The organism is Croceifilum oryzae, from assembly GCF_030814315.1.
Lineage (GTDB): Bacteria > Bacillota > Bacilli > Thermoactinomycetales > Thermoactinomycetaceae > Baia > Baia oryzae.
On record NZ_JAUSUV010000008.1, the window covers coordinates 57,672 to 115,342 of the forward strand.

The 57,671-nt window shown below is 42.5% G+C and carries 60 protein-coding genes, 1 tRNA gene, 1 pseudogene and 1 other annotated feature (2 of these 63 cut by a window edge); of the genes and pseudogenes, 37 read left to right on the plus strand and 25 right to left on the minus strand.

Going from position 1 to position 57,671, the window contains the following annotated elements; genetic code table 11:
• The 3 genes from ychF to J2Z48_RS10035 form a co-directional block, all read right to left on the minus strand.
• Positions 1 to 459 carry the beginning of a redox-regulated ATPase YchF gene (ychF, locus tag J2Z48_RS10025; protein WP_307253154.1) on the minus strand. Its footprint begins 642 nt before the window's first position, so only the first 459 of its 1,101 coding nucleotides appear in the window; the start codon lies at positions 457 to 459; its stop codon lies off the left edge, out of view.
• A 110-nt stretch (positions 460 to 569) separates the two neighbouring features.
• On the minus strand, positions 570 to 779 hold the full coding sequence (locus J2Z48_RS10030; protein ID WP_307253155.1) for a DUF951 domain-containing protein: 210 nt from the start codon (positions 777 to 779) through the stop codon (positions 570 to 572).
• Positions 780 to 823: 44 nt separating this feature from the next.
• Complete coding sequence (locus tag J2Z48_RS10035; protein ID WP_307253157.1) at positions 824 to 1,444, minus strand: lysophospholipid acyltransferase family protein; 621 nt, start codon at positions 1,442 to 1,444, stop codon at positions 824 to 826.
• 140 nt (positions 1,445 to 1,584) lie between these two features.
• On the opposite strand from J2Z48_RS10035, the gene yyaC reads away from it, so the two are divergent.
• Positions 1,585 to 2,190, plus strand: a complete 606-nt coding sequence (gene yyaC / locus J2Z48_RS10040) for a spore protease YyaC (RefSeq protein WP_307253158.1) — start codon at positions 1,585 to 1,587, stop codon at positions 2,188 to 2,190.
• Between the two features lie 756 nt (positions 2,191 to 2,946).
• Here yyaC and J2Z48_RS10045 read toward each other — a convergent pair.
• The 5 genes and pseudogenes from J2Z48_RS10045 to noc form a co-directional block, all read right to left on the minus strand.
• Complete coding sequence (locus tag J2Z48_RS10045; protein WP_307253160.1) at positions 2,947 to 3,816, minus strand: ParB/RepB/Spo0J family partition protein; 870 nt, start codon at positions 3,814 to 3,816, stop codon at positions 2,947 to 2,949.
• Positions 3,809 to 4,525, minus strand: a pseudogene (locus J2Z48_RS10050) (ParA family protein); the annotation flags it as partial. The gene J2Z48_RS10045 and the pseudogene J2Z48_RS10050, both read right to left, overlap by 8 nt.
• A gap of 132 nt (positions 4,526 to 4,657) precedes the next feature.
• On the minus strand, positions 4,658 to 5,824 hold the full coding sequence (locus J2Z48_RS10055) for a group II intron reverse transcriptase/maturase (RefSeq protein WP_307253161.1): 1,167 nt from the start codon (positions 5,822 to 5,824) through the stop codon (positions 4,658 to 4,660).
• Positions 5,825 to 5,973: 149 nt separating this feature from the next.
• A complete protein-coding gene (locus J2Z48_RS10060; RefSeq protein ID WP_307253162.1) occupies positions 5,974 to 6,099 on the minus strand; it encodes a hypothetical protein in 126 nt (41 codons plus the stop codon).
• Between the two features lie 363 nt (positions 6,100 to 6,462).
• The gene (noc, locus tag J2Z48_RS10065) at positions 6,463 to 7,293 is read right to left on the minus strand and encodes a nucleoid occlusion protein (RefSeq protein WP_307253163.1); all 831 of its coding nucleotides are present in this window, start codon (positions 7,291 to 7,293) and stop codon (positions 6,463 to 6,465) included.
• Between the two features lie 269 nt (positions 7,294 to 7,562).
• On the opposite strand from noc, the gene J2Z48_RS10070 reads away from it, so the two are divergent.
• From J2Z48_RS10070 to J2Z48_RS10080, 3 genes are all read left to right on the plus strand, one after another.
• A complete protein-coding gene (locus tag J2Z48_RS10070) occupies positions 7,563 to 8,759 on the plus strand; it encodes a ParM/StbA family protein (protein WP_307253164.1) in 1,197 nt (398 codons plus the stop codon).
• A 189-nt stretch (positions 8,760 to 8,948) separates the two neighbouring features.
• Positions 8,949 to 9,122 carry a hypothetical protein gene (locus tag J2Z48_RS10075; protein ID WP_307253165.1) on the plus strand — a complete coding sequence of 58 codons (174 nt, stop codon included), beginning with the start codon at positions 8,949 to 8,951 and terminating at the stop codon, positions 9,120 to 9,122.
• A gap of 256 nt (positions 9,123 to 9,378) precedes the next feature.
• A complete protein-coding gene (locus J2Z48_RS10080) occupies positions 9,379 to 11,061 on the plus strand; it encodes a hypothetical protein (protein ID WP_307253166.1) in 1,683 nt (560 codons plus the stop codon).
• A gap of 41 nt (positions 11,062 to 11,102) precedes the next feature.
• On the opposite strand, the gene rsmG is transcribed toward J2Z48_RS10080, so the two are convergent.
• The 7 genes from rsmG to rpmH form a co-directional block, all read right to left on the minus strand.
• Positions 11,103 to 11,828 carry a 16S rRNA (guanine(527)-N(7))-methyltransferase RsmG gene (gene rsmG / locus J2Z48_RS10085; RefSeq protein ID WP_307253167.1) on the minus strand — a complete coding sequence of 242 codons (726 nt, stop codon included), beginning with the start codon at positions 11,826 to 11,828 and terminating at the stop codon, positions 11,103 to 11,105.
• A gap of 49 nt (positions 11,829 to 11,877) precedes the next feature.
• The gene (gene mnmG, locus J2Z48_RS10090; RefSeq protein WP_307253169.1) at positions 11,878 to 13,752 is read right to left on the minus strand and encodes a tRNA uridine-5-carboxymethylaminomethyl(34) synthesis enzyme MnmG; all 1,875 of its coding nucleotides are present in this window, start codon (positions 13,750 to 13,752) and stop codon (positions 11,878 to 11,880) included.
• An 18-nt stretch (positions 13,753 to 13,770) separates the two neighbouring features.
• Positions 13,771 to 15,156 carry a tRNA uridine-5-carboxymethylaminomethyl(34) synthesis GTPase MnmE gene (mnmE, locus tag J2Z48_RS10095; RefSeq protein ID WP_307253171.1) on the minus strand — a complete coding sequence of 462 codons (1,386 nt, stop codon included), beginning with the start codon at positions 15,154 to 15,156 and terminating at the stop codon, positions 13,771 to 13,773.
• Positions 15,157 to 15,319: 163 nt separating this feature from the next.
• On the minus strand, positions 15,320 to 16,051 hold the full coding sequence (yidC, locus tag J2Z48_RS10100; protein WP_307253172.1) for a membrane protein insertase YidC: 732 nt from the start codon (positions 16,049 to 16,051) through the stop codon (positions 15,320 to 15,322).
• Positions 16,052 to 16,080: 29 nt separating this feature from the next.
• Complete coding sequence (gene yidD, locus J2Z48_RS10105) at positions 16,081 to 16,311, minus strand: membrane protein insertion efficiency factor YidD (protein WP_307253173.1); 231 nt, start codon at positions 16,309 to 16,311, stop codon at positions 16,081 to 16,083.
• A complete protein-coding gene (gene rnpA, locus J2Z48_RS10110) occupies positions 16,308 to 16,694 on the minus strand; it encodes a ribonuclease P protein component (RefSeq protein ID WP_307253175.1) in 387 nt (128 codons plus the stop codon). Before rnpA ends, yidD begins: the two co-directional genes overlap by 4 nt.
• Before the next feature lie 95 nt (positions 16,695 to 16,789).
• Complete coding sequence (gene rpmH, locus J2Z48_RS10115; RefSeq protein ID WP_093290982.1) at positions 16,790 to 16,924, minus strand: 50S ribosomal protein L34; 135 nt, start codon at positions 16,922 to 16,924, stop codon at positions 16,790 to 16,792.
• Positions 16,925 to 17,470: 546 nt separating this feature from the next.
• Between rpmH and dnaA the strand changes: the two genes are divergently transcribed.
• The 7 genes from dnaA (at position 17,471) to gyrA (ending at position 26,355) form a co-directional block, all read left to right on the plus strand.
• Positions 17,471 to 18,916, plus strand: coding sequence for a chromosomal replication initiator protein DnaA (gene dnaA / locus J2Z48_RS10120; protein ID WP_307253179.1), 1,446 nt, complete (start codon positions 17,471 to 17,473; stop codon positions 18,914 to 18,916).
• A gap of 225 nt (positions 18,917 to 19,141) precedes the next feature.
• Positions 19,142 to 20,275, plus strand: coding sequence for a DNA polymerase III subunit beta (gene dnaN / locus J2Z48_RS10125; RefSeq protein WP_307253181.1), 1,134 nt, complete (start codon positions 19,142 to 19,144; stop codon positions 20,273 to 20,275).
• Positions 20,276 to 20,293: 18 nt separating this feature from the next.
• Positions 20,294 to 20,512, plus strand: coding sequence for a S4 domain-containing protein YaaA (gene yaaA, locus J2Z48_RS10130; RefSeq protein ID WP_072332209.1), 219 nt, complete (start codon positions 20,294 to 20,296; stop codon positions 20,510 to 20,512).
• Between the two features lie 12 nt (positions 20,513 to 20,524).
• Complete coding sequence (gene recF / locus J2Z48_RS10135) at positions 20,525 to 21,643, plus strand: DNA replication/repair protein RecF (protein WP_307253182.1); 1,119 nt, start codon at positions 20,525 to 20,527, stop codon at positions 21,641 to 21,643.
• A 4-nt stretch (positions 21,644 to 21,647) separates the two neighbouring features.
• The gene (gene remB, locus J2Z48_RS10140; protein ID WP_307253183.1) at positions 21,648 to 21,896 is read left to right on the plus strand and encodes an extracellular matrix regulator RemB; all 249 of its coding nucleotides are present in this window, start codon (positions 21,648 to 21,650) and stop codon (positions 21,894 to 21,896) included.
• Between the two features lie 30 nt (positions 21,897 to 21,926).
• Positions 21,927 to 23,840, plus strand: a complete 1,914-nt coding sequence (gene gyrB, locus J2Z48_RS10145; protein ID WP_307253386.1) for a DNA topoisomerase (ATP-hydrolyzing) subunit B — start codon at positions 21,927 to 21,929, stop codon at positions 23,838 to 23,840.
• Between the two features lie 31 nt (positions 23,841 to 23,871).
• Complete coding sequence (gyrA, locus tag J2Z48_RS10150) at positions 23,872 to 26,355, plus strand: DNA gyrase subunit A (protein ID WP_370872921.1); 2,484 nt, start codon at positions 23,872 to 23,874, stop codon at positions 26,353 to 26,355.
• On the opposite strand, the gene J2Z48_RS10155 is transcribed toward gyrA, so the two are convergent.
• Positions 26,345 to 27,358: a YaaC family protein gene (locus J2Z48_RS10155; RefSeq protein WP_307253188.1), complete on the minus strand. Its 1,014-nt coding sequence runs from the start codon at positions 27,356 to 27,358 to the stop codon at positions 26,345 to 26,347. The two genes, gyrA and J2Z48_RS10155, sit on opposite strands and share 11 nt — an antisense overlap.
• Positions 27,359 to 27,538: 180 nt before the next feature.
• On the opposite strand from J2Z48_RS10155, the gene guaB reads away from it, so the two are divergent.
• The 6 genes from guaB (at position 27,539) to J2Z48_RS10185 (ending at position 34,029) form a co-directional block, all read left to right on the plus strand.
• Positions 27,539 to 28,996, plus strand: coding sequence for an IMP dehydrogenase (guaB, locus tag J2Z48_RS10160; RefSeq protein ID WP_307253189.1), 1,458 nt, complete (start codon positions 27,539 to 27,541; stop codon positions 28,994 to 28,996).
• Between the two features lie 218 nt (positions 28,997 to 29,214).
• Positions 29,215 to 30,453 (plus strand): D-alanyl-D-alanine carboxypeptidase family protein, encoded by a 1,239-nt coding sequence (locus tag J2Z48_RS10165; protein WP_307253191.1) that lies wholly within the window; start codon positions 29,215 to 29,217, stop codon positions 30,451 to 30,453.
• A 128-nt stretch (positions 30,454 to 30,581) separates the two neighbouring features.
• Complete coding sequence (gene pdxS, locus J2Z48_RS10170) at positions 30,582 to 31,478, plus strand: pyridoxal 5'-phosphate synthase lyase subunit PdxS (RefSeq protein ID WP_307253193.1); 897 nt, start codon at positions 30,582 to 30,584, stop codon at positions 31,476 to 31,478.
• Between the two features lie 24 nt (positions 31,479 to 31,502).
• Positions 31,503 to 32,084, plus strand: a complete 582-nt coding sequence (gene pdxT, locus J2Z48_RS10175; protein ID WP_307253195.1) for a pyridoxal 5'-phosphate synthase glutaminase subunit PdxT — start codon at positions 31,503 to 31,505, stop codon at positions 32,082 to 32,084.
• Positions 32,085 to 32,117: 33 nt separating this feature from the next.
• Positions 32,118 to 32,323 (plus strand) — a binding site (T-box leader).
• A 43-nt stretch (positions 32,324 to 32,366) separates the two neighbouring features.
• Positions 32,367 to 33,647, plus strand: a complete 1,281-nt coding sequence (gene serS, locus J2Z48_RS10180) for a serine--tRNA ligase (RefSeq protein ID WP_307253196.1) — start codon at positions 32,367 to 32,369, stop codon at positions 33,645 to 33,647.
• Between the two features lie 292 nt (positions 33,648 to 33,939).
• Positions 33,940 to 34,029, plus strand: a tRNA-Ser gene (locus J2Z48_RS10185).
• Positions 34,030 to 34,112: 83 nt separating this feature from the next.
• Here J2Z48_RS10185 and J2Z48_RS10190 read toward each other — a convergent pair.
• The 3 genes from J2Z48_RS10190 to J2Z48_RS10200 all read right to left on the minus strand — a co-directional run bounded on the left by J2Z48_RS10190 (position 34,113) and on the right by J2Z48_RS10200 (position 36,802).
• Positions 34,113 to 34,325, minus strand: coding sequence for an alpha/beta-type small acid-soluble spore protein (locus J2Z48_RS10190; RefSeq protein ID WP_307253198.1), 213 nt, complete (start codon positions 34,323 to 34,325; stop codon positions 34,113 to 34,115).
• A gap of 543 nt (positions 34,326 to 34,868) precedes the next feature.
• Positions 34,869 to 36,017 (minus strand): site-specific integrase, encoded by a 1,149-nt coding sequence (locus tag J2Z48_RS10195; RefSeq protein ID WP_307253200.1) that lies wholly within the window; start codon positions 36,015 to 36,017, stop codon positions 34,869 to 34,871.
• 383 nt (positions 36,018 to 36,400) lie between these two features.
• Positions 36,401 to 36,802: a helix-turn-helix domain-containing protein gene (locus J2Z48_RS10200; protein ID WP_307253202.1), complete on the minus strand. Its 402-nt coding sequence runs from the start codon at positions 36,800 to 36,802 to the stop codon at positions 36,401 to 36,403.
• 412 nt (positions 36,803 to 37,214) lie between these two features.
• Between J2Z48_RS10200 and J2Z48_RS10205 the strand changes: the two genes are divergently transcribed.
• The 11 genes from J2Z48_RS10205 to J2Z48_RS10255 all read left to right on the plus strand — a co-directional run bounded on the left by J2Z48_RS10205 (position 37,215) and on the right by J2Z48_RS10255 (position 45,620).
• Positions 37,215 to 37,472 (plus strand): helix-turn-helix domain-containing protein, encoded by a 258-nt coding sequence (locus J2Z48_RS10205; protein ID WP_307253204.1) that lies wholly within the window; start codon positions 37,215 to 37,217, stop codon positions 37,470 to 37,472.
• A complete protein-coding gene (locus J2Z48_RS10210) occupies positions 37,454 to 37,765 on the plus strand; it encodes a hypothetical protein (RefSeq protein ID WP_307253205.1) in 312 nt (103 codons plus the stop codon). Before J2Z48_RS10205 ends, J2Z48_RS10210 begins: the two co-directional genes overlap by 19 nt.
• 46 nt (positions 37,766 to 37,811) lie before the next feature.
• Positions 37,812 to 38,156: a host-nuclease inhibitor Gam family protein gene (locus J2Z48_RS10215; protein ID WP_307253206.1), complete on the plus strand. Its 345-nt coding sequence runs from the start codon at positions 37,812 to 37,814 to the stop codon at positions 38,154 to 38,156.
• A gap of 113 nt (positions 38,157 to 38,269) precedes the next feature.
• Positions 38,270 to 39,046 carry a Rha family transcriptional regulator gene (locus J2Z48_RS10220; protein ID WP_307253208.1) on the plus strand — a complete coding sequence of 259 codons (777 nt, stop codon included), beginning with the start codon at positions 38,270 to 38,272 and terminating at the stop codon, positions 39,044 to 39,046.
• Complete coding sequence (locus J2Z48_RS10225) at positions 39,027 to 39,749, plus strand: ATP-binding protein (protein WP_307253209.1); 723 nt, start codon at positions 39,027 to 39,029, stop codon at positions 39,747 to 39,749. The genes J2Z48_RS10220 and J2Z48_RS10225 overlap by 20 nt, the downstream gene beginning before the upstream one ends.
• Entirely contained in the window at positions 39,746 to 40,231 is a 486-nt protein-coding gene (locus J2Z48_RS10230; protein WP_307253210.1) for a DUF669 domain-containing protein, read from the plus strand. Before J2Z48_RS10225 ends, J2Z48_RS10230 begins: the two co-directional genes overlap by 4 nt.
• Before the next feature lie 79 nt (positions 40,232 to 40,310).
• Entirely contained in the window at positions 40,311 to 41,870 is a 1,560-nt protein-coding gene (locus J2Z48_RS10235; protein ID WP_307253212.1) for a DEAD/DEAH box helicase, read from the plus strand.
• Entirely contained in the window at positions 41,867 to 44,221 is a 2,355-nt protein-coding gene (locus J2Z48_RS10240; protein WP_307253214.1) for a DUF3987 domain-containing protein, read from the plus strand. Before J2Z48_RS10235 ends, J2Z48_RS10240 begins: the two co-directional genes overlap by 4 nt.
• A 287-nt stretch (positions 44,222 to 44,508) precedes the next feature.
• Positions 44,509 to 44,694, plus strand: a complete 186-nt coding sequence (locus J2Z48_RS10245; RefSeq protein WP_307253215.1) for a hypothetical protein — start codon at positions 44,509 to 44,511, stop codon at positions 44,692 to 44,694.
• Positions 44,695 to 44,696: 2 nt separating this feature from the next.
• The gene (locus tag J2Z48_RS10250; protein WP_307253216.1) at positions 44,697 to 44,981 is read left to right on the plus strand and encodes a hypothetical protein; all 285 of its coding nucleotides are present in this window, start codon (positions 44,697 to 44,699) and stop codon (positions 44,979 to 44,981) included.
• A 15-nt stretch (positions 44,982 to 44,996) separates the two neighbouring features.
• On the plus strand, positions 44,997 to 45,620 hold the full coding sequence (locus tag J2Z48_RS10255) for a hypothetical protein (protein WP_307253217.1): 624 nt from the start codon (positions 44,997 to 44,999) through the stop codon (positions 45,618 to 45,620).
• 297 nt (positions 45,621 to 45,917) lie between these two features.
• Here J2Z48_RS10255 and J2Z48_RS10260 read toward each other — a convergent pair whose 3' ends face one another.
• Positions 45,918 to 47,468: a hypothetical protein gene (locus J2Z48_RS10260; protein WP_307253219.1), complete on the minus strand. Its 1,551-nt coding sequence runs from the start codon at positions 47,466 to 47,468 to the stop codon at positions 45,918 to 45,920.
• 237 nt (positions 47,469 to 47,705) lie between these two features.
• Here J2Z48_RS10260 and J2Z48_RS10265 point away from each other — a divergent pair, with 237 nt between their 5' ends.
• Both J2Z48_RS10265 and J2Z48_RS10270 read left to right on the plus strand, forming a co-directional pair.
• Positions 47,706 to 48,923: a site-specific DNA-methyltransferase gene (locus J2Z48_RS10265; RefSeq protein ID WP_307253220.1), complete on the plus strand. Its 1,218-nt coding sequence runs from the start codon at positions 47,706 to 47,708 to the stop codon at positions 48,921 to 48,923.
• Positions 48,904 to 49,329: a hypothetical protein gene (locus J2Z48_RS10270; protein WP_307253221.1), complete on the plus strand. Its 426-nt coding sequence runs from the start codon at positions 48,904 to 48,906 to the stop codon at positions 49,327 to 49,329. The genes J2Z48_RS10265 and J2Z48_RS10270 overlap by 20 nt, the downstream gene beginning before the upstream one ends.
• A gap of 24 nt (positions 49,330 to 49,353) precedes the next feature.
• On the opposite strand, the gene J2Z48_RS10275 is transcribed toward J2Z48_RS10270, so the two are convergent.
• From J2Z48_RS10275 to J2Z48_RS10290, 4 genes are all read right to left on the minus strand, one after another.
• Positions 49,354 to 49,605, minus strand: a complete 252-nt coding sequence (locus J2Z48_RS10275) for a hypothetical protein (RefSeq protein ID WP_307253222.1) — start codon at positions 49,603 to 49,605, stop codon at positions 49,354 to 49,356.
• 56 nt (positions 49,606 to 49,661) lie between these two features.
• Positions 49,662 to 49,856: a hypothetical protein gene (locus J2Z48_RS10280; RefSeq protein WP_307253223.1), complete on the minus strand. Its 195-nt coding sequence runs from the start codon at positions 49,854 to 49,856 to the stop codon at positions 49,662 to 49,664.
• 209 nt (positions 49,857 to 50,065) lie between these two features.
• A complete protein-coding gene (locus J2Z48_RS10285) occupies positions 50,066 to 50,398 on the minus strand; it encodes a hypothetical protein (RefSeq protein WP_307253225.1) in 333 nt (110 codons plus the stop codon).
• A 295-nt stretch (positions 50,399 to 50,693) separates the two neighbouring features.
• On the minus strand, positions 50,694 to 50,873 hold the full coding sequence (locus J2Z48_RS10290; protein WP_307253226.1) for a hypothetical protein: 180 nt from the start codon (positions 50,871 to 50,873) through the stop codon (positions 50,694 to 50,696).
• A 136-nt stretch (positions 50,874 to 51,009) separates the two neighbouring features.
• Between J2Z48_RS10290 and J2Z48_RS10295 the strand changes: the two genes are divergently transcribed.
• From J2Z48_RS10295 to J2Z48_RS10310, 4 genes are read left to right on the plus strand one after another with little or no spacing between them, the layout of a single operon-like run.
• The gene (locus J2Z48_RS10295) at positions 51,010 to 52,302 is read left to right on the plus strand and encodes a DNA-packaging protein (protein WP_307253229.1); all 1,293 of its coding nucleotides are present in this window, start codon (positions 51,010 to 51,012) and stop codon (positions 52,300 to 52,302) included.
• Positions 52,303 to 52,306: 4 nt separating this feature from the next.
• On the plus strand, positions 52,307 to 54,349 hold the full coding sequence (locus tag J2Z48_RS10300) for a phage portal protein (protein ID WP_307253231.1): 2,043 nt from the start codon (positions 52,307 to 52,309) through the stop codon (positions 54,347 to 54,349).
• A 16-nt stretch (positions 54,350 to 54,365) separates the two neighbouring features.
• A complete protein-coding gene (locus J2Z48_RS10305) occupies positions 54,366 to 55,070 on the plus strand; it encodes an HK97 family phage prohead protease (protein ID WP_307253232.1) in 705 nt (234 codons plus the stop codon).
• On the plus strand, positions 55,070 to 56,299 hold the full coding sequence (locus J2Z48_RS10310; protein WP_307253233.1) for a phage major capsid protein: 1,230 nt from the start codon (positions 55,070 to 55,072) through the stop codon (positions 56,297 to 56,299). The genes J2Z48_RS10305 and J2Z48_RS10310 overlap by 1 nt, the downstream gene beginning before the upstream one ends.
• A gap of 78 nt (positions 56,300 to 56,377) precedes the next feature.
• Here the strand turns inward: J2Z48_RS10310 and J2Z48_RS10315 are convergent, their stop codons facing one another.
• On the minus strand, positions 56,378 to 56,899 hold the full coding sequence (locus tag J2Z48_RS10315) for a hypothetical protein (RefSeq protein WP_307253235.1): 522 nt from the start codon (positions 56,897 to 56,899) through the stop codon (positions 56,378 to 56,380).
• An 87-nt stretch (positions 56,900 to 56,986) separates the two neighbouring features.
• Between J2Z48_RS10315 and J2Z48_RS10320 the strand changes: the two genes are divergently transcribed.
• The 3 genes in view from J2Z48_RS10320 to J2Z48_RS10330 are tightly spaced (at most 13 nt apart) and all read left to right on the plus strand, a layout consistent with a single transcriptional unit that may run on beyond the window.
• On the plus strand, positions 56,987 to 57,376 hold the full coding sequence (locus J2Z48_RS10320; RefSeq protein ID WP_307253237.1) for a hypothetical protein: 390 nt from the start codon (positions 56,987 to 56,989) through the stop codon (positions 57,374 to 57,376).
• A gap of 13 nt (positions 57,377 to 57,389) precedes the next feature.
• Positions 57,390 to 57,629: a hypothetical protein gene (locus J2Z48_RS10325; RefSeq protein WP_307253238.1), complete on the plus strand. Its 240-nt coding sequence runs from the start codon at positions 57,390 to 57,392 to the stop codon at positions 57,627 to 57,629.
• Positions 57,562 to 57,671: the beginning of a head-tail connector protein gene (locus J2Z48_RS10330; RefSeq protein ID WP_307253240.1), read on the plus strand. The gene runs 175 nt beyond the window's last position; the window shows 110 of its 285 coding nt (coding positions 1-110); its start codon is at positions 57,562 to 57,564; its stop codon lies beyond the right edge, outside the window. The genes J2Z48_RS10325 and J2Z48_RS10330 overlap by 68 nt, the downstream gene beginning before the upstream one ends.

A 57,671-nucleotide genomic window follows, 5' to 3' on the forward strand; every position in this document is an offset into this window, starting at 1 on the left:
ACTCTTCTTTTGGCGTAGAACGCGATCCATCCGCTTTTCTACGGTTTCCATATCCGCAAATACGAGCTCGAGATTAATTGTTTCCATATCATCCGCTGGATCAATCCGTCCAGATACGTGGGTAATATTCTCATCTTCAAAACACCGCACTACATGAATAATGGCATCTACTTCGCGAATATGAGAAAGAAACTTATTCCCTAGTCCTTCCCCCTTACTTGCACCTTTCACTAAGCCTGCAATATCTACAAAGTGAAAGGAGGTTGGAACGACTCGCTGAGGATTAATCATCTGCTCTAAACGGTCCAACCGTACATCTGGTACATCTACCACCCCGACGTTTGGGTCAATCGTACAGAATGGATAGTTTGCTGATTCTGCTCCTGCTTGCGTAATCGCATTAAATAATGTGGATTTCCCCACATTCGGGAGACCTACTATTCCTGTCGTCAATGCCATCTTAAAATTCAACTCCAATTTTTCCGATTCTTGATTCAACTACCTTATTATAACGGAAATAATTCATAACAAAAAGCGATTCCATACGGGAACCGCTCTCACTTAGAATATCATTCGTTTTCTTTTTGCTCAGCAGACGTAAGCACCTTTTTCAACTTCTGTTCAAATCTCATCCTAGGTAGCAGGACACTATGTTCACAACCTGTGCATTTGATGCGGATATCCATCCCCATGCGGATCACTTTCCATGCATTTGTCCCACAAGGATGCGCTTTCTTCATCTCCACCACATCGCCTAATCCAAATTCTTTTCGTTGCAAGAAAGTTCCCCACTTTCCATTTTAAAATCATCTATGTACACAACTTAATCCGTTTGCTCAACCGACTTCCGCAAGTCCTGCAGTGCTCGCAATATTTGTTTCGAGAGATATTCTTGTCTCTCTCGAAAGGTCCCTGTTTCTGGAACCAAAATCAAATCCCCCACAATGATTCGAATCTTACTTGGCCTAATCCAAATCTTCCCTACAGGTAACGCCTTTTCGCTACCTGACAGATAAATAGGAACAACAGGGGCATTGCCCTTTAAGGCTAAGAAAGCAGCACCTTGTTTCACTTCCTGGAGCGGGGCTACATCCTCTCGGATCCCACCCTCAGGGAAAAGACCTACCAATTTTTGCTCCTGTAAATAATGTAAAGCTGTTCGAATCGCTTGAATATCCGCTTTCTCTCGATTGACTGGAAATGCTTGAAATATATCCAAAAAGAACTTTGTGATTCGAAATCTCCATGCTTCTGCTTTCGCCATAAAATGTACATGACGCGGCAACATAGAACCGATATAAAAAGGATCAATATAACTAATATGATTGCCAACTACAAGTGCAGCCCCTTCACGAGGGAACTTCTCCATTCCTATTACTTCTATACGATGATATAAGCGAAGGAACATCCGAATAATCCATTTTAATAGAGATGATGTTTTCATCAACACATCCTCCTTCCATACAGATTGTGGCTTACATTTTTAATAATCTACCCACTCTACAAATCTCTCAATCTGTAGGTATAAACCTCTCAAAATATCCGTATACTGTAACATCAATATATTCTGAGAGGACGCTGGTGATGAAAGAATCATGTAACCAAATCAAAACTCTTTCTCCATTTCGCATCTCTTATCAAGACCCTAGCGCACTACACCACTGCACTCATTCCCTTTATCAACACCTTGTACAACTTTCGCTTGAGCGTGAAATTGTTTGTGTTTGTATCGGTACAGATCGATCAACAGGCGATTCACTAGGTCCCCTTGTGGGCTCTATCCTACAGAAAAAACAATTTCAACATAAGGGAGCCGTTTACGGAACGCTCGATGAGCCCGTTCATGCTCTCAATCTAGCCAGTACAGTAGAAATGATTTACCAGAACCATCCAGATCACTTTATAATCGCCATTGACGCATGTTTAGGACAATTAAAAAGTGTTGGTGCCATACAGGTTTCTCAAGGCTCCATTAAGCCTGGAGCAGGTGTTAATAAAGATCTTCCGGAGGTAGGAAATCTTTCGATTACAGGTATTGTGAACGTGTCTGGCTTTATGGAATATCTCGTCCTACAAAACACTCGCTTAAGTCTTGTGATGAATATGGCAGAGATTATTGCAGAGAGTATTAAGCAATCCATTCAGCTAGTACAGGGCACTTCTTTAGACCGCGCACAACCTTATGTATAATGTACCCTTAACGGACAAAGATAACAAACAACCCTAATTTTCGTGTGAGATTCGTTTTCACATGAAGTTGGGGTTGTTTTCATTTGTTGGTCTGTTATAAGGATGTCCAGCGTTTGCATACAACAACTGAACTGTGGATTAGCTATTGGAGAAATCCTGGGGCATGTATCTACCCACAGCTCAAATAGTGAGTCTGCGAAGATGTAGAAAAACAAGTCCGCTACGTCTATCGATGCTTCGGGCAAGTGGCAAAACTCGCAAAGAGCGCTCAAACATTGCCACAAAACGCCCTCGCTTCGAAGTACTACGCTAGGTAGGCTCACTAACCTCGCAGTGGGTAGACACATTGCCCCTAGTCTCTTTCCAACTTACTAGTTAATCAAGCTTATAGTCTGTGTAGTTTACTAGCTAAGTCGAGCTTTACGGGTGGGAGATGTTAGATCAAAGCTTTGGATTAACCAGAAATGTGAACAAAGGGAAAGGAGAGTCATTCGATACTTGCGATGTTATCGATCCTACTTAGCGTAGCAATCCGTAGCGTTGAGCGCTTTCGGTGCAAGTTGCCTGAGCGTACTTTGCGAGTTTTGCACCTGCCCTAGCGGAGGATTGCGAAGCGGACCCCCCCACTTCTCTGCGGGATCGGTATTTGAGCAGTGATCGAATAGACTCTCCGGCCCTCGATCACCAATATTTATTTAAATGCTTACTTAATAGGACTGCATTGCAGTAATCGTACAAGCACTCTCTTCTCTTTCCCTACAAAATCCGATCTTGTTGTAGTAACTCTACAATCCGCTCCAGCTCTCGTTCAGAGTAATATTCGATCTCAATTTTGCCTTTTCTCCGCCCTGGACGAATCTTAACCGATGTACTAAAAATCTCTTGAAGTAAGCCCTCAAAGTGCTTCATCTCAGGAGAAAGGTCCTGTTCCTGCTTGGGTTTCTCAGCTTTAGGATTCCCCTTTTGATTTAGCCGTTGGATCCATTCTTCTAGTTGACGAACATTGGTCTCTTCTTCGATCACTTTCTTGGAGAGCCTCTTTTGTAGGTCTGCATCTTTGACTCCTAGAAGCGCTCTGGCATGACCCATGGACAATGTTCCACGTGAAACATTGTCTTGGATCTCCACGGGAAGCTGTAAAAGACGGATGAAATTGGTAACATGTGACCGGCTTACCCCCACTCGCTCTGACAACTGCTCCTGTGTTAAATGCAAGTGTTGAAGCAATTTTTGATACGCCATTGCCACCTCGATCGGGTTTAAGTCCTCTCTCTGCAGGTTTTCTACCAGCGCGATTTCCATCATTTCATTGTCCGTATAATCCCTTACGACAACGGGAACTTTCTCCAAACCTACCCGCTTCGCTGCACGAAACCGTCGTTCCCCTGCTACAATCTCATATCCACGAATGCTTTTTCGTACAATCAAGGGCTGGATAATCCCATGTTGTTTCACTGACTCTGCTAATTCATTCAAAGAACCATCTTCATCAAAGTGTTTTCGTGGTTGATACGGATTAGCACGTAATTCAACTACCTCTACTTCTTTTACAATATCATCGTCACGAACATCCGTGTCTGTGTTGAGAAAAAGTGCGTTTAACCCTTTACCTAAGCCTTTACTCACTTCTCGCCACTTCCTTTGCTAATTGCATATAGCATTCAGCGCCTTTCGATCTTGGATCATAGGCAATAATCGATTTACCATAACTTGGCGCCTCCGATAAACGAACATTACGCGGGATAACGGTCTCGTACACTCTGGATTGAAAGTATTTTTTTACCTCTTCCATCACCTGAGCCGACAAGTTGGTTCGGGCATCGAACATGGTCAAAAGAACTCCCTCTACCTCGAGATGTCGATTTAGATGTTTTTGCACGAGACGAACCGTATTAAGCAATTGTCCTAGCCCCTCTAATGCATAAAACTCACATTGAATCGGGATGATAACCGACTCTGCGGCAGTCAGTGCATTTAGTGTAATAATGCCTAAGGATGGTGGACAATCAATAAAGATATAATCATATTCATGTTTACAGGTTTGCAGGGCTCGTTTGAGCCGTAGTTCTCTCGAAATAGCCTGTCCCAACTCGATCTCTGCACCCGCTAATTGAATGGTTGCGGGGATTAAATGTAAGCTATCAACGTCTGTTGGTAGGATTACCTCCTCAACAGAGCGATCATTAATCAAAACATCATATACGCAGTGCTTCACGTCCGCTTTGTTAATGCCTAGCCCGCTTGTCGTATTCCCTTGCGGATCAATATCTACTATTAAAATTTTCTTGCCTATCGCCGCCAAACATGCTGCTAAGTTTATAGAGGTTGTAGTTTTGTAGGGTAGAAGGTAGACGCCTTACTAAAAAGCAGGTCTCCTACCAACCCCCTCCGAACCGTACGTACACCTTTCGGCATATACGGCTCTCCAGCTATCACAGAAAGCAAACAAGACGAAAATGAAACCTTATCATGGATGATACACAGCGAATCGATCCCCATCCCTGGTCCGAAGAATCCTCTTCTCTTTTGCTCCATATCGATTCAATACCTTTTTTACCGAACTCTTTTCCTTCGCTGCGATGGTTTTACATAAGCTTATAAAATGGATATGACAGAATTGGTCCCTCTGTTTCGGAAAATACTTCTTCGCCTCTGTATGAGTATCAAATAATTGCAAATCACGATTATACAACTCGATAATCTGTGGAATAGATAAATGAATGCGATTCGAAACATGACAGGCTTTCCCTCTTTTCGTGAAGGATTTAATCCAGTTCCAACATTCCTCTTCTGCTATGCAAACCGTCCACTCCTGATCATTCCTCTGCCAGTCAATCTGATAGGGACCGATCACTCTCTTCCCTTTACGCTCCGGAGCCTTCACAACAATCGGCAGATGACGCTGATCAAAAGCCGATTGCAGCTGCTGTTGGTATTTTTTCACTTCCGAAAATGGAGCATCTACACAGATATGAGCCTGCGAATGAATCCGAATATAAAACATTTCCATTCCCAAAAGCGTACGTTGCACGAGGGTATCAATCGCTTTATGTAGTGTAAAAGATAATGGCTGTACACCGTACCGCTTGTAATCTGGATGTGGATGAAGCCACTTTTGGTTATGACATCTTCGAACCAACTCTAACCATCGACCATCTTGACATCGCACCTTCAGTAGCGTGCGGCAATGCTCCCAAGAATTCATTAGATCAACGGGTATCGAAAATGGAATCAACCAACTGTTAGCAGCATTTCGTAATGCACTCCCTAATTCACGAAAATCATGATGTTTCATAGTCATAGATGTTCCATGATCCACCACAAACTGATTTTCATGAACTGGAAATAGAGCCTGATGACATACCTGTAGAATTTGAATGACCGTCATCTCAGGAAGCAGCGTTTGCCCCTCCACTTTTCCCTGTGGATGCCAACGCTCCGATTGAATCAATTGGTACCATTCTTCCCATTGATAGGCACCGAGAGGGTCCGATATCGATCCCTCTGATGATTTCCATACATGGGAGTAAACATCCGGATTATAAAAGGTTCGATACAGTCGATTAAATTGGAAATTTTCGTCTTGTCTTGCTTTCCGTTCGATCAGAGATAGCATTAGTTCGGCCGATTGCATTACGCATACCTCACTTCATCCCTGTAATCTGATAACCTGCCTTCCTTCGCCATGTAACCGTCTTTCTCGATCTCAGACTACTATGAAGGCTCCGACGCCATGGGAAAATGTCATCTTCCTTTAGGCCTCTCCGTTTCAGTTTCATAGAGCTATCTGAGTAACGTAGGTTCTCCGTTCGCTTCTTTCTCAATCCATTGATTGATTGGGAGATCGTAGAGAGTACATTGACTATGGGTAACGGTCTCTGTAACCATCTCATATGCAGTTATTTTCATACCATGCATATCCCCAGTGGCAGGGCCTCAAAGCTAGAGTTCAAGCAGTTTAGCCTTAACCATATTACTCCATGGTGTCGCAAGTTCTCACAACTCACTTTTTGGGCATGCGATGTTCCCTGTCCAGTTTCCCTTACAGGTAAGCCCAATCACCAGTAGGATTTCTCTCTAATCCTACACCTTTCTGGCATCTCTATGAAACCTGTACGGACGCACACCCACTCCACCTTTTTGATTGGCGATAGCAATGATCTTACCCATACAATCACCTCATTCTAAGAAACTTCCTACTCATCATATCGAAAATAAGCGTTATAAGTAAAGCTTGTATGATCTTGTCGAATGCACACTGTAGCAGCTTAACTATGCATGAACAGGTTGCTTAGGAATCCGTATCACGACCTCATAAAAATCATCATGCTCGTTCTCTTCTGTGGATATTTCCATCCCTGTTTGCTTCACTAGATCAATGGATTGTCGAATCGTGTTTACAGCAAGCCTGAGATCGCGTGTATAACTCTTGCGTCGTAGCTGTTTTTGTTCAATTTCGTTTGTCTCCATCAGCTTCTTGATCTTTTCTTCCGACTGCTTTACATTCAATTCTTTTTGAATGATCTCTTCCAGCATAGATAAAATAAGCGTTTCTTCTTTTAACGTCAATAAGGCTCTGGCGTGTCTTTCCGTGATGGTTCGTTTTAAAAGCTCGTTTTGAACTTCTGTTGGTAACTGGAGTAGCCGAATTTTATTGGCAATTGTGGATTGCCCTTTTCCTAATTTCTGGGCTAGCTCCTCTTGTGTGAGAGATTGAATCTCGATCAAGTTCTGATAAGCCCTCGCTTCTTCAATCACCGTTAAATTCTCACGTTGTAAATTTTCAATGAGTGACGCAGATGCGGCTTGATGATCTGACATGTCTTTAATTATAGCTGGAATGGTAGGAAGCCCTAAGCGAAGAACTGCTCTCCATCTTCTCTCCCCCGCAATAATTTCATACCCCTTTTGTTTTCTTCTGACCACAATAGGTTGAATAACTCCATGTTGCTGAATCGTCTGGCATAATTCATCCAACCGTTCATCCTCAAATATCGTACGCGGTTGATAAGGACTGACCGAAATCTCTGCTACAGAAATATCCTTCATTTGCTCCGCTATCTTCTCTGATAAGCCAAAGAAACGAGTAAAAGGCTCTTTCATACACTTACCACCTGCGCCTTCCTATGCATAATAAATTGGGAGGGATTGGTATACATTTCGCTACATGTTAGCAACTACCTGCTAAAAAAGAAAAAAATAGGACCTCCTATGTTTCACGTGAAACATAGGAGTGTATTATTTGACTGTTCGAATAAGAATGTTTCTACCGTGAAAATGTAAAAAACAACGAAATATGATTGACCCTTTCATTCTGCACTTGATAGAATCGTTGGAGAGAAGAATTTCATCCATAATTAGGAGGAATACATATGAATTCACCAGTTTATATAGGTAATGATCAAGGATACTATGGAACGAAAGTAGTATCTAAATCTAACGGAAAATTCTATAAAATGTTTATTCGCAACATGGTAGTACCAAACCGAGTGGGAGAAATTACATACAACAATGATCCTCATAACATCATGTATCGGGAGCGTGAAGGGGATCGCGAGTGGTTCTGTGGAAAGCTTGCAGTTGAACAGTCTGGAGATGACGAGTTATTTGATTCCCATAAGCGCCGTCTGTTTAGTCCAACTTGGTTTCGTGAACAAGAGTATCAAATTATGTTCCGCGTCAGTACAGGACTCATGCTCCAAGGTAGTAACGAGCCTGTTGTATCCGTAGCTTTACCAACAGATAGCTATATTGACTATAAAGAAGAGTTAAAACGTCGCCTGATCGGACGACATAGCTTCGAAGTGAAGCAAGGAAATCTCCCTTGGCGTCGAATTGAGTTTGAAATCAAGAAAGAAAATCTCTATGTGATCAGCCAACCGATGGCCACTCTCTTCCACATCGCGCTTGATCGTGATGGAAAGTTGCTGAATGAAGATCTCTTTATCCAAAAAGTAAGTATTAACGATCTCGGTTTCGGTACATCTGACATTGAGACCTTGCACGGGGAGACTATTATTAAACGACAAAGCTTTACTTCCCGTCATGCCATGCTAAATGTATATACCCTCCTTTCCAAGCGTTTACTAGAGTTTACCCGCGGTATCGATCCAGAGAACAATGGTAAAGAGTATCCGATTTGGAGCTTGCCACGCATTGTTCGCTCTGGTGAGATTAGCTTTAAAGGAAAAACTCATGATATTAGCGACATCGTGAGCGAGTCCATTCGCGAAGTAGGGGAAGCGCTAGTAGAAGAAGTTTGGCAGCGTCTAGACTTTGGGGATGACATCACCTACATCATCCTAACCGGTGGCGCGTCCATTCCATTTAAACCGTTCTACCGTGAACGCTTTGGCGATAAGTTGATCTTTGCTGAGGACTACGGTATTGATGCCCAATTTGCCAATGGATTTGGTCTCTGCAAATTCTCCCAATCCAAGTCAAAAGCTCAACCAGTCAAAGATTTACTCGAAGCCGCTGCAACCATTCAACAAGAATTCACTGTTCCAGATCATTTAAGCGAAAAAGGTGCAAAGAAGAAAGTAGTCTCCGTGCCAACAAAGAAATAGCTCTGTCTTGTCTACAAACGACCTCCCTTGATATCTTTGGGAGGTCGTTTGTGTTTGTATTACTTGGACTTGTTAGTTCCAAGTCATAACTGGGAAAATACATTATTTACTAGGAGCTTTATATATGGCTACTGCGATGTTAGTGATCCTACCTAGAGTAGTCCTTCGTAGCTAGGGCGTTTTGTGGCAATGTTTGAGCGCTCTTTGCGAGTTTTGCCACTTGCCCGAAGCGAAGAAGGGCGAAGCGGACTCCCCTACTTCCTCGCTGGATCACTATTTGAGCTGTGGACAGATATAAAGCTCCGGGACTTCTACAGTAGCAAGTTTTATTTTTATCTCTTATTAGTAAACTTAACAGACTAGAAACTATGTATCTGTTTCTAGGGATTAGATTTTGTTTGTTTCTTACTCCCTTCTTCACTATTGAACTGTAGACAAATCCATGCCCCGGGACTGCCTCCAGTAGCAGATTTTATTTGTCCCTTCTCAATTTGTTCATCTAACAACTAAAAAATCAACCAAACATAATAGTTTTATCTAGAAATGACTTGCAAAAAGAGAGATAATAAAATATATAATTATAACCCGACTGCAATTACCCAAAAGAAGGAGGGAAAATATGTCTCACTTAGAACAATTTGACGTGATAATTCTAGGATCGAGAGAAAAAGCTGAACAAGCAATTCTAGCTAGCGAACAACAGGGTCAGAAGGTTCTCTTGATCGATTTAGACCTCCACGTTACGACATCGTTGATCTGTCAAGAAACCCTTTCATCGAATACGTCGCTAAGCAAAGACCACAAAATTGTTGCCCATAAGCAAGAAGTACATACCCCACTCCACAAAACAACTACATTCGTCTTTCAAACCGAATTGGTTGCTGTGGACCAAGCATCAAATGACCATACGATAGAGGATATTTTCTTACCAGATGAAGACCTTGCTTCCTTTGAAATGCCAGATATAGTACCAACACAGCCTACTATCTCATCAAGTTATCTAGAAGTGAATGATGATTTAGAATTAAAGGTAGAAGATGATTATTTTGATCCGATAGAAGAATTCGATCCCACTTTAGATGCAAGCCCTATAGAGGTCCTACTGGAATCCCCACCAGTAGCACAGGAAACGGATTCCGCACCCGAACAAGCAGAGGAACAGCCAGCTCTTTTCCAACAGGAAGTGATCGAATCAGTTGAGGAAGAGGACCCAGATGACTCGGTTTCAGCTACTAAGAATCAACCTGAATCCATTTTACCGAGTCTTCTCTGGAATCGGGAAAATTCGCTCAAAGATCGTCTCACTAGAGAGCATACTAAGATCCCTGCTGGTCTGCAAAGCTCTCTTACCAGTCCTTTGTTTGATAAAATGCAACAGACTGATAAAAAGACCCTAACTCAATCAGACATTGATTTAGAGGAGTCCCACCCTTCTACCGAAGAATCAGACACACCTGTTGAACCGACCTCAGATATACCAGATCTAGCAGAATCAATATCAGAGCTGAAATTAGAGGAAACGGCATCAGAATCAGTTGAGAACCGGAATCTGGACACCGAATTTGTATTCTCGTTTCAGAACACAGCTACAGAACCACATCGCGCCTATAAGGAACGTGATATTCGCTTAAGAAAGAAGTTTTCTCAGTCCGGACAACGCAAGCCCTCTCTTGACACATTTGAGTTCTTTTCCAAAGAATCGGAACAAGCATCCGAGCAAAAGGAATCCGTAGAGCCGGTCGAGGTAGAGACTCCAAAACCATTAAAGAAAACATCTAACTTGATTTCTCTTACCTTATTGGAGAAGCCAAAAGATGCCCAGTCCCATACGACAACCCATCTAGAAGATGAACCGGTAACAACAGATACCCCATTTTCTCCTAGAAGGCGTTCTCGTACGCAAAAGAAAAGTAGACTGTTCCAGAATATTGATCTAAGTGTGGAAAAGGATGCATCAAAGGACCTGAAAAAAAAGAGTATAGAGACAAAAGGTGATCACTCCCCTTTTGATCTATTCTCCTTCTCACCTGAAGGCGATCTTAGCACAGGCAAGAGTAGTCATCATGTTGATAAACAGCTTCTCCATGAGAAGGAGAATGACTTGAACCCATTTGCTCCTCCACAAAAAAATGGATTAAAAGCCGATGAAATTGAGTTTGAAGACGCCTATGGATATAACTCATGGGAGGAATTCCTCACTCCTATTTCCCAGAACAATCGCAAACGACAAGAGCTCGATCAAATCGAAAAGCGAAAGCTTGCTCTGCGTGGGTTGCACAACTTAATTGATAATCTTGGATAAAGAAAGCGAATCCTATCGTTGGTAGGAATTCGCTTTTTTTACTATATAATAGGCTGTTTTACTGGCGTACCTGCTTTTCGCGGATATGCTTTCGGGGTATGATCCCGTTTACCTAAGTGCACCAGATGGCGGCTTCCCATCTCGTCGGGTAGCGTGAGTTTTCGTACCTCCACTTGGTTCTTACCTAAGACGTGAAGGGCACGCTTAGCTTCCGCTACTTCCTCATCGACTGCGGAACCCTTCATCGCGATAAAACTTCCACCTACTTTTACAAATGGTAGACAATATTCAGCGATAACATTTAGCTTCGCTACTGCACGAGCGGTCGCTAAGTCAAACATCTGACGATACTCTTTTTGATGGGCAAAGTCCTCTGCTCGCCCATGTATACAGGTCACATGTTGTAAACCAAGTTCTGCCGCTACTTGCTCGAGAAACTGAATCCGCTTCCGTGAAGAGTCTAACAGCACTACTTTCCAGTCTGGATTGGCAATTGTAAGCGGGATTCCTGGGAAGCCTGCTCCCGTTCCTACATCGATCATGCGGATCTCTGACTTCCCTTTCTCTCCTAATTGCAACATCAGGGTAAGGGAATCATAGAAGTGCTTTACATACACTTCCCTCTCCTCTGTAATTCCCGTCAAATTCATTACTTTATTGGTTTCAACTAATAGATGAAAAAACTGATCAAACTGCTTTAGCTGTGTCTCATCGAGATCGATTCCCCATGGTTTCACAGCCTCTTGTAACCACAATCCCTGCTCCAAACAACATCCTCCTTCAAAAATGGGTCCGGCTTTCACCAGACCCATCTCATTATGCTTCAACTGCTTTTGTTCCCTGTTCCATATGCACCATCAAGATCGAGATATCAGCTGGGTTCACACCTGAAATACGTGTTGCTTGTCCTAGCGAAATCGGACGAATTTGCGCTAATTTCTCTCTTGCTTCCGAAGATATACCCGCAATCTTAGAGTAATCGATCCAATGGGGAATTCGCTTTTCCTCCATCTTCTTCATCTTCTCTACTTGTTGTAGCGATTTCGAGATATAACCCTCGTATTTTAGCTGGATTTCTACCTGTTCCGCTACATCTGGCGACACAGATTCCTCTGGCGGTGCCATTCTCACAATCTGTTCATAGCCGAGCTCCGGACGCTTAATTAAATTCGCTAACTCAACCGCATTATTGATTTCGTTTGTCCCCATATCGCGTAAGATTTGCTGCACTTCGGGTGTTGGACGTACTTTCGTCTCACGAAGACGGGCTATCTCACGGGCAATCGCTTCTTTCTTGGCAGTAAAGCGACTGTAGCGATCCTCTTTAATTAATCCAATCTCGTGCCCAATCTCCGTTAGGCGAAGATCTGCATTATCATGGCGCAATAAGAGACGATATTCCGCCCGCGAAGTAAGCAAACGATACGGTTCGTTTGTCCCCTTCGTAACCAGATCATCAATCAAAACACCAATATATGCCTCAGATCGATCTAGCACAACGGAATCCTTACCCTGTACCTTTCTCGCAGCGTTGATACCTGCCATAACACCTTGAGCCGCGGCTTCCTCATACCCCGAAGTACCGTTGATTTGTCCAGCTGTAAAGAGTCCTGGTACTTTCTTCGTCTCCAAACTAGGCCATAATTGCGTAGGAACAATCGCATCGTACTCAATCGCATAGCCTGTCCGCATCATCTCAGCTTTTTCCATGCCTTTAATTGTACGCAACATCTCAAGTTGTACGTCCTCTGGCAAGCTTGTCGATAATCCCTGAACATAAATCTCCTCAGTTTCGCGCCCTTCTGGTTCAATAAAGATTTGATGGCGATTTTTATCCGAGAAACGAACGATTTTATCCTCAATCGATGGGCAATAGCGCGGACCTCTCCCTTCAATCGTCCCGGAATACATCGGAGCACGATGCAAGTTTTCTTGAATATATTCATGGGTTTGCTCGTTCGTATAGGTTAGCCAACAAGGAAGTTGATCCGTGATGTACTCCGTTGTCTCATAAGAAAAGGCACGTGGAGTCTCGTCCCCAGGCTGAATTTCCATTACACTGGTATCGATGCTCTTCGCACTAACCCGTGGAGGAGTCCCCGTTTTAAAACGCACCATCTCAAAGCCTAACTCCTGCAAATGGAGGGCTAAGTTAATCGATGGCTGTTGATTATTCGGACCACTTTCATAAGCTAAGTCTCCAATAATAATCTTCCCTCGTAGATAGGTCCCTGTTGTAAGCACCACGGATTTCGCATAATAACGAGTACCTGTTCGGGTCACAACACCCCGGCACTCCCCATCCTCTATGATAAATCGCTCTACCATATTTTGATGAATCTCTAAGTTTGGTTCTTGCTCCAAAATCCGCTTCATCTCACGTTGGTATAACAATTTATCAGCTTGAGCACGTAGCGCATAAACAGCAGGCCCTTTACCCGTATTTAACATTCTCATTTGGATATGGGTCTTATCTATATTTTTCCCCATCTCTCCGCCAAGCGCATCCAATTCCCGTACCACATGACCTTTCGCAGGTCCCCCTACGGATGGATTACATGGCATATATGCAATGGTATCTAAACTTAATGTTAGGAGTAGTGTCCTACATCCCATGCGAGCCGAAGCAAGCGCCGCTTCACATCCTGCATGGCCCGCACCGATGACGATCACATCATATTGATTATTCATCTTGATCTCTTCACCTCATCATTTCCCTAGACAGAATTGGGAGAAAATCTGGTCAATCAGGTCTTCCGCCACCGCATCTCCAATTACTTCCCCTAGATACTGCCATGCATTTTTTAGATCGATCTCCACTAAGTCTAACGGCATCCCGAGTTCAATCCCGTTTAGCACATCTTGGATACTTTTTTGAGCCTCTTCCAGCAGATGAATATGGCGCGCATTGCTTACATACGTACTATCCGCCATCGCTACTTTCCCTGTAAAAAATAAAGAGGAAATCGCTTCTTCTAACTGGTGAATCCCCTTCTCTTCCTTCAAAGAAGTTGTAATAACGGGTGTATGTTCTAAGATAGATGAACGCACCTCTTCAATGGAACATTTACCAGGCAAGTCCATTTTGTTCATAATCACGATCGTCGTAACATGCTTCACCTGCTCTAAGAGTCTGCGATCCTCCGCTTGTAATTCCTCTGCTTGATTTAGCACTAATAACACCAAATCAGCCCGTTCTAAAGCTTGACGAGAACGCTCGACTCCAATCTGCTCTACCAGATCTTCTGTCTCCCTGATGCCCGCTGTATCTAATAATTTAAGCGGAATCCCGCGAACGTTTACATATTCCTCAAGCACATCCCGAGTCGTTCCGGGGATATCGGTCACAATCGCTTTATTCTCCTGAGTTAATACATTCATCAAAGAGGACTTCCCGACGTTAGGTCGCCCAATAATGGCAGTCGCGATTCCCTCACGCAAGATCTTCCCTTGACGAGCTGTTTGGAGTAATTCGTCAATATGATTCATGATATATTCGCATCGTTCTTGTAAAAACTGACTCGTCATGACCTCAGCGTCATATTCAGGATAGTCCACATTTACCGCTAAATGGGCTAACGTTTCCACGATCTCTTCCCGCAATTGTTGGATTAGCTTAGATAAGCGTCCCTCTGCTTGTTGGTTTGCTACTTTGGCTGCACGATCCGTTTTCGCACGAATCAGGTCCATCACAGCTTCCGCTTGGGATAAATCAATCCGACCGTTTAAGAAGGCCCGCTTTGTAAATTCCCCTGGTTCTGCCAAGCGAATTCCGACAGACAGCAGAGCCTTGAGCGTTGCCTGTACAGGAATAAGTCCACCGTGACAACTAATCTCTACCACATCTTCTCGGGTAAAAGTTCTGGGTGCACGCATCACTGTAACAAGCACTTCATCAATCCGTTCTTCCGTTCCCGGATGAACCATATATCCATAACGCACCGTATGCGTTGGCGTTTGTTGTAAGGATTCCTTACCTGCATATAGTTGATCTACTTTTTCAATTGCTTGCGGACCACTCACACGGATGACAGCGATACCGCCTTCTCCTAGTGCAGTTGCAATCGCAGCAATTGTATCATTTTCAAATTGCATCTTACTTCACCTCGATCATCATAACACAATTTTACAATTCCCTTCAAAGATGCAGTTTAACAAAAAACGCCTCCTAGTGAGGATTCAGTTTGTCGACAAAAGCTACATTTGTTTACAGTCTGAATTCCCTCACACAAGAGGCATTTTTCACAGTTGTCATCTTCTACGCAGTTGCTTTTCCTGTTTTTTTGCGGCTGAAAATCATGTACTGCAAAATAGTAAAGATATTTCCGTATACCCAGTACAATGCAAGAGCAGAAGCCAAGTTGGAACCAATGACTAAAATCATAATCGGCATAATCCAAATCATAATCCGTGTCTGTGCACTATTCGCACTTCCTTGGGCAATCATTTGAATGTATGTCGTAAAGGCTGCAATGATCGGGAAGATAAAGTATGGATCAGGCTTCCCTAATTGAAGATATAAAAAGGTTGATTTTGCAATCTGTGGATCAAACTGAATCGCTTGATAAAAGGCAATAAAGATCGGGATCTGTACCACCATAGGTAAACATCCTGACATCGGATTTACATTATGCTCTTTATAAAGCTTCATCATCTCTTGCTGTTGCTTCTGTTGATCTTTTTTATATTTAGCACGTAACTTCTGGATCTTCGGCTGAATCACTTGCATCTCTTGCATACTTCTTTGTTGTTTAATGGATAAAGGTAGAATCAATAAACGTACCAAAAAAGTAACGATTAGAATCGAGACCCCATATGTACCAAACAAATCATAAAAATAGTCAAGTAATTGAGACAGCGGATGCACGAAGTATTTAGCCCAAACGCCTGATGATGGGTCAATGCTCCCCGTCGGCGAACATCCTGTAAGTAGCGCAAAACTAAGGATTAGTACCGTTAGCACAATCCATTTGCGATTTAAGTAACGCACGTCCTCTCCTCCTTTCAGGTCATCCCAAGCTATATATGTATCTTTTTTTCTGGAACAGGATCCATTCCACCTGGATGAAACGGATGACACTTTCCAATTCGCATCATCGTAAGCCATGTTCCTTTCACAAAACCAAATCGTTGATAGGCAGTTAATCCGTATTGTGAGCAAGTCGGATAAAATCGACAAGTGGGCTGGGGTTTTAAAGGAGAGATAAATTTGCGATAAAATCGGATCAGAATAATGGCAAAGTCCCTCAAACGATCTCTCCCCTTCTACAGTCCCGTGTATTTTTTCTGAAGAGCTTGGCTCGTCTAAATACATGACGTAAACTCGATTCCACTTGGTAGAAATCCATCGTAGCAGCAGGATTGCGGGCGATGATCACAACATCGGTTCCTTCTTTTAAATCAGGAATCCAGTGTCTGGTAACTTCCTTTACTAATCGTTTAACACGATTGCGAACAACCGCATTACCTACCTTCTTACTCACCGATATACCGATGCGAGGTCCAGAAAGACTCCCAGCCCCAGCTTGACGTGGAGAGATGTATACAACGAACTGACGATTGGCAGCAGAAGTTCCGAAGCGAAACACACGACGAAAATCATTCCGACGCCTCAGTCTATATTCCTTTTGCATCCAGCTCCCTCCTTATCTCACATTATCGGCAGATTCATCCTTCTATAAACGATTCCCATATAGAGAAAAAGGCCACTCTACTTAGTGGCCTTTCATTATGCAGAAAGTACTTTTCTGCCTTTTCTTCTACGAGCCGCTAACACTTTGCGACCGTTTTTTGTACTCATACGAGCACGGAAACCATGAACGTTTTTACGTTTACGTTTAGATGGTTGGTAGGTACGTTTCATATTATTTACCTGGTAATTGTCGATCTATGACAAATCAACAAACCGGACATACGCCGACCAGGGTGCCTCCCTTCATACGATAAAATGAAAAATTTCCGTAGACAATCTTCCACATTATAGCTTTATCCCTGTTTCATGTCAAGAATAGAAGAAATGTGGATAACTTGTGGGAATCAAACGGGACTTATCCACATTTCTCCACTACTTATTCACTCATTATCCAGAAGTTATCCACAATCACACAACTTGTGGATAAAAAGTTATCCACAGCCTGTGGATGGTGTGGATAAACGGATATGTCCATTGTAAATACTGGTATATTCTGATATTCTATTGTTGTTTTCCCCGTGGATAACTTTTTTGTCTCCATTAGTTATCCACAATTGTGGATAACTTTCTATCCTTCTGATCATAATCTGTGGATAGACATATGGATAACGATCTTGTGGATAGTGTGGATAAGTTGGTTTAACCTAGATATCATCTAAATGAATACTGTGGATAACATGGAAAAAATAATTTTTTGGAAGGAGGGTTCTGATCATTGTGGAACATGTTAATGACTTATGGAAAAAAAGCCTTGATTTGATTCAATCGAAGATAAGCAAACCCAGCTTTGAAGCTTGGCTAAAACAAACCGAAGCAATCGAACTCCAGAGCAATAAATTGATCATTGGAGTTCCCTCTACCTTTGCACAGGACATGCTCTCAAATCGTTATTATTCGATGATAAAAGATGCTGTTAAAAAAGTTTCGGGGACAAATCTGGAGATTGAGGTGATCAGTCTTGGGACTGAACCGATTCAAGTACAAGGGGAATTACCTGTTCAGCAAATAGCAAAAACACCTCATTCTAAATCAGAAGAGGGAAAGAAAGACACAGAAGCTCCACGTCGTGCAACCACTTCCCATTCGAATGAAGAACCAAGTGAAGAGGCCGATGAAGAAATCGAAGGGTTTGTTCAGTCACAGTTAAATCCCAAATATACATTCGATACATTTGTAATTGGATCCGGGAACCGTTTTGCACACGCTGCTTCTCTCGCTGTTGCCGAAGCACCCGCTAAAGCTTATAATCCTCTCTTTATATATGGAGGAGTTGGTCTCGGAAAAACGCACTTAATGCATGCCATTGGCCATCACGTACTGGCTCATAATCCGAATAGTCGTGTGGTATACCTGTCATCTGAAAAATTTACAAATGAGTTTATCAATGCGATCCGGGACAATCGAGCTATTGGTTTCCGTAACAAATATCGAACTGTGGATATCTTGTTAATAGATGATATTCAATTTTTAGCAGGCAAAGAGCAAACACAAGAAGAATTCTTCCATACATTCAATGCTCTGCATGAAGAGAACAAACAAATTATCATCTCCAGTGATCGTCCTCCTAAAGAAATCCCAACACTAGAAGATCGCCTGCGCTCTCGTTTTGAATGGGGATTAATTACCGATGTGCAGCCCCCCGATCTAGAGACCCGTATCGCCATCCTTCGAAAAAAAGCAATTGCCGACCAGCTGGATGTGCCAAGTGATGTACTGGCTACCATCGCTGATCGAGTGGATACCAACATCCGGGAATTAGAAGGAGCTCTCATCCGCGTCGTCGCCTATTCTGCCTTAATGAATCAACCGATCAGTGCTGACTTGGCAGCCGAGGCATTAAAAGATATAATGCCCAATGCTAGACCGAAAGTTATTACGATCTCCGATATTCAGCAGGCAGTTAGTACTTACTATCGGTTACGCGTTGAAGATCTAAAAAGCAAAAAACGCACGAAAACGATCACTCTCCCACGTCAAATTGCGATGTTTATCGCACGTGAGATGACTGATTACTCCCTACCGAAAATCGGTGAAGACTTCGGAGGCAGAGACCATACAACGGTCATCCATGCCCATGAAAAAATCAACCGTGCTCTTCTCAGTGATCCACATCTCCAGCAGGCAGTGGATGAATTAAAGAAACGAATTTTGCGAGGTTCCTAGGTTGCTGTGGATACTGTGGATAATTTTGACAAACTTATGCACACTTTATCCACAGCGTGTTTAGGCTTCATATCTAGCTTTAACCTACTTATCCACAGTATCCACAGCCCCTACTACTATTACTACGGTTTTTTTATTAAATAATATATATGTATATGGCTCACAAGACACATTCATGCTATATTTTTTCTTTATCCACAATTGATTGACAGAGGTGAGGAACTCATGAAAATCCGTATTGCCAAATCGGTACTCGTAGAAGCGGTAGCACAAGTTAGTAAAGCGGTATCTCAAAAAACGACGATTCCCGTTCTAACAGGTATGAAAGCAATCGCTGATCAAGAAGGGTTGCTTCTAACAGGTAGTAACTCTGATATCACAATTCAAGTAAGGATTCCTCATGTAAAAGAGGATCAAGAACAAGTATTTGTGGAAAAAAAAGGAAGTGTTGTCATTCCAGGTAAAATCTTTGGAGAGATGGTAAGGAAGTTACCTGGTGAGTATGTAGAATGGGAAGTAAATGAGCGGTATCAAATTACGATTCAATCAGGTTCGACTGAGTTCCAACTACATGGATTTAATCCAGACGAATACCCTCGCCTTCCACGTCTATCAGAGGATCAGGTTTTTTCGATTCCGGCTGATGAGCTTCGTTCATTAATTCGGCAAACTGGCTTTTCAGTCGCAACCAATGAAGCTCGAGGCGTGTTGACAGGCGTTTTATGGCAACTAGAAAATGGGGTTCTCACCTGTGTCGCCACAGATAGTCACCGTCTCTCTAGGCGCCTGATTCCGACTCCAAACACAGGTCAACTGTCTTTGGATAACGTAATTCTCCCTGGTAAAAGTATGAGCGAGCTAGCGAAAACCTTTGCCGATGACGAGGATTCGGTTGAAATCGTCGTGGCGGATCATCAACTGTTGGTAAAAAATGAGCATATTGAATTTTACTCTCGTCTTTTAGATGGTACCTATCCGGATACCAATCGAGTGATTCCACAATGCGGTGACACAGAGTTGATCACTTCAACCAGAGAATTGTTACAATCTGTTGAGCGTGCTTCTCTTATTAGCCGAGATGGACGAGATAATGTGATAAAATGGACGATGAGTGATGACACGGTGGAAGTTACCTCTGTGTCGCAAGATATCGGGAGCGTTACAGAAGAAGTGAAGGCTCGTGTAAAGGGGACTGCGCTGGGGATCTCGTTTAATGCACGTTACATGATTGAGGCGCTTAGATCGATTGATAGTGATGAGATTCGCATTCAATTTACAGGGACGATGACTCCATTTATCATTCAGCCTGCAGACCGTGAAGACACGTTGCACCTCATCGTACCGATCCGTACGCGCTAAAAAGAAGGATGTTGAGTCATGAAGCACGTATATATTGACGGGCCCTATATTCAGTTAGGGCAACTATTAAAAAAAGTAGATGCCATTGATAGTGGTGGTTTCGCAAAGATGTTTTTAGCCGACAATGAAATATATGTCAATCAAGAGCTAGAGAATCGGCGAGGTCGAAAGATTTATCCACAGGATGTTGTGGATATCCGAGGCTTCGGTCGTTTTCTCATATTGTCTGAGAAATAGGGGGTTGCCCAGGTGCGTGTTCAGTCACTAGAGATCCAGCGCTACCGCAACATTTCTCAGCTTTCACTTGATTGCCCACAAGATCTCCACATCTTCGTAGGCCCCAATGCGCAAGGCAAGACAAACATCTTAGAATCTCTCTATCTCCTTGCGCTTGGAAAATCGCATCGAACCCGTTCTACAAAGGAATTAATTCAGTTTGGCGAACAACATGCGATCTTAAAAGCGCGGGTCAAACGAGATGAAACCGGATCCAGATTAGAGGTACAGTTGCGCGATCTGGGAAAAAAAGTTAGCATTAATGGGATCGAGCAATCGAAGTTAAGCCAGTATATTGGCTTCTTACCCGCTATTCTGTTTGCCCCAGAAGACCTCGCAATTGTCAAAGGTAGCCCTCAAATTAGGCGGCGTTTCTTGGATATGGAGATTGGACAAGTGAGTCCTACCTATTTGTACCATTTGTCTCAGTTACATAAACTTCTTACTCAGAGAAATAGTTTGCTGAAAGGACTCGGTACAAATAAAAAATTCCAAGTTGAATTTTTAGATGTATACGATGAACAACTCATGTCTCTTTCCCTAGAATTGTGGAGAAAGAGATTTCATTTTCTCAAGCAATTAACGGAGTGGTCACAAGAGATTCATCAATCTATCACGAGTGCCCATGAAGAATTGCTGATCGAATATCTTCCCTCCATCCCCATTACAGCCGACATGTCGATTGAAGAATGGCGCACGGTTTTTCAAGCTGAGTTACAAAGAGTTCGCGAAAAAGAAATCCGCAGAGGCTCTACGCTACTCGGACCGCAGCGCGATGATTTTCGATTGGTTGCGAATGGATTGGATCTTCATACATTTGGTTCACAGGGGCAACAGAGAACGGCTGCCCTTTCCTTGAAATTGGCTGAAATCGAGCTGATTCATCAGGAAACAGGTACATACCCCATTTTACTATTGGATGATGTTTTATCGGAGCTAGATGATTCGAGGAAAACGCATCTACTAGAAGCGATTCGAGGGCGGGTTCAAACGTTTGTTACCACAACGAATCTAGAAGGAATTGACGGGGAGACGCTGGCTAAGGCACGGATTTATCAAATCCAGCAAGGAAACATTCGGGAGTTGAGGTGAGAATATGTACATTCACTTAGGTGGAGATCAAGTTGTAAGGGCGAGGGATGTGATTGCCATTTTGGATCATCAATCCATGGATTCGCGCTCCTTTTTAGAATCGAGCAAACAAGCAGGTCGGCTAGTTGATATTCCAGATGATGAAGTGAAGTCGTATGTTGTGACGCCTCATCGTGTGTATCCTTCTCCCATCTCTTCCGTTACCTTGATGAGACGGGCAAGGCAAATCCGAGTTTTTCATAAAAACAAATGAAGTTGATTCATGAGAGAGTAGGTGAGTAGATTGACTGCACAAAACAACAACAATTACGATGCTTCGCAGATTCAAGTGCTAGAAGGTCTAGAGGCAGTTCGAAAGCGTCCAGGGATGTATATCGGCTCTACTTCCAGCCGCGGTTTGCATCACTTGGTATGGGAAGTAGTCGATAACAGTATTGACGAGGCTTTAGCGGGCTTCTGTGACACCATTCAAGTCATTGTAAACGAAGATAATAGTGTTACCGTTATCGATAACGGACGGGGAATCCCTGTAGGTATTCAGCCTAAGCTTGGGAAGACAGCAGTAGAAGTCGTTATGACCGTGCTACATGCAGGTGGTAAGTTTGATGGAGAAGGTTATAAGTTCTCTGGAGGCCTTCATGGGGTTGGGGTATCGGTCGTAAATGCTCTCTCTACTGAACTAGAGGTACACGTTCACCAGGATGGGAAGGTCCACTATCAAAAATATCATCGTGGAGCCCCAGAAGCGGACTTAAAAGTAATCGGTAAAACGGATCAAAGAGGAACTCACATTACATTTACACCCGATCCAACGATTTTTACCGAAACGACCGAATACGATTTTGATATCCTACAAAATCGCTTACGTGAACTTGCTTTCTTAAATCGTGGTGTCAAGATTACCATTGAGGACAAGCGTGGAGATGGAAAAAAGAAGGAATTTAAGTTCGATGGTGGAATTCAATCATTTGTCGAATATTTGAATCGGAATCGAGAAGCATTACATGATCCCCCGATTTACGTCGAAGGTGAGCGGGAAGGAATCCCAGTTCAAGTTTCGATGCAATATAATGATTCTTATACCTCGAACATTTATTCGTATGCTAATAATATCCATACGCATGAGGGTGGAACGCATGAGTCCGGCTTCAAATCTGCGTTAACACGTGTAGTAAATGATTATGCGCGCAGAAACAGCCTGATCAAAGATAGCGATAGCAACCTATCCGGGGATGACGTTCGGGAAGGGCTTACTGCAATTATTAGCGTAAAACTTGCTGATCCACAGTTTGAAGGACAGACCAAGACAAAGCTAGGAAATAGCGAGGCCCGTACAGCGACAGAGCAGGTTTTTGGTGAGAAACTAGCTGAGTTCCTAGATGAAAATCCGGCTACTGCTAAAAAAGTAATCGGGAAAGCCTTGATGGCAGCTCGTGCCCGGGAAGCCGCTCGGAAAGCTCGTGAACTGACCCGACGCAAAAGTGCGCTCGAAGTCAGCTCATTACCAGGAAAATTAGCAGATTGTACAAGCCGTGATGCGGAAATTAGTGAGATTTACCTAGTAGAGGGTGATTCCGCGGGTGGAACAGCGAAGCAAGGACGCGACCGCATGTTCCAAGCGATTTTGCCACTTAGAGGAAAAATCCTTAACGTGGAAAAAGCACGTTTAGATAAAGCCTTATCCAATGAAGAAATTCGTACGATGATTACTGCTTTTGGTACAGGGATCTCCGACGATTTTAACATTGAAAAAGCACGATATCACAAGATCGTGATTATGACCGATGCGGACGTTGACGGAGCCCATATCCGAACTCTGCTTCTCACTTTCTTCTACCGCTATATGAGACCTTTGATTGAACATGGTTACGTGTACATCGCTCAGCCCCCTTTGTTTAAGGTTTCCCAAGGGAAAAAGGAATTGTACGCGTACAATGATCGGATGAAAGACGAGTTGGTTAAAACCTTAGAAGGAAAAGGGCGAATTGATATTCAGCGTTACAAAGGATTAGGTGAAATGAACGCTGGTCAACTTTGGGAGACCACGATGGACCCTGAGAGCCGTACCCTTCTTCAAGTATCTCTAGACGATGCAATGGATGCTGATGAAGTATTTGAAATGTTGATGGGAGACCGCGTAGAGCCGCGTCGTGATTTCATCCAAGAGTATGCAAAACAAGCGAATTTAGACATCTAGAGTGGGTTGATAGAGGAGCGAGGAGTGATGAATTTTGTCAGCAAGTGAACGGATTCAAGAAATCAATATTAGTCAAGAGATGAAAACATCGTTCCTAGACTATGCCATGAGTGTTATTGTCAGTCGTGCGCTACCTGATGTGCGGGATGGACTCAAGCCTGTACATCGTCGTATTTTGTATGCGATGTATGAAAACAACATGACACCAGATAAGCCTTATAAAAAATCGGCACACGTAGTTGGTAATGTAATTGCGAAGTACCATCCTCACGGGGATTCCGCTATCTATGATGCGATGGTACGGATGGCCCAAAACTTCTCCTACCGCTACATGTTGGTAGATGGTCACGGAAACTTTGGCTCTGTGGACGGCGATGCTGCGGCTGCGATGCGTTATACCGAAGCACGATTAGCACCGATTACGCTGGAGATCCTTCGTGATATCCAGAAAGATGTCATTGATTATGGTCCTAACTACGATGGTCAATACGAGGAACCACTTGTATTACCTGCCCGATTCCCTAACTTACTGGTAAACGGAGCTGCAGGGATTGCCGTGGGGATGGCAACGAATATTCCACCTCATAACTTGACAGAAGTGATCAATGGATTGTTAATGGTCATTGATAATCCAGAGGTGGAAATAGACGAACTGATGACGGTTGTTAAAGGACCCGATTTTCCTACCGGTGGGATCATCCTCGGCTATGAGGGAATCCGCAAAGCGTTCCGTACAGGTCGTGGATCTGTTCAGATTCGTGCCAAGACGAGAATGGAAGAGTCAAACAACGGTAAGACACGTATTATCGTAGAAGAGCTTCCGTATCAAGTAAATAAAGCGAGATTGGTAGAGAAAATCGCTGAGCTTGTACGTGATAAAAAGATTGAGGGGATCACCGATTTACGCGACGAGTCAGACCGTAACGGAATGCGTGTGGTCATCGAACTTCGCCGTGATGTGAATCCAATGATCATCCTGAACAATCTTTACAAACACACTACCTTACAAACAAGCTTTGGTGTAAACACGTTAGCTTTGGTAAAAGGACAACCGCAAGTCTTAAACCTGAAGCAGATGCTTAGCCATTATCTAGAACACCAAATTGAGGTTATTACACGCCGTACTCAGTTCGATCTGAATAAAGCAGAAGATCGTGCCCATATCTTAGAAGGACTTCGGATTGCGCTCGATCATATCGATGATGTGATTGCATTGATCCGTGGTTCCCAAACGACAGTTGAAGCACGCACTGGATTGATGGAGCGTTTTGGTTTGTCTGAGAAGCAGGCGAATGCCATTCTCGATATGCGTCTCCAGCGCTTAACCGGCCTTGAGCGGGATAAAATCGAAGGTGAGTATCAAGACCTAATCAAACTGATTTCGGAACTACGTGGGATCCTAGCAGACCCTGCTAAGATATTAGCGATCGTTCGAGAAGAAGCGGTCGAGGTGCAGAGACAGTTTGGTGATGAGCGAAAAACCCGCATCAAGATGGATGAAGGTGTGATTGTAGATGAAGACTTGATTCCTCAAGAAGAGGTTTCCATCATGATGACCCATCGTGGTTACATCAAACGGATGCCACTTAACAGCTATCGTGCGCAGAAACGCGGTGGACGTGGTGTGACCGGTATGGGAACAAAAGACGATGATTTTGTTCATCATCTCTTTGCTACCCACTCCCATAATCACTTGCTCTTCTTCTCTAACAAAGGGAAAGTATATCGTATGAAAGCTTACGAAGTTCCTGAGTTAGGACGAGCTGCAAGGGGAACTCCGATCATTAACTTGATTCAAATTGATCAAGATGAGCGGATTCAGGCGATTATTACGGTAAAAGAGTTTGTTGAGGACAAATACCTCTTCTTTGCTACCCAGCAAGGAGTTGTGAAAAAGACCTCTCTCTCCGAATTTGAAAACATCCGTAAAAACGGTCTTTTTGCGATTAATCTACGCGAGGCGGACGAACTAATTGGCGTTCATTTAACCGATGGTCATCAAGAAATTCTGATGGGTACCAAGCAAGGTATGTCGATTCGCTTCCCAGAGATGGATGTGCGTAAAATGGGTCGTTCAGCTACAGGTGTCAAAGGAATTACCTTGTCAGAAGCTGACAAAGTCATTGATATGGACGTAGTGACTCCTGAGCTGGATGTTCTCATTGTGACGAAAAAAGGCTTTGGGAAACGGACTCCTATCGAGGAATACAGAGTTCAGTCCCGTGGGGGCAAAGGAATTAAAACCATGGGAATCACAGCGAGAAAAGGTGAAGTCATCAGTCATAAAGTCGTCTCTCCAGTAGAAGACCTGATGATTGTTACTCAATCTGGTATTGTGATCCGCCTAAATATTAACGACATCTCTTCCATGGGTCGTTATGCACAAGGTGTAAAATTGATCCGCGTAAACGGCGAGGAAGAAGTTGCAACTGTGGCACGTGTTCAACGTACTGATGATGAAGAGCTGGAATTGTCTCCAGAGACAGAGAATCCTTCTGAAGAAACTACCGAATAAGGTAGATATACTCTTTACAGTGTAATTTGTTGAGAATCAGATTGGGAAATTTCCGTTGTACGATGCGAAGTAATTCTTGAATGAGGATTCCTTCCATCGAGGTAGTAGCATCCATTACTTCAGCCCAAAGAGGCGACTCATAGCGGCTTAGCATGCTTAGGCTAAAAAGTAAAAGGTACTCTGCTTCTAATTCTGGAACTGGTTCAACTAGGTGATTATTTCGAATCCAAACGAAATAATCACCTTTTTTATTTTGGTATAGATAGGGGTGCCGGATCACTTGATCCTGTTTTCCTGACCAAGTAACCTGAAAGTGATTTTTCTCCCTCTCTCCATCTACCAATCGAAAAAGCCCATCCTGACTCTTGCTGTTTAACCATTCCACAAAGCGTTCTCGACTATATTTATAGTGCTCTAAAAGGGTATCTGGAAGTGTAACCACAGCATTTTCCTGATCATCCTTAACTTCGACTGGTAAAAAATGATTCCATTGGGTAACTTTATATACAGTATCTTGTATATCGGGAATCATCTGCGTCAATTGAATCGGACTGTAGTCTGTGCGGTAATGGCTTGAAAAAAGAGCTTGATAATGAGGAAAAAGTCCCTCTTTTTGCACGCGAATATCATCAGAGAAGAAACGAAATAACTCTTTCTTTTTTTTCTTCGTGGAGATTCCGTGTTTTAGAACATGTGAATTTTGTGGATAGTAAGGATCTACCGTTAAAATAACTGCTTTTAACAAGCTCATCATTCCATAATACAGATGAGTAGGCTTCATCCAATTGGTGATTTCATGAGCTGACTGAAAAATGTGTCTCGCTTGACGTATGTAAATCTGAAATGGAGTTACATTACGAAAAGAGAGTCGATCAGGATGTTCTATAGGAAGTTGTGAGTACTTGTCTTTTAGATAGTCTCGAGCAATCCATTCATTTTCAAAATAGGCTAGTTCCCCCCAGATTGCTCTTTCGGGGGATTCCGTGTATATCTCCACTTTCATGATCAAATCACCTCATCTCTTCTTACTTATCCACATTTATTCACAAGTTATACACAGGGGATGAAAGAAATATGTGGACAATGCTTTTAGAAAAGATATTTTCATTCTTGACGGGTTACGAACGCTCTGTTAAACTTTCAAAAAATCTTGCTTGCTTCTAGAAAGAAGGGACTTGTCAACATGTGGGATCAGAAATTTACAAAAGAAGGATTAACCTTTGATGATGTGCTATTAATTCCTGCCCGTTCTGAAGTTCTGCCTAACCAGGTAAGTGTTGCTACGAAACTAGGACCTCATATTCAATTGAATATTCCATTAATTAGTGCGGGTATGGATACCGTTACAGAATCAGCTCTTGCCATCTCCATTGCGAGGCAAGGTGGTTTAGGAATCATCCATAAGAATATGAAAGTAGAAGAGCAAGCAGAAGAAGTAGATCGTGTAAAACGCTCGGAAAGTGGAGTCATTACCAAGCCTTTCTACCTACATCCGCATCATCAAGTTCATGATGCAGAGGCATTGATGGCCAAGTATCGAATTTCGGGTGTACCGATCGTAGATGAACAGATTCGGTTAGTAGGAATCTTGACGAATCGCGATCTGCGATTTATCCACAACTATTCCACATTGATTTCAGATGTTATGACGAAGGACAATTTAGTAACCGCACCAGTAGGTACGACACTAAAAGCAGCAGAAGATATCCTGCAACGTTATAAGATTGAAAAGCTCCCGCTAGTTGATGATGAAGGAATTTTAAAAGGACTTATTACAATTAAAGATATCGAGAAAGCGACTCAGTTTCCGAGTTCGGCCAAAGATAGCCAAGGAAGGCTTTTAGTAGGAGCAGCGGTAGGGGTATCTAAAGATACGATGCGACGGGTAGAAGCTCTTGTGAAAGCAGAAGTAGATGCAGTCGTTGTTGATACCGCTCACGGGCATTCTATGGGGGTTCTCGAGACTGTTCGCAAGCTACGGGACTTATATCCTGAACTTACGATTATTGCTGGAAACGTGGCTACAGGCGACGGAACGAGGGATCTGATCGAGGCAGGCGCTTCAGTTGTCAAAGTTGGAATTGGACCAGGTTCCATTTGTACAACTCGCGTAGTTGCCGGGATCGGTGTGCCGCAAGTAACAGCGATTTATGATTGTGCTTCCGTGGCTCGGGAGTACGGAATCCCTATTATCGCAGATGGCGGAATCCGCTACTCAGGAGACATCGTAAAAGCGATCAGCGCAGGTGCAAGTGCTGTGATGCTGGGAAGTATCTTTGCTGGTACAGAGGAAGCACCAGGGGATACTGAGATTTACCAAGGTCGTCGGTTTAAAGTATATCGGGGTATGGGCTCGATTGGCGCGATGGAAGCAGGCAGTAAAGATCGCTATTTCCAAGAAAACGAGCGGAAACTGGTGCCAGAAGGGATCGAGGGTCGTGTTCCATATAAGGGACCTCTAGTAGACACAACGTATCAGTTGGTTGGAGGACTCCGCTCAGGTATGGGTTATTGTGGCGCGGCTACGATTCTTGATTTACAAGATAACAGTCGTTTTGTTCGTATTACGAGTGCTTCGTTGCGTGAGTCGCATCCGCATGATGTGCAGATTACAAAAGAAGCACCGAACTATCATGGGTAAAATGGTAGGATTGAGATGAGGGTGGGATTTCCCACTCTTTTCTTATTTTCATAGTGGTGGGATTTCGGTAGAATGGAAAGGACTATTCCCCTTTCACCTACCAAAACTTGAACTAATTTTATTTTTATCTATAGCCTGGTGGTCAGCGGGATTGTAACATAGTTTTCATTACACTATTTTTCATCGATATATTTTTATTTTAAATTGGAGGGTCAATTGTGGAAGTACGCCTTAGAAAGTTATGTATTAGTTTTATAACGATATTCATGGTGATCCTCTGTCCTTATCAAGTCTGGGCGGCACAGTCCTTGTCGACTGTGCAAGCGGAGTCTTATTTTTTGATGGATGCGAATTCGGGTGTTGTTTTAGCCGAGAAGGATGCGGAGACACCGAGACCGCCGGCAAGTATGACCAAAATGATGACGCATTTTATCGTATTGGACGAGATTAAAAAAGGCACAATAAAGTGGGAAGATGTTGTTAAAATAAGTGCTCGCGCGGCGTCGGTCAATGAAGGTGGGATCCAGTTAGAGCCTAATGATGAATTGACTGTGAAGGACCTATTTATCTCTTCTGTAGTGAAATCGGCGAATGATGCCACGATTGCATTATCTGAACATGTAGAGGGCTCTGAAGCTAAGTTTGTGGAGCGGATGAATGCGAAGGCAAAAGAAATTGGTATGAAAAGTACCCATTTCCGAAACACAACGGGTCTGGATATGAAGGATTATGGCATCTATGCGCCTGAAGTGCCTGGGGAACATGTGATGGGAGCACAAGATTCTGCGATTCTAGGGGATACACTGTTGCGAAATCACCCCGAAATCTTAACGTATACTTCGATCGCTAATCATATCATCCACAAAGGTCAAAAAGACATCACGATTAATAGCTCTAATTTGATGTTACCAGCGCGAAATAAACAGCCTTATGATGGAGTAGACGGATTGAAGACCGGTCACACCACTTTGGCAGGCTATTGCTTCACAAGTACTGCAAAAAAAGGAGATTTACGATTGATCTCCGTGGTGATGAAAACAAAATCCGATTCAGAGAGATTTGTAGAGACCAAAAAGTTATTGGATTATGCGTTTGAGCAATATGAAGAGAAAACGTTTGTGAAAAAGGGTGCGATGGTGCCTGGTCATGAAAACATGGCGTTGCCTAATGGTGTGGATAAATCGATCGAGGTACAAGTTCAATCAGATCTTAGGTTACCTGTGGAAAAAGGTGCGAGTCAGTCGGATTATGAGTATAAAGTAACATTTGCTTCTGGTGTGAAAGCACCGATTATGGCAGGGACCGAAATAGGGAAAGTAGAAATTCTTCATCAAGGTAAGAATATACCTGGATTTAAACCGATCTCGTTAGTGGCTACAAAGAGTGTGGAAGAAGGTAGTTGGATTCGTCTGTTCTTCCGTTCCATTGGAGACGAGGTATCAAGCTGGTTTTCGTAATAGCTTGGATCGAATCTCCTTTTCTTGTCAATGTAGATCATTTCTTATACAATTGATTAATAGTAATGAAGCCAAAAAACAATAGTTATATATTTATGTGATAGGTACATACATAGGAGGAAGATACCATGAGTCAAAATCATCAAGTTGGAACGGATCTTGTTAAGCGCGGTATGGCTGAAATGCAAAAAGGCGGCGTTATTATGGACGTTGTTAATGCCGAGCAAGCGAAAATTGCTGAAGCTGCGGGTGCAGTAGCGGTAATGGCTTTGGAGCGCGTTCCATCTGATATTCGTAAAGCTGGCGGAGTAGCACGTATGGCTGATCTTCGTATCGTGGAAGAAGTGATGGCGGCGGTATCCATTCCTGTTATGGCAAAAGCACGTATTGGTCATTTCGTGGAAGCACGTGCACTAGAAGCGATGGGTGTTGACTACATTGACGAGTCAGAAGTACTTACTCCTGCCGATGAAGTTTACCATATCGATAAAGCGCAATTCACAGTGCCTTTTGTATGTGGTGCTCGTAACCTTGGAGAAGCCCTACGTCGCGTTGGAGAAGGCGCATCGATGCTTCGTACAAAAGGCGAACCAGGAACAGGTAACATTGTAGAAGCAGTTCGTCATATGCGGATGATGCAGAGTCAAATCCGTAAAGTACAAGGTATGTCTCGTGATGAACTCATGACAGAAGCAAAAGACCTTGGCGCACCTTATGAGCTACTTCTTCAAATCCATGAGACAGGTAAGCTACCAGTTGTAAACTTTGCCGCAGGCGGCGTGGCAACTCCAGCAGACGCAGCACTGATGATGCATCTTGGTTCAGACGGTGTATTTGTGGGCTCTGGTATCTTTAAATCTGAGAATCCAGAGAAATTTGCTCGTGCGATCGTGGAAGCAACCACTCATTACAACGACTATGACCTCATTGTACGTGTATCAAAAGAACTAGGTGGTAGCCCAATGACTGGCTTAGAAATCTCCAAATTACGCCCAGAAGATCGTATGCAAGAGCGTGGCTGGTAAGAGAGACTAGGAGGTACCTTTTTCATGAAAATCGGGGTCCTAGCTCTACAAGGAGCCGTTCGCGAACATCTACACCTACTTGAAAAACTAGGTGTAGAAGCAGTAGCCGTAAAAAAACAAGAACAATTGCAAGATCTAGACGGCCTTATTTTTCCAGGTGGCGAATCAACTACTATGGGAAAGCTAATCCGTAAATATGATCTGCTTGAGCCTATTCGTGACTTCTATCGTGAAGGGAAACCGCTATTGGGAACATGTGCGGGTCTCATTCTATTAGCGGGTCAGATCGAAGATGCAGATGAACCTCACCTTGCTGTGATGGATATGACCGTAAAGCGTAATGCCTTTGGTCGGCAAGTAGATAGCTTTGAAGCGAAACTTGCCATCAAAGAGGTAGCGGATGACTTTCATGCTGTTTTTATCCGTGCTCCCCTCATTACCCATGTAGGGAAAGAGGTAGAGGTGCTAGCCGAAGTCAATGGTGAAGTAGTAGCAGCACGGCAAGGAAACGTTTTATGTGCTTCCTTCCACCCTGAACTTACGGATGATGCACGGTTCCATCAATTTTTTGTCAATATGGTTCGTGAAGCGGTTGCATTGCGTTAATTTCTGGATATAATAAAATTACGAATCTATATCACAAGAGCGAAGAAGAGACTAGTAACCATTTATTTCAGACTCAGAGAGACGATGTCTTGGTGTAAATCGTCCTGAAATCTTGGAGAATCCACCTCGGAGCTACACACGATTAAGTGTGATCGGTCTTTGGCCGTTATCTCAATGAAGTGGATGTCGTATGTTACGATGTCAATTAGGGTGGCAACGCGGAACCTTTCGTCCCTGGATCGACGAGAGGTTCTTTTTTATGGAAAAAAGGAGGAATAGTCAATGTTAGATTTAAAAATACTACGAAATCAACCCGAACTAGTACGAGAAGGGTTAATGAAGCGTAACGCCGATTTATCTGTTTTAGATGACTTTGCAAAGATTGACGATCGACGTCGAGAATTAATCACGTTGACCGAACAATTAAAGAGTCAGCGTAATCATGTTTCCCGGGAAATAGCGCAAAAGAAAAAAGCAAAAGAAGATGCAGATGATCTCGTGCTAGAAATGAGAAAAGTAGGAGATCAAATTAAGCAATATGATGACGAAATTCGTCAGCTGGACGAAGATTTAGCAGAAATTCTCCTTTCAATTCCGAATATCCCTCACGAAAGTGTACCTCTTGGCACATCAGAAGACGAAAATGTGGTCCTTCATCATTGGGGAGAAGTCAAAACACCCGACTTTGAGCCAAAGGCCCATTGGGATTTAGCACAAGAGTTAGACCTACTTGATTTTGAACGCGCGGCAAAAGTAACCGGCTCTCGTTTTGTCTTCTACAAAGGATTAGGAGCGAAACTAGAGCGTGCGTTAATGAGCTTTATGCTCGATCTACACACCGAAGAGCATGGCTATACGGAAATGATCCCACCCTTTATCGTAAATGCCAATAGCTTGAAGGGAACAGGACAATTTCCTAAGTTTAAAGAAGACGTGTTTGCGCTAGCTGACACCAATGATTATTATCTGATTCCAACTGCCGAAGTCCCACTTACTAATTATCACGCGGATGAAATCTTATCCGTTGAGGAACTTCCGAAGTATTATGCTGCTTTTAGCGCGAACTTCCGCTCTGAAGCTGGCTCTGCTGGACGTGATACTAGAGGACTCATTCGCCAACATCAATTTAATAAAATTGAGCTAGTGAAAATCGTCCACCCTGAGGAATCCTACACCGAGCTGGAGAAGCTTTTAGCAAACGCAGAACGTGTACTACAAAAGCTAGAGCTTCCATACCGTGTTGCCAGCCTTTGTACAGGTGACACTGGATTTGCATCGGCTAAAACATACGACCTAGAAGTATGGATGCCAAGTGCCGGAACCTATCGGGAAATCTCGTCTTGCTCGAACTTCGAAGACTTCCAAGCACGACGTGCCAACCTTCGTTTCCGTCCCGACACCAAAGCAAAACCAGAATTTGTTCACACTTTAAATGGCTCTGGGTTAGCAATCGGACGTACCACTGCTGCCATCATCGAAAACTTTCAACAGCTAGACGGCACCATCCGCATCCCAGAAGTCTTACGCCCTTATTTAGGCGGTCGTGAATATATCGGCAAATAAATGAAAAGAATATAGTTGAGATAGCTTGACAGTTTCTTACTTTCTACGATACAATAGAAACGTTATTGCTAGACCAACTCTGGAGAGGTGGTCGAGTGGTTGAAGGCAGCGGTCTTGAAAACCATGGAACTTTCGACATCTCCAAGAAATCGGATCTCTCAAACCCCGCTAGTACCAAAGGGTTTGGCGATTTTCCTTAAATGAATATTTGCCTGAAAAGGCAATCTGCTAACAAAACTGCTAACGTTAGTCTGCTAAAGCGTTTTTATAAGCGTTTTAGTGGGCTTGATACGGAGAGGTGGTCGAGCGGTTGAAGGCTCCAGTCTTGAAAACTGGCGATGTCGCAAGGCATCCGTGGGTTCGAATCCCACCCTCTCTGCCAAATGAAGAAATATAAGCAGTAGCACAAAAAAGCGCAATCTGGAGTAAAATCCGATTGCGCTTTTTTGTATATATATAGTTGTACTACCTATAATGAATGGGTGTTATGCTTGGATTTCCGATTTCTGGGAAAGACGGGATTGCTAATGCAACTAAACGTTTTGTCATTTCTCCACCAACAGAGCCATTATCCCGAGAAGTTGAATCAGGACCAAGCTGAACTCCAAACTCAGATGAAATTTCGTATTTCATTTGATCTAGACCGCTTTGTACTTGATTGTTATGTGTGTGTTTCAATTTCAAAACACCTCCTTGTTGTTTCATATTATTGTCCATAATAGAGGGAGTATGCTTAATTGTCAGTACCGCTTATTTCCATTTATTGATCTGCACAACCATTTACTTTTCTGATTTCATCTTTACAAGGATATTGAGGAAGGTAACCTTGTAAGATATCCATAAAGAGAACAAATAGAGATCCAAAGATGAAAAAAATCGAGATAATAAGTATGACTATCCAAACAATGAGTAGTGTTTTCCTGTGTGCTGTAAATGGATAGTCTTCACTAGGATTTTTGTGATACCAGACACGTTTTGCAGAGACGTAAGCAAGGATGATAAAAAGTATTAAAAGGACTACATGGACTCCAAACATGAAATACCCCATAGTGTATCAACTCCACATAATAATTGTGATGTTATAGTCTTTCCTGGAGAAGCAGATGTAATGCTGGAAGCAAAACAGCTGGTTGATTCCATTGAAATTAAAAAAGTGCAATTGATCCACGCCCTAGGGGTGTGATTCGATTGCACTTTTGCTTTTTATATGATACGTTGAATCTACCTTGTTAGGAAGTCGTCCAATTTTTGGGCGGCTTCTTTTTGCATGTTCGGGAGTACGTGACTGTAGGTGTCCATGGTTATTCCAATCGATGAGTGTCCCAGGCGTTCAGATACGATCTTAGGGTGCTCACCCTGTTGCAATAATAGCGTGGCATGGCTATGCCGGAGATCGTGGAATCTTACGTAGGGAATGTCTGCTTTCTTTACCGTTCTACCGAAAGTTTTTGAGAAGCTACCGATATTGATGGGGCTTCCATCTTTATTAGAAAAGATTAGATCGTGGTCTTTGTATAGTGGGCCGTAATATGCCTTGTGCTGTTCCTGTTCTATCTTCCTTCTTTTAAGCCCATTGATGATCGAGTCAGTTACAGCTACAGTTCTTCTGCTTCCGTCATTTTTTGCTCCATCCTTGAATTCGAGAATGTTTCCGTCTAGCAAGATGAGAGTCTGTTGGATGCTGATTATATTGTTCTTCATATCTACGTCAGCCCATCGTAGGGCGAAAAGCTCGCCTCTTCGTAAGCCAGTACAGATGGCAAAATATACTGGGTCATACAATCCCTTTCGATCCACGGTATCCAGAAGGGTATATATCTCTTCCTTAGTTGTGAGTACATTGAATTGTGCCCTTGCTGGCTTTGGAGGAGTGGTTGATTTTGCAGGGTTAGCAGATAGAAGTTGCCATTTTACCGCTTGCTCAAGAGCCTCGTATAGAACTCTGTGATGATGGAGGATGCTACGGTGGGATAACCCACCTTTTCTGCCATCTTTCCTACCCTTTTTACTCTTCTGTGTGTAGTAGCTTTGAATTTGAATAGGCTTTAGCTTTCCTAGTTTAATGTGTCCGAGTTCTGGGATCAAATGGTTTTTAAGAATGGATTTGTACCCTTGGCGTGTGGTGGCAGCGCAGTTTAACTCTACGTAGTCTTTGTACCATCTGATAAGGTAATCTTTCAGTGGTATCCGAGCAGGTTCGATATAGGATCCTTGGTCGATCTCTAGAATTTTCCTGGCCATAGCTTTCTTAGCCTCGGGCTCTGTTTTCCAGCTACTAAACCATTTCTGTTCTTTCTTACCCGTGATGGGATTGGGTATCCAAAGAGCAAAGTACCACCGGTTTCCTCGTTTTCTAACATGTCCTTTCATTGAAATCGTAATCTCCTCTCTAAATAAATAACGCCATGCGTTAACTAATGTTAGATTAACGCATGGCGATTGTCAAGCGACCGAATGAATATTTAGTTATAAAAAAACCAAAAAAATTGTTGGTATTTTATAATATAGAGGAATAATTCATGGAGAAAAAGGGTATTAAATAGCTTACCCCATTATTATGGAAAAAAAGGTGATATAGAATGAATCATGGTTCTACATTAGCTGTTGTCTGCATGATGGCGACAACGTATTATTCGTTACCGCCCACCACGAATGTAAAGATAATAATAGATTTTTTAATCAAATACGGTAAATTTTCTGAAGAAGAAATGAAGATTATTCAAGAATTGGATTTTCAAATCCAATCAGAATCCCTACGATAGTTCATTCATTTCCTTCTCTATCACAGCGAGAACTAGACGTTGGATAAGGTCTTTCTGAGGACCTTTTATATAATGCCCATCCCAGTGCAATGCGCTTTCATCTAGGAGGGCTTTTTTTAGATCTACAATGTTGTGTGCTGGATTTTCTGAGTGCTGAGGTGCTGGGTCGTCCGTTTTTCCTAATAGGAAGTCCACTGATACTTCCAATACCTCTGCTGTTCGGAAGATATCCTCTACCTCCGGACGTGTATAAGCCCGTTCCCAGTTAGAAATGATTTGAAGTGTAACATTACCCCCTATCTTCTCTGCAAGATCTTTCTGCGACCATCTTCTATCTTTTCTAAGGAGTGAAACTCTCTTAGCAAAAGTCTCCAATATTTCTTGTTTCAGCATCGTACCATCCTTCCTTACATTAACGTAATACGTTAATGACATTATACATACATGTTTATGTGAAAGTCTACTTTCACGCGAAAATATATACACTACACAATATCGTATATTTTATACGAAAGAACGAATATGGAGTATATCGCTAATCATGTACATATATGAGTGAATCCAACTGTGACAAGGTTTTCAAAGGATTTGTCCATCGTATAACGTAGTCTGTCTATCACGGTCTGCACCATCTTTTTTCAGGGCATCAAGTACAAATAAAATCACATGAAAGTCACCTTTCAATCGAGAGAAATAACATTATTCGATATCGAATATATTATATCGTATAACGATAATATGTATTTGACATTCGTATTACGTTATAATACTATATTAACATATTACGATATTGAAGGTGATAATCTTGGTTCGCGTTAATATTGAAAAGGTCAGGGAGGCTAAAGGGATTACTAAAACTTATATGGGTTCTAGAGTCGGACTTACCTGTACAGGATACCGACATATCGCAGTTGGCTCTGTTAAGTTGACTGTAGATCGGTTCTTGGATTTTGCAAAGGTTCTTGACTGTCCTCCAGAAGTGTTACTTAGTGATGAACGAACAGAGTGCTTTATTCAAGAAAATATATATAAAGGAGAGCCTTCATGTTTGGATACCGTATGAATTCCCAACCAGAGGATGCAGTAAGACTAGCACGTATTTTTCAAAGTTTAATTGATGTTGTAGAAGAACAAAGCAATGAGGAAGCTCTTGTATACACTATGGAAGAAGCATCAAAAAAGCTAAGAGTTTCCCTCCCAAACTTTCGTGAACATTATTTAAAGAAACCAGATTTTCCACAACTGTGGTCTGGAAAGAAGTGTGTGATACCGCGAAAGGCTTTAGGTGAATGGCTGAATGATCCTGAGCGTTGGAAGCAAAGTCCAGACGAATCATATGATTCATACGACTTTTAGTAAAGAGGCCCATTATAACAAAGAACATATTTGGAGGGGAATCCCCATGTACCTGATGGATGGATATAGACGTAAGATCCAAAATGTAGAGGATATTGATTACGCACTGATTCAATATAAGAAGCACAAAGATCAAGTTGATGAGTATAAGGAACAACGAGATCGGGTGATCATTCAGGCGAACGAATGGTTGGCCGATGTTTGTGATAAATCTTTAAAAGAGATGAAGCATTTAGAGACAAGCATGAAGGACTACTATACACATCAATTATCTGAGTTTCCTAGCTTAATAGTAATTAATCGTCCATTTGGTAAATTCGGTTTAATAAAAACCGAGGACGGTAGTGTATTTGGAGTAGAAGTAAAGGATCCACAGGGCGGCGGAGTATAACGGAATGTACTTGTTACCTACTATGCCTCACAAAAATGTGAAGGAACTTGGCCAAGCAATATCCTTTCAACCATACAAAGAAAAGAAATTACCATATAAGAGAGGAAGATTGTATGCATACCAATCCACTCGTATTTGTCGAAGATAACAAAGTCGTAACGGATTCATTGAAGGTGTCTGAAGTATTTGAGAAACAACATTTTCATGTCATGCGTGACATTGAATCTTTAGATTGTAGCTTAGATTTTCTAGAATCCAACTTTGGATTGTGGGATTACAAAGATCTAAGAGACCGATCAAGGAAAAAATATCTACTCACTAAAGACGGACTCATGTTTCTTGTTATGGGCTACAGAGGTGCAAAAGCGGCACAAATGAAGGAACGTTATATCGAAGAGTTCAACCGTATGGAACAATTTATTAAGACAGAAGTAAAACTAGATTCGTATATGATTCAGGACCCAATTGAACGGGCTACAAGATGGATCGAAGAAGAACAAGAAAGATTGTACTTAGAAGCGAAAGTGAACGAGCAGGCTTCAAAAGTGGAGTTTCACGATAAAGTTCTTAGACCGGGCGAGCTCCTAACTGCTACCACCTTGTCCAAAGACTACGGTCTAACAGCCAGGCGTTTTAACCTCTTGCTCCATGATCTAGGGATTCAATTCAGACAAGGAGGAAAGTGGCATTTATACAGTAAATATGCAACCCATGGTTATACGGATTATGAGACCTATGAAGATGGTTATACACAGATGAAATGGACTCAAAAGGGTCGGCAGTTTCTCTATCAGTTCCTGCAGGATCGAGGTTTTGTACCAGTGGGACAAGCCGAGAAAGAAAGGCTACATACCAGAAAGGAAGATATAATTGCTCTCACTGCCTACTGAAAAGAAAGAACCCAAGACAAAATTGGAGGATTACTCGCTTCTTCTTTACGGAAATTGGAAAATTGGGAAATCAACCTTCTGTAGCCAGATGGATTCTCCGCTTTTCCTCGCAACCGAGCCCGGTTTGGAGGCATTATCTAGATTTGAAGTGAAAGTTCCAGATTGGTCTACTTTTTTAAGGTGTTGCTCACTTCTTGAAAAGGGCGATCACCACTATAAAACGATCATTATCGATACGGTGGACAACCTGTGGAAATCATGTTCTGAGTTCGTGAAGGAACAACAAGGAATTCAACATGAGTCGGATTTAGGTTACGGAAAAGGGTGGCAAATGGTAAAGGACGAGTTCTTTAAGGCGATTCGGAAATTGTCCCTTTTACCATATGGTCTAGTGTTTACGAGCCATGTAGAGTTCATTGAGGTCAAGACTCGGGTTTCCACTATCACAAAAGCAGTTCCCTCCATACCGAAATCAGGACGGGATATGATTCTCGGAATGGTGGATCTTATCCTATACGCAGAAGCTGTGGTTGCAAATGGAGAAGAGATTCGAGTTTTGAGAACACAGCCCAGTGAGAATTGGGAAGGTGGAGACCGAACCGAACATGCCTTTCATCGAAAGTTGCCAGCTGCTCTCCCTCTTAGTTTCCGGGAGTTTGAAAAGGCGTTTTATAACCAAACAGAAGAAGGAGAAATGTTATGAGTCAATGGTCGGAGTACTTATCGCAATTTCAGAAGGGTTACCAAGAAGCAGAGTTTGATGTATATGATGATTTACCTGATGGACAGTATGTGATGAACGTGGAAGCAGTTAGATTTAAAACGAGTAAAACCAATCGCCCCATGTTGGAGTGGGAGTTAGCTGTTACGGAGGGTCCTTTTAAAGGACGTAAAGAGTGGAAGTATCATCTTCTTGATGATCCGGATCGGATTGGCTGGATGAAACAGGATTTATTTCGAGCTGGTTTGCAATTAGAAGACATTACGAAGCTGGAGTCAGAATTACCTAATCTATTAGATCGTAAGTTGCAAATCAAGATCCAAACGAAATCAGGAGATAACAATGTTTTTCGGAATCTTTATTTCCAAAAACAACTGAAACCTCAGTCTGCTGAGACTGCATCTCCCGTTAAGAGTGATCAAAAAGTACCTCCATGGGCGGAAAATCAGTCCTTCCCATTTTAAATAGAGAAACAACGGGAGGAGGGCAGTTACGTGCTCTTCTCTTTTTTACACCTTTATAGAGTAGGAGGTAATGTTTTCTGTGCAAGATATACACCTTAGACCTTATCAACTAGAAGCACATTCTGCATGGGACTCCTTCTATCAAAGTGGTGGTAAACGTGGATTGATCAATTTACCCACAGGTTGTGGAAAAACCATCACCGCTCTTTCCTTAGCTAAAAAGACACAAGGACGTCTGCTTTGGTTGGCTCATCGAGAAGAGCTTATTGATCAACCCATTCAAGCGATGAAATTAATCTGGCCCGAAGCGACATGTGGAATAGTGAAAGCACAAAGAAATGAATTTGATAACCAATGTGTATTTGCAAGCGTACAGACGATCTTTCGTAGACTTGATCAGCTTCCATCATTCGATTTAGTCGTAGTAGATGAAGCTCACCATGTACTTGGAAAAACGTATATGGATACACTCCAAGCTGTGGGTGCTTTCGAATCAAGCGGTCCTCCTGTTGTTGGATTAACAGCAACTGTTGAACGAGCGGATAAGAAGGGCCTTGATTCTGTTTTTGAACAGATCATCTATCAATATCAATTACTACAAGCCATTCGGGATGGATATCTATCGGATATTAGAACGGAGAGAGTACACTTAAACGCTAATCTTGATGAGATTAACACCGTTGCTGGAGATCTAAATCAAGGGAAATTGGATGAGGTTCTCTTGAAAGCAAACGTGGCGAAAGCTGTGGCAGATGCATATGTAACACATGTCACGGATCGGAAGGCTATTGTTTTTACGGTAAGTGTGGATCAGGCAAAACGAACAGCAGCGGAACTTCAATCAAGGGGAATCCCCGCAGAATGGTTGTCAGGAAAAGTACATTCAGATGAACGAAAAGCAATCTTACAACGTTTCCATACAGGTGAAACCAAAGTCCTATGTAACTGTGCGGTACTTACTGAAGGCTTTGATGAACCGACAGTTGACTGTGTCATTATGGCCCGGCCCACAAAATCGAGATCCCTCTACATCCAAATGATCGGTCGGGGGACAAGGATATCTCCTGGAAAGCAGGATTGTCTAGTGTTGGATGTGACAGGTGTATCCAAGCGTCACCAATTGATTACTGCTCCATCTCTGTTTGGTCTACAAGAAGAAACGAAAGAAGAAACCATTATGGAGGCAGTGGAAAGGGATGAAGAGAGGAACCGAGAGATTTCGCAACTCCAAGCTATCTTAAGTCGAGGAGACATGAAAGATTTCCGCCGTCATATTCGTTGGCTCCAAGCAACGCCCCATCTTTTTGCGCTTGCAGCTGGAGATGCCGGGACAACTATTTTGTATCAAGTAAGAGATGGTTGGATGGCCAAAGTATTAAAACGTAATGGACAACAAGAGATGTTGACTCAACAACCTGTTTGGATGGAATTAGCACAAGGGATTGCTGAGGATTTTGTTCGACGAGCAGATGTCTTAGGACTTATTAATAAAGACGCTTCATGGCGTAGGAAACAGGCATCACAGAAGCAAATGTGGGCGTTATCAAGATGGGGAATCCGCACTGAGAAATGGTTAACTATGGGAGAAGCGGCAGATGAAATGACGAAAGCCATCGCGAGGAGAGGAGTGGGAGCTTGATCGAATCTCAAATCAAACAAACTTTACCATTAGAAGAAGCTCTTCGACTCGCACAGCTTGGATTGAAAGTTATCCCCCTACATACGCCTGTGAATGGGAGTTGTACTTGCGGACGGAACATCTGTAAGAGTGCGGGCAAACATCCAATTTGGAGTGACTGGATGAATAAAGCAACGGATGATGTGGATGAGATTAGAAGTATCTGGAGGAAAACCCCGAACGCGAATATTGGTATTCCGATGGGAAGAACAAATGGAATCTTTGCTTTAGATATTGATGGCTCTTCAGGAATGGAGACCCTTCAGGGTTGGATCTCCTACCACGGGGGGATCCCAGCCACTTGGCAGATTATAACGGGCGGCGGAACACAGCTCTGGTATCGAATGCCAACATATATGGACATCCCAAATAGTGTGAAGAAGGTTGGTATTAATATAGATATTCGGGGTTCTGGTGGACAATCTGTAGCACCAGGTAGTAAGCATCCGAGTGGTAAAACATATCAATGGGTTCCAGGAAGAAGCCCTGATGAAATCAAACTGGCGGATCCTCCAGAATGGCTACTAAACAAGATTCAAGAAGTAATGGAAGCACAAAGAAAAGTGGAGCCAAGCCATGATGCAACAACTGTCACCTTTGGACAAAGCCTGAACCTAGATTTCCTCATGAGAAAGGCAAATGAGTTAACACAGAAATCCAAGTTATTTAGAGAAGTGACTATGCAAGAAAAAGTGTTCGTTAGTGCCTCCGAGAGAGATCTCTCAATAGCCAATATTGCTGCCATTCATGGATGGTCTGATCAGGAGATTTTAGATTTCCTCATTCAATATAGGAAGTTCCATGGGGAGCATTTAAAACACCCTCTTTATTATCAATTGACGATTACAAAAGCGAGACAATGGGCGCAAGAAAACCAAATGAATGAGCAAGCAACTCCAGACGAGGTAGAAATAGAAGCCATTCCCTTGCCTAAACTACCTAATGTGAATTCATTTCCAACAGACATCTTCCCAAGTCCAATCGCTACTTTTTTAAATGCTGCCTCCACTTCTTTGGGACTTCCTGCTGACTATGTAGGGATCCACATGCTCACCTTCTTAGGAACGGCTGTCGGGAGTAGCCGAATGATTGAACTCAAACCGGGCTATCGTCAACAACCCAATTTATATACATGCATCATAGCTGATACTGGGACAGGGAAATCTCCCGCACAAGAATCAGCTTTTTCTCCAATCTTAGAATCTCAGCATAAATATCATGAAATCTATCAACAGAAAATGAAAGAATATGAGGTTGCATTTCGCCAGTATCAGGCAAAACTATCTGTCTGGAAAAAGAACTCCAAAAATCAAGATCTACCAGAGGAGCCAGAAAAACCGCAAATGAAAGAACTTTATATTGTGCAATCAACCATCGAGGCTCTTGTAAGAGCGTTGAAGCAAAATGATCGGGGACTGGTTCTCAAAGCGGACGAGTTGTCCGGATGGATCCGCGGAATGAATCAGTACAAAGGTGGGAAGGGTGACGATCGGGAGCAATTTCTTTCTCTCTGGTCTGGAACAGACATTAAAGTAAACCGTGTGAGAGACAATGGAGAACCCATTTTTATATCTAAGCCATTCTTTTCGGTAACTGGAAATATACCACCTGATATTGTGGCCACATTAGAAGATGAGCAAGGTGAGGATGGATTTATTCATCGTATCCTTTTTTCTTATCCTGATGTCCAAGATCCGTCTGATTGGACGTGGGTGGGGGTTCCAACAGAAGTTGTCCATGAGTATAGCCAAGTGTTAGAGGAGCTTTATCGATTGAAGCATATTGAAGTAGGAACAACCCAGAAACCCAAAGTTCTATGCCTTAGTGAGGAAGCAAAGAAGTGGTGGGAAGAGTGGTATTCGATTCATATAAACGAGATGAAGGATGAAGAATTTCCTAGAAAACTCCGTGGTCCATGGGCCAAGATGCCAAACCAACTGGCTCGAATGGCACTCATCGTTCACATGGCTCGTGTAGTTTGTAATGAGGCAACAGATGAGGAAGTAGATGCAATCAGTATGGACCGCGCGGCGCAACTAACCAAGTACTTTAAGAGTCATGCTAAAAAAGTTTATCTCCATTTAAAAAAGACACAAGTAGATAAGCGTATAGAAGAAGCTGTGGAGTGGATACGAAAAAAGGGAGGAGTTGCACGAAAGCGTGATATTCAGATGCATCGAGTGGCGAATTGCAAGAAAAGCAGTGAAGTGGATGTGTTATTCGGAGAGCTTCGTGATTTTGGCTATGGAACCATACAAAAAGTACAACCCAAGCGCGGGAGGCCAACATTAGAATTTGTTCTATTTGAATAAGGAATTGTGTTGCATTGTGTTGCAGTTTTCAACACAATTATCAACAGTTATAACCCGCGTCGCTACTGGGGAAAATGATTTGTGTTGATTGTGTTGCACCTTCTATAGATATAAAGTAATTTTTACTTACAATATATGTTAAAAATAATACCTTTTTTTCTTTTTCTCCTAATATCCTGCAACACAATCAACACAAATAGGAAAACCCAGTCATATCAAGGGAAATAATTGTTGCAAACCCCATCAACAATAATCAACACAATGCAACACAATTCAGGGGGTGTTATATGAAACTAGTTCAGCCTATACGAAATGAATTGGAATTAGATGAAGTGCTCTCTAGGTTAATGAAAGGTGCAGAGTACATAGAGAGTAGGGAGTTTCAATCAAAGCCCAAAGAGTATAAACAAGCAGTTAACGAATATTACGACCAACTTTCTTATCAAATATACAAATATAAAGGATGGTTATAGATATGGGGAAAATGCAGCGAGACAAAGGGCTACGTGCTGAGAGAGAATTTGCCAAGTTGATAGGAGGCGAGCGAGTCCCGCTCTCGGGATCAGCTGGCGGTTCCTATACAGGAGATGTCATTGGTTTGAATCTAAAGTGGGAATGTAAGGTGAGGGGGGATGGATTCAAACTCATCTATGCATGGTTAGAGAACAATGATGCACTGGCTATAAAAGCTGATCGGAAGCCGTGGTTAGCGGTGATTCCGATAGATACATTAATGGATTTACTAGAATCCCACAAATAGAAGGGGGTTGTCGTGTTGGATCCTATCAACAGAAATATAGAAGCTCTAATAGAAATAGAAAAAGTTCGTCATGATATTTGTGAGAGATGTCCCGGAACGCTATGGGGAGCCAAAAGCATATGTCGTGTATTTCAACAACATATTTCGGAAGTTGAGTATTGTAGTGAGTGGAATAAAGATTCTTCAAGTGAAGATAGAAAAGAATACTTAGAGCCAGCTTTAGAGATTCTTCAAAGAGTAGATGAGGATCTTAGGGACTACCACTGGATGATTAAAGAAGTAGGGAGACTGGAATCTCGTTTGAAGTTAGCTGGTGATGCGGCTACCAGTATGTATGGTATCGAAAGCACTCTCCCAAAGCCTACAGGTCGAAATAATGATCCGGTTGGTAAAGAGGCAATTCGTCGAGTGAGACAACTTGATAGATTAGACCAGTTAAGGAGAAAGATAAAGCATATCGAGCAAGCAGTAGAAAAGATTCAAGATGAGAAAGAACGGACTGTTTTAGAGTGTATTCTCGATGGTGAGCGTATGGGGACTATTGCTCACCATGTCGGATTGTCTCGTCAGAAGTTGAATAAAATAAAAAGAGAAATCTCAAAGAAGATGGCTTGGGAAATGTATAGGGATGAGTTTTAAGCATACATTGCCTGTTTTGTCAAAGTTACAAAAATGACAAAATAGACAAAATGGACAGATTAGACAAGATAGACAAAAGTGGTGGGAGTCTCTTTGATTCTGTTACAATGGGGTTGCAAGATCCGGAATGAGGGTGGGCCAAGTGGCTCGCCTTTTTTTATTGGTTATTTCTGTGATCCTGTATATCGAGAAGTAGAGCGTCGATCTAGAAATATAATGTTTGATATCACTAAAAGAAAAAGTGAAGGGAAATATATGGTGATGAATTAAAAAAATAGAGCAGGGGATTCCCCAGCTCTATTTTCTTTTTTTCTTCTTCTTTTTCTTTTTATACTTTTTCTTTTTGAGTTTTGCAGAAAGAGTTGATTTGGTTTCTGTGTCTTTGATTTCTAATGGATCTGAAGGCTCTTCCTTGGATTCTTGGTTAGGATTTGCTTCTGCACTTTCACTATCATTTTCTGTATTTGGATGATCAAGGAGATTCATTTTTGCTTTCATCTCATTTTCTTTTTCTTTCTTTTGATGTTCGAAAAGGACTTGATCAACTAATTTGTCTGTGTGTGAAAAAAGGAAGTTTATAGAAGGACAAATTGTCAGGCATTCTTCTCCTAAGAACAATAACTTATTGAAGAAAACATCGCTAACGGCAGTTGCGGGTAGTTCTGCATGTCTAGTAGTAAACCCATAGAGGTCCCATTCTTTGGATAAGGCAAGATCCCCATACTGCTTCAATCCATCCAAAATAACATCCACGAATCGATCTGGTATATGCCCTAGATTGCTTGCATACCATAGGTTTTTATTAGCTATTTGTTTATGTGACATGTGGAAGAGCTGTCCAGATGAAAAATGGTTGATTAATCCGGATAAAGTAGTATTTACTTTTTCATTACGATCTAATGATTGATCTAACTTACCTAATCGAAAGCGTAAATCTTGAAATACTTCTTCAAATACAAGCTTTTTCCAACACTGTTCGACTAAATCTAGGTCATTCAAAATTAAGGTAATAACATCCCTTAGTGGTGGATTGATTAGATATTCTAGAGCCTTGGTTGTATCGTTATGGAATTCCTCAATGTTTATGTAGAAATATACTTCGAGAGCACGAAATTGCTCTTTGCTAAAAGAATTTATATTTTCCTTTGGATAAGGGAGGATGATTCCAGAATGAAATAAATGTTTAATCATATCCATTATAAAATCTTTTGAGGGTGCAAGATCATCTTGATAGGACCAAACGGGTTTTATAAGAAGTTTCTCTTCATCATAACCTACACTTAAGAGACTGTTTAATAACCATAGATCTTTGAAGTTTAAATCAGATAGTTTCCTCTTAGGAACTCTAGAAACATCATAACTTTTTTCTATCAGCTCACGATGTTCTTGTTCCTTTTGCCTTTGTTCTTCCTCCATTTTTTTTCGTTGTTCTTCTTCAATACGGTGCTTTTCTTCCTCGTATGCTTTTCTTTCCTTGTAAGTTTGTTCCAACTTGGATTTTCGCCCGTTAATACAGTTGGAACATGTACAATAAGAACGACGATTATTTTCTAAGTGATTACAGTTGGGACAATGTGTTGGCTTTTTGATTCCAGTTCTTGGTTTGCGATAAGTAATATAATGAGTATTACAAAACGGGCATGAGCTATCTTCTATAGTAGGAGGGAACTTAGACACTAAGTTGGTAGGTCTAACACCTTTAAGCTTATATTCATCAATTAATACCTCTAGATCTTCTTTGGCATAGTAACGATCAATAAGTTCGTAGATTTGGACATCAGTTAAATGAGAGAGTTCTGTAGATATGTATTCTTGTGGAATGGATGGGAGTTCGCTAGTTACTTTCATATACATTTCCTTCCTTAAAAAACGCCATTGAATTTAAACCATAGTTTTAGATTATATACTAAATTTGTATTTAATGGCATTATTAATTAATAATGTTAAATCATTTTTTCAGCATTTTTTATATGTAGTTTACAAATTAGACATTTTCTATGGTGATGAATTTTTTTCGTTATAATGGGTGTGAGGGATGAGCCGTTTGGGTTTATCCTTTTTTTATTGAAAGCATAGGTGATCATTATGGAGATAAAAAAGATATCAATAGATCGAATTAATCCAGCTGTATACAATCCTAGAAAAAATCTACAACCTGGAGATCCCGAGTATGAGAAGCTGAAGAGATCTATTGAGGAATTTGGCTTTGTTGAGCCATTGGTGTGGAACCAGCGAACTGGTTGTCTTGTTGGAGGACACCAGCGTTTTAAGGTTTTACTTGATAGAGGATTTACTGAAGTAGAGTGTTCAGTAGTGGACTTGGATGTAGCCAAGGAAAAAGCACTGAACATCGCCTTAAACAGAATTAGTGGTGATTGGGATCTCAAGAAACTGGCTGACCTACTTGAAGATATTCAACTAACCGGGCTCGATGTGGAGCTTACTGGTTTCGACTCAAGTGAGATTGACAAGATCATGAGTGATTTCCTCTATGAGATGGAACCCGAAGAAGACAACTTTGACCTTGATGAAGAGCTAGAGAAGATTGAGGAGCTTGTTACTCAGAAGGGTGATATTTGGCAAATGGGAAAACATCGGCTCCTGTGTGGAGATGCTACAAGCTCCGAAGATATGAATCGATTAATGGATGGTCAGTTGGCCAGCATGATCTTCACTGACCCGCCCTACAACGTCAACTACACAGGCAAGACAGTGGATGCGTTGAAAATTAAAAATGATAAGATGGGAAATCAGCAATTCTATCAGTTTCTATTTGATGCATTCTCAAATATGTATGCCGTCACTCAACCGGGTGGCGGTATTTATATTTGTCACGCTGATAGCGAAGGCATCAATTTCAGGGGAGCGATGGTGGCTAGTGGCTGGAGTTTGAAGCAATGTATCGTCTGGGTGAAAAACACGATCGTGATGGGTCGTCAAGATTACCATTGGCAACACGAGCCAATTCTTTACGGATGGAAGCCGGGACAAGCTCACCGATGGGTGGGAGATAGGAAACAGTCAACCGTATGGGAGTATAACAAACCAGCTCGAAGCAAAGATCATCCAACAATGAAGCCTATTTCGATTCCTTCTAGAGCGATTAAGAATTCATCTCAAGTAGGTAGTATTATTTTAGATTCTTTCCTAGGATCTGGATCGACTCTTATTGCTTGCGAGCAAACAAGCAGAATTTGTTATGGACTAGAGCTAGACCCTCGATATTGTGATGTCATAGTCCGTAGGTGGGAGAATCAAACAGGACAAAAGGCGGTGAGAGAAGGTGAAAAAGGGCAGACCTGAAAAGCTGACGGATGAGATACAACAGAAGATTGTGGACTCACTTCGAATGGGAAATTACATTGAGACAGCTGCATCGTATTCGGGGATAAGCAAAACCACCTTATACGATTGGTTAAAAAAAGGTGCACGAGAAGAAACTGGAAAATATATGGTTTTTTCGAACGCAGTACAAGTAGCTATGGCCGAGGCCGAAATGCGGGACGTCGCTGTCATCGCCCAGGCATCCAAGGACAACTGGCAGGCCGCGGCTTGGAGACTGGAACGGAAGTATCCGAACCGATGGGGTAGGAAGACACAGCATGAGATTAGTGGGAAAGATGGTAAGCCTATCGAGATTGCACCAAGAGAACTATTGGCAGATAAGCTGGAGCAGTTGGCCAAGAAACGAGAGGAAGAAAAGCCCTAACCTATGGGGCTAGGACCTGGGGGCTTAAAGTAGGGAACGAAGGTCCTTCATGATGAGCGTGGGATTTCCGTTTATGTGAATTATTTTGGCTGTAAATACGGCTACTGGCTTACCAGATCTTAGGATGAACATTCTGCTTTCTGTTTCTTTGGAATGGACAATGGTTAGGTCTGTGAAGATATATCCTTCGAAACGTCCTGAATGAATAGCTTTGGCGAGTTCTCTGTAACATGTACATTCTGGAAAAAATAATTCGCTTACTATCAATTTTCTCAACTTGTTACCTCCTTTTTAATAGCCCCTAGCTTGTGGTAGCTAGGGGCGCGTTGTTCCTACTCAATTTCTACGTATTTACCGATTACGTCTAAAGCTTGGTTGTAGTTCTCGCACTCGGCTGTTTCTTTTACCATGGCCACTGCCTTTTGTTCTTGGCCAGACTCTTTCAATGCTCGGAAGGCTACCGATAGTAAGTGAAAAATGTTTCCGTCAGTCCCCACCAATTTAGCTTTTGGTTTTTTTGTATTCATGCTTATATCCCCCTTTGTTTTTGTACCTCGTTGGTACATGGACATCATAGCTCTGAATGAAAAGTTAATCAACGTAATACGTGAATTTAATTAATATTTTCGTATATAGTTAATTATGTTGGGTATATTTTAGACGAATCTAGAATTCGTTGCTTTTAGGGACGAAAAAAGCCCTAGGAAAATTCTAGGGCTGGGTCCTACGTAGGGATTTAGTCGAGTAGCTTCCCGGATATTAGGGTTTGAAGGTATACGTTGGTAACCAGGGCATCCGGCGTTTCGTGGAAGGATGGGGCGGCTAGGCCGTCCGTGAGGCAAAGGGTTTGGTATAGGTTTTCGTATTTCCTGATTTTTACCGAGCTGCCGTTGAAGTGATATACTATCGAGTCAATGATCCCTCGTTCTAATGCCTCTAGTGTTGGTGCAATGTGGGGGGATTCTGGGGTAGTGCTGGCCGCTATGTGGCTATCTACTTCCTTTATTGCTTGGCGGTACTCCGTTGCTTCAATCCCGGCGGTTAGTAGTGTTTTTACTGGGTTTTTCATACTGTATTCCTCCTTTGATTTTGTACCTCGTTGGTACAGTCACATCATAGCTCTGAATGAAAAGTTAATCAACGTAATACGTGAATTAATTAATTATTTTCGTATATAGTTAATGAAATGGACGAATCTACGCATTTATATATTAATGTATTAATGAATTAACGTTTTAAGGTAACAAAATGTGGATTTTGTTACGTTGCATATTACGTTTATAAGTGGGATAGGGCCTCTAAAAATGAGTGTACTTAGGGGTAATAAAAATAAGGGCCACCCAGTTGGGTAGCCCAGTCGTTGCCTATTTCTCACTTTCTAGTATTAGGCGGAACTCGTTCAGTTCGTACCGTGTATCGCTATAGGTATCCTTGTACTCCTCACCTAGTAGGTAGGGGCAGTGGGCTAGTAGGTGGTTTAAAAAAGTTACTTGCTCCTCCGTGAGTTGCCAGTTTACTACTTTATTGCCGAGTGCGTCTTTCATATTGTTTTCCTCCTTTTTTTGTACCTTTTCGGGTACAGTCACATCATAGCTCTGAATGAAAAGTTAATCAACGTAATACGTGAATTTATTTTTTATTTTCGTTATAAGTTAATAAATGGCCGCGAGGTGGTTATAATTGGACAAAAATCAATCCCTTGCATTATCGGTCAGCTCCCTAACGGAAGGCGAACGGCAAGAACTCCTTGGTTCCCTATCGGCTGAGGAAGCCCAGGGCCTTCTTTACGATTGGCGATTTTGGGCTCGGCCAAATCAGTTGCCTCCCAAAGGTAACTGGCGAACGTGGTTGTTGCTCGCGGGCAGGGGCTTTGGCAAGACAAGGACGGGGGCCGAATGGGTAAGGTCACTAGTGGAAACGGAACAAGCCAAACGAATCGCCCTAGTAGCTCCCACGGCCGCGGATGCCAGGGACGTAGTAGTCGAGGGAGAATCGGGGATCATGGCGATCTCATCACCTTGGTTTATGCCAATATACGAACCTTCAAAACGACGTATTACTTGGCCCAACGGAGCTATAGCCACTTTATACTCGGCCGATGAGCCAGAAAGATTACGTGGTCCACAACACGATGCCGCTTGGTGCGACGAACTCGCAGCCTGGCGATACCCGGATAGTTGGGATATGTTGCTATTTGGACTGCGCTTGGGAAAAGATCCACGAGTGGTGGTAACGACTACCCCGAAGCCTACACCTATTATTAAATCGCTTGTGAAAGCTGAAACTACAGCGATAACAAAGGGTTCCACGTTTGACAATGCAGAGAACTTGGCCCCTGCCTTTTTAAAGCAAATCTTGTCCAAGTATGATGGAACGAGATTAGGAAGACAGGAATTGTATGCTGACATACTCGATGACAACCCGGGAGCTCTATGGAACCAACGCATGGTGGACAAGCTCCGGGTGAAAGAATATCCCGATCTCGTTCGGGTAGTAGTCGCCATTGACCCGGCTGTTACGAGTAGTGATGAATCGGATGAAACGGGAATGATTGTGGCAGGAGTAGGAGTGGACGGACATGGATATGTACTAGAAGATCTATCTCTTCGCAGCACACCGGATGGATGGGCTCGAATAGCAGTGGAAGCGTATCATCGTCACCGGGCAGATCGGGTAGTCGCGGAAACCAATAATGGCGGAGATATGGTGGAGCATACGATTCGAACTGTGGATGCAACTGTATCATATAAAAAGCTCCATGCTTCTCGGGGAAAGTTAACCCGGGCGGAGCCCATCGCCGCATTGTATGAACAGGGACGTGTCCACCATGTTGGTGATTTTGGAGACCTGGAGGATCAGCTGTGTTCGTGGACTCCGGGTGAAAAGTCTCCAGATAGAATGGACGCTTTGGTGTGGTCACTAACTGAGTTAATGTTAGATACCAAACTAGAACCACGAATCAGAGAGCTATAGGGGGGTGAGACTTATACTTCGTGAGAAAATCGGTAGATGGTTGCTAAAGTCATCCAATAGTGCTCCTTTCCTAATTGGTAATAATCAAAACGGTGTTCCACAGTACAATTCTTGGGATGCTGGAAAAGCAATCCGAGAAGGTTATAAGGCGAGTACATGGGTGTATGCCTGTATTCGGAAACTATCGGATCAGATTGCATCGGTTCCTCTCGTTGTATGGAAGAAGTCGGGAAAGTCAGAGTGGATTCGTGCGCCTGAGCATCCGCTAGAACAGCTTTTACAAAGGCCTAATCCCAGAATGACGGGGATTCAAATGAATAAAGCCATGACCACCTATCTCCACCTTGCAGGGAATCATTATTGGTACATCATTGAGGTAGGAGGGGTTCCCAGAGAACTATGGCCTTTGAGACCAGACAGAGTTCGCCCTATTCCATCGAAAACCGAATTTATTGGAGGTTATCAATATAATCTGGATGGAGTAAGCCAGTATTTTGATGTGAATGAAATTTCCCACTTCCGGTTCCTAGATCCATACAATGATTTTTTAGGTATGAGCTCCTTGCAGGCTGTGGCTAGGATTGTTGACTCTGACAGTGAAGCTGTTAATTGGAATAGAAGCAGTATGGAGAACCGTGCAGTTCCACCCGGAGCCCTGGTAGCAGATGGAAACTTAACGGAGGACCAATTCACACGTCTCAAAGGGGAAGTCGAACAGAAAATATCTGGTGTGAAGAATGCGAGAAAGCCCCTTCTACTCGAGGCAGGTTTAAAGTGGCAGTCTCTAGCCATTTCACCTACTGATATGGATTTTATCGAAGGTAGAAGACTAAATAGGGAAGAGATATGCGCGGCGTTTGGTGTTCCACCTGTTCTGGTCGGCATTCAGGATGCGAGCACCTATAACAATTATGAAACAGCCAAACGAGCTCTGTGGGAAGATACGATTATTCCCTATTTGGAAGATATTGTGGCTCAAGTTAATCAGGATCTCACACCGCGGTTTGGAGACAACCTGTGGGTGGAGCCGGACTTAACCGAGGTCCCAGCCCTCCAAGAGAAATTTGATGATAAAGTTACCTCAGCCCAGAAACTATGGGCCATGGGAGTTCCTTTTGAGAAATTGAACGAGCGTCTGGAACTAGGGATGGATGATATTCCAGATTCAGATTTACAATGGGTCCCGAGTGGAGTGGTTCCGGTTCATGAAACGGATGGAAAGGAACCCTCTAAGCCAGAACTAGATGAAGAAAGTTCCAAGGAAGCACGATTCTCCAAGGGTTTGAATCTAGAAACTGAAGAGCAGAGAACGATCTATTGGAAGGCAACGGATCAACATAGAGAGCGATACGTTGGTCCAGTTACGAATCGAATAAGAAATCAATTTCGATCCGAAGAGAAAAAGGCAATCAAGTCACTCAAACGAAGCAACGGAGATGTAGATGATGTAACTTCCGTTATTCGTGGACAAAAAAACGAATGGGAGAAGCTCCTTACAAGCACCTATATAGCTGTCATGAAAGATTTCGGAACTTCTACTTGGGAGGAACTGAAATCTTCTTTTGTTTCCTTTGAGACGAAAGAAGAAACCTTTGATGTCTGGAGTACCGAGATCAAGAAATGGATTTCTTTGGTGGTTGGGGAGAAAATCACCCAAATTATCCAAACCACGCTGGATCTCGTTCGAAAGGTATTGCTCGAAGGAGTGATGGAAGGAGAGGGCATTCCGCAATTAGCCAAACGACTACAAAAAGTGTATGACGGATTTTCCTCACAAAGAGCGGTCACGATCGCCCGGACGGAAGTGATTTCAGCCAGTAATGCGGCAAGTCGGTTCGCAGCCAAGCAATCAGAATTGGAACTAGTAAAAGAGTGGATCTCCACACGAGATTCACGCACTCGGCCTTCACATCAATATTTAGATCGAGAACGGAGAGAGTTGGATGAAGTCTATTCCAACGGTCTCATGTTTCCGGGCGATCCTACTGGAAAGGCAACCGAGACAATCAAATGTAGATGTACAGAGGGATATATATTGAAGGAATGAAGGGAGGGTTAATCAATTGAAATACAAATCATTTCCAGTTGAGTATAAGGTTGATGAGTCAAAAAGGGAGATTGAAGCATATGTATCCATTTTTGACCATGTTGATGCAGGGAAAGATAGAGTCAAACAGGGCGCGTTCTTAAAAACACTTCAAGAAGAGCACAAACAACCACGCATCAAGGCTCTCTACCAACACGATCCAAAATGCCCTGTTGGAAGACCACGAGTGATGGAAGAGGATTCGACGGGACTGTTCACCATTACCCCGATATCCAAGACGACACTCGGCAATGATCTCCTTATACTCGCCCAAGATGGTGTTATTACAGAAACAAGCATTGGATACGGTACAGTTAAGGAACAATGGGATCAAGATGAAGGAATTCGCGATCTGATGGAGCTAAAGTTGTGGGAGTACAGTTATGTTACTTGGGGGATGAACGATTTAGCTCTCGTCACAGGTGTAAAGTCTTTGGATCAACTGTGGAACTATCTCGATGTGGTGCATGAGTGTCAAAAAGAAGTAAAGGCTGGACGGATGTTATCGGAGAAAAACCGTCTCTTGGTTCAACAAGCACATGATGCACTGGGCAATCTACTACTTCAAGTGGATGATTCTAAGAATGCAGAAGATCCACACTTAATGGAAGTAAAACGATTGGCTGAAGAGATCCAGTTGGAAGTGGATCTAAATAATATACTAAAAGAGGTGTCGCGCTAATGGCAGATATGCTAAAAGAACTGTTAGAAGGAATTAAACAAAATACAGCAGGGCTCCGATCCGAACTGGATGAATTGAAAAGCAAACATCTATTGGAAGATCCGCTTTTGAAAGAGAAATTGGAACGCTACGATCAAGAGTTTGTAGAACTGAAAAATTCATATGAGAAAGAAAAAAAGGCCCGTGAGCAGGTGGAATTGAAACTGCAACGGGCTAAATTTTTGTCTGGAGATCCTCAAGATCCAATCAGTGAAGAGCAGAAATTGCAGAAAAAAGCCTTTGAGAAATTTATCCGTTATGGTGTAGGAGAATCGTCCAAGGCCTCGTGGGCTCCAGATGAGTGGAAAGCGTTGTCTTCACTCTCTGACCAAGACGGTGGTTTCTTGATTCTCCCCGATTTCGAGAATGAAATTTTGAAAATAGCTCAGAATTCGGCCGAAGTTCGTCCTGTCTCCAACGTTGGAACGACAAATCGAGACCGAGTTCAAGTCGGTAAGATTACCCAACGTGCCGTCATTGGCTGGGGAAATGAAAACGTAGCGGTTGATCCTCAAGACTTGAAGTTTGGTTTAGAAGACATGCCCATCAATGAGATTACTGCGCTTGTGTTGATCCCAAACTCTACACTGGAAGACGCTGGAGCAAATATCTTTAGTGAGTTGTCCATGATATTTGGAGAGGACATAGCGGCCGAAGAGGACGATCAGTTTATGATCGGCCATGGGGTTGGGAGACCAGAAGGAATCCTATCGAATGCCGAAGTACAGTCCCGTTACGTCTCATCGGGAGTGGCTGGAGCTCTCACCGACCCCACGCATAATGGTGTGGATTGCCTGATTCAAGCACAATACAAACTTAAAAAGATCTATCGCAGGAGCGGAGTCTGGGCTTTTAATAGCACGACAGAAGGAATCATCCGCCAAGTCAAAAATGCAAACGGAGATTATGTTTGGCAACCGCCTGTGCAAGCAGGGGCTCCAGCGACCTTACTCGGAAATTCAATCATCAATCCAGAGGGCACTCCCGACATTGCTGCCAATTCGTATCCAATCTTATTTGGAGACTTCCGTCGTGGCTACCGAATTCGAGATCGGAAAGGGATGACAATCCAACGATTGGTGGAGCGTTATGCCGAATATAGACAAACGGGTTTCCTCATTACCAAGCGTGTGGGTGGTCAGGTGGTATTAGCTGAATCATTCGTTCCAATAAAAATTGCCACTAGCTAGTGTTAGTGGCTTTTTCACATCCAGTATCAATATATTTTTTTCTATGTTTTGGCAACGATACAATCGTAGCTCTTATCGCTATTTCCATATACGTTCCTTATATCTCATATTTGTCCATTTTTCACTTAAAGTAGGATTATATTTGCATTCAAGTTTATCCATGCTCACTATTATGATAGCCATGGTATGAGTTAATGCATTGTCGGCTTTAGACACCTTTTCATGAGATGGCATTTGTTGACTATCGAGATCCGTGAGTACGGGAAGTACATTCGTAATCAAGTGATCAATCGGATTAATAATATAATCTTGCTCGTAATAATTGGTAGAGTATTGCATAAAAATCTGATCTAGTTGATCAAATAAACTTGATGGATCATAAGGTCCACACTCATCATTTAGCTCATCAAAAAGTTCAAAGTAAAAATGATTTACTTTGTTGTATAGATTTTCTAATGAGGATCTTCTTATTTTATAAACTTCTGTTCTACGCTGTTCGCGTCCTGCGACTCTACCTGAAACGACAGAACCTATAACAGTTCCTACTACACCAATAGCACCACCAACAAATAATGATAAATAAAAATTTGAATCAGCCAATTCATGTTCCTCCAGTATGAATATTGTTTTAGTTAAAATGATGCCCTTATTAAGGGCTTTTAATTTTTTAAAGGAGAGTGACCATACGTGCATGATGTAAAGAGCAGTATTAAGTTAGTCGAACATATACCAGCTGGATCGCAATCGGCTGGAACAGTAAATGGTACAACCTTAGATCTCCAAGGGTTTACCAATATTTCTTTCTTCATCTCCTGTGGGACGGTTGGAGCAAATGGAACAGTTCAAGTGAAAATTCAACATAGTGATAATGGATCAAAATGGACGGATTCTAGGCAGATTGATACAGGGGATGTAGTTTCTCTCCCACAGCAATCGGCTGTTTTTTCGGATCGGTTACATGTGGTGAACCCAATTCATAGATATTACCGGGTAGTCCTTACCATTGGAACAGCCGCATCAATAGTCGGTGTGATGGTTGTACTGGGTGGAGCGCGTCACAAACCGATTCATTACTAGGAGTGAAGTCAAAATGAAAATTCGAATGATCCATACGATGTCAGGTAGTCCTGATGGATTAACAATATATGTGTATGAGGCAGATCAAATATACGATCTGCCTTCTTCTTTAGCGCGCATCTTCTTAGAAGAAGGATGGGCGAGAGAAGACAAAGCAATGAATAAAGTTCCAGAGGTGAAAGCAAGTGGAAGAGCTCGTAAACGTAGTGACGCTGGAGGAAGCCAAGCACCACCTCCGAGTGGAGATCAATGAGGATGATACGTACATCGAATCACTGATTCAAGTAGCGAGCCA

Excerpts from the sequence above, each read along its gene's own strand:
- J2Z48_RS10035 (WP_307253157.1), bottom strand. The coding sequence starts at position 1,444 with ATGAAAACATCATCTCTATTAAAATGGATTATTCGGATGTTCCTTCGC.
- yyaC (WP_307253158.1), top strand. The coding sequence starts at position 1,585 with ATGAAAGAATCATGTAACCAAATCAAAACTCTTTCTCCATTTCGCATC.
- J2Z48_RS10055 (WP_307253161.1), bottom strand. The coding sequence starts at position 5,824 with ATGCAATCGGCCGAACTAATGCTATCTCTGATCGAACGGAAAGCAAGA.
- J2Z48_RS10060 (WP_307253162.1), bottom strand. The coding sequence starts at position 6,099 with ATGAAAATAACTGCATATGAGATGGTTACAGAGACCGTTACCCATAGT.
- noc (WP_307253163.1), bottom strand. The coding sequence starts at position 7,293 with ATGAAAGAGCCTTTTACTCGTTTCTTTGGCTTATCAGAGAAGATAGCG.
- J2Z48_RS10070 (WP_307253164.1), top strand. The coding sequence starts at position 7,563 with ATGAATTCACCAGTTTATATAGGTAATGATCAAGGATACTATGGAACG.
- J2Z48_RS10075 (WP_307253165.1), top strand. The coding sequence starts at position 8,949 with ATGTTTGAGCGCTCTTTGCGAGTTTTGCCACTTGCCCGAAGCGAAGAA.
- J2Z48_RS10080 (WP_307253166.1), top strand. The coding sequence starts at position 9,379 with ATGTCTCACTTAGAACAATTTGACGTGATAATTCTAGGATCGAGAGAA.
- mnmG (WP_307253169.1), bottom strand. The coding sequence starts at position 13,752 with ATGAATAATCAATATGATGTGATCGTCATCGGTGCGGGCCATGCAGGA.
- mnmE (WP_307253171.1), bottom strand. The coding sequence starts at position 15,156 with ATGCAATTTGAAAATGATACAATTGCTGCGATTGCAACTGCACTAGGA.
- rnpA (WP_307253175.1), bottom strand. The coding sequence starts at position 16,694 with ATGCAAAAGGAATATAGACTGAGGCGTCGGAATGATTTTCGTCGTGTG.
- rpmH (WP_093290982.1), bottom strand. The coding sequence starts at position 16,924 with ATGAAACGTACCTACCAACCATCTAAACGTAAACGTAAAAACGTTCAT.
- dnaN (WP_307253181.1), top strand. The coding sequence starts at position 19,142 with ATGAAAATCCGTATTGCCAAATCGGTACTCGTAGAAGCGGTAGCACAA.
- yaaA (WP_072332209.1), top strand. The coding sequence starts at position 20,294 with ATGAAGCACGTATATATTGACGGGCCCTATATTCAGTTAGGGCAACTA.
- remB (WP_307253183.1), top strand. The coding sequence starts at position 21,648 with ATGTACATTCACTTAGGTGGAGATCAAGTTGTAAGGGCGAGGGATGTG.
- J2Z48_RS10155 (WP_307253188.1), bottom strand. The coding sequence starts at position 27,358 with ATGAAAGTGGAGATATACACGGAATCCCCCGAAAGAGCAATCTGGGGG.
- guaB (WP_307253189.1), top strand. The coding sequence starts at position 27,539 with ATGTGGGATCAGAAATTTACAAAAGAAGGATTAACCTTTGATGATGTG.
- pdxS (WP_307253193.1), top strand. The coding sequence starts at position 30,582 with ATGAGTCAAAATCATCAAGTTGGAACGGATCTTGTTAAGCGCGGTATG.
- pdxT (WP_307253195.1), top strand. The coding sequence starts at position 31,503 with ATGAAAATCGGGGTCCTAGCTCTACAAGGAGCCGTTCGCGAACATCTA.
- serS (WP_307253196.1), top strand. The coding sequence starts at position 32,367 with ATGTTAGATTTAAAAATACTACGAAATCAACCCGAACTAGTACGAGAA.
- J2Z48_RS10195 (WP_307253200.1), bottom strand. The coding sequence starts at position 36,017 with ATGAAAGGACATGTTAGAAAACGAGGAAACCGGTGGTACTTTGCTCTT.
- J2Z48_RS10200 (WP_307253202.1), bottom strand. The coding sequence starts at position 36,802 with ATGCTGAAACAAGAAATATTGGAGACTTTTGCTAAGAGAGTTTCACTC.
- J2Z48_RS10210 (WP_307253205.1), top strand. The coding sequence starts at position 37,454 with ATGTTTGGATACCGTATGAATTCCCAACCAGAGGATGCAGTAAGACTA.
- J2Z48_RS10215 (WP_307253206.1), top strand. The coding sequence starts at position 37,812 with ATGTACCTGATGGATGGATATAGACGTAAGATCCAAAATGTAGAGGAT.
- J2Z48_RS10220 (WP_307253208.1), top strand. The coding sequence starts at position 38,270 with ATGCATACCAATCCACTCGTATTTGTCGAAGATAACAAAGTCGTAACG.
- J2Z48_RS10230 (WP_307253210.1), top strand. The coding sequence starts at position 39,746 with ATGAGTCAATGGTCGGAGTACTTATCGCAATTTCAGAAGGGTTACCAA.
- J2Z48_RS10245 (WP_307253215.1), top strand. The coding sequence starts at position 44,509 with ATGAAACTAGTTCAGCCTATACGAAATGAATTGGAATTAGATGAAGTG.
- J2Z48_RS10250 (WP_307253216.1), top strand. The coding sequence starts at position 44,697 with ATGGGGAAAATGCAGCGAGACAAAGGGCTACGTGCTGAGAGAGAATTT.
- J2Z48_RS10260 (WP_307253219.1), bottom strand. The coding sequence starts at position 47,468 with ATGAAAGTAACTAGCGAACTCCCATCCATTCCACAAGAATACATATCT.
- J2Z48_RS10265 (WP_307253220.1), top strand. The coding sequence starts at position 47,706 with ATGGAGATAAAAAAGATATCAATAGATCGAATTAATCCAGCTGTATAC.
- J2Z48_RS10280 (WP_307253223.1), bottom strand. The coding sequence starts at position 49,856 with ATGAATACAAAAAAACCAAAAGCTAAATTGGTGGGGACTGACGGAAAC.
- J2Z48_RS10285 (WP_307253225.1), bottom strand. The coding sequence starts at position 50,398 with ATGAAAAACCCAGTAAAAACACTACTAACCGCCGGGATTGAAGCAACG.
- J2Z48_RS10290 (WP_307253226.1), bottom strand. The coding sequence starts at position 50,873 with ATGAAAGACGCACTCGGCAATAAAGTAGTAAACTGGCAACTCACGGAG.
- J2Z48_RS10310 (WP_307253233.1), top strand. The coding sequence starts at position 55,070 with ATGGCAGATATGCTAAAAGAACTGTTAGAAGGAATTAAACAAAATACA.
- J2Z48_RS10325 (WP_307253238.1), top strand. The coding sequence starts at position 57,390 with ATGAAAATTCGAATGATCCATACGATGTCAGGTAGTCCTGATGGATTA.